Below are 57,671 nucleotides of genomic sequence, written 5' to 3' on the forward strand. Positions count from 1 at the left end.
CTGGAAGACAGTTTTTGCCAGATCGATGCTGATGAGTTTATAGTTCATAACGGTCACCTCGAGTCAGATTTTTTGCACCTAAATCATGGCACATTGCGATGCCGAGACCGAGGTGACCATCTCATCAGCCAATAAAAAGGACTGCAATTGCAGTCCTTTTTATTGTCCTGGCGCCAAACCGACGCCTTAAACTTTCACATCAGGCTTCCACATCCACGCTCGGGCCGCCCTGGGACACCATCACCATGGCGGGACGCAGCAGACGCTCATTGAGCAGGTAACCCTTCTGCATCACCAGCATCACAGTGTTGGCCGGGAACTCGGCGCTAGGCTGCATGCCAATCGCCTGGTGCAGCTCGGGATCGAAAGCCTCACCCTGAGGATCGACCGGCTTGATGCCGAACTTGTCTACCGCGGTCAGCAGGCCTCTCATGGTCAGCTCGACGCCCTCATGGACCGCCTTGGTGGCCTCATCGGCGGCATCGCTGACGGCCAGTGCCCGCTCCATGTTATCCAGCACGGGCAAGAGTTCGTTGGCGAACTTTTCCAGGGCAAATTTACGCGCCTTGTCCACATCCATGGCGGCACGGCGGCGTATGTTATCCACTTCGGCGGCGGCACGGATAACCGAATCCTTCTGCTCATCGACTTTGGCCTGGGCTTCAGCCAGTGCCTGTTCCAGCTCTTCTACCCGGAAATTAGCCTGGGTCAGCTCATCGACCAGACTCGCCTCCTGGGGCGTAGCCTCGGTATCCAACACTGCTTCAACCGGTGCCTGCTCTGCTTCAATCGACTTCTTGCTCATTGTTACTCCAGCTAAAAATGCTTTGTTTCTAAATACTCTGGGCATATTATGGGGATCAATTTCGACGTTTCAAGTCCCAAGGGCATATCTAACCTAAATATGACGACAAAGTTTCGCACTATTGGCCTCATTGGCAAGCCACATCATCAAGGTACCAATCAGACGCTGCAACGTCTACACCTTTGGCTCGAGGAGCAAGGGTTGGTGGTGCTGGTCGAGGAAAGGGTCGCCAGCGAGCTGGGCAAGGATGTCGAAGCCGTCGACTTGCTCGAACTGGGGCAACGTTGCGATCTGGCCATAGTGGTTGGCGGTGACGGCAACATGCTCGGCGCCGCCAGGGTACTGGCGCGTTTCGATCTGGGGGTGATAGGGGTCAACCGCGGCAATCTGGGCTTTCTGACGGATCTGGCACCGGACGCGTTCGAAGAGGAGCTGGCCAGGGTACTCGCCGGCGAATACGAGACAGAGCATAGATTCCTGCTGGAGGCCGAAGTCCATAGGCATGGCAAAATCAAGGCCAGCAATACCGCGGTCAACGAGGCGGTGCTGCACCCGGGCAAGATAGCCCACATGATAGAGTTCGAGGTCTATATCGACGACCAATTCATGTACAGTCAACGTGCCGACGGCATGATAGTCTCCACCCCCACAGGGTCGACCGCCTATTCACTGTCCGCCGGTGGTGCCATTCTCACCCCTGGCCTGCAGGCGTTGATCTTGGTGCCCATGTTCCCCCATACCCTGTCATGCAGGCCGATAGTGGTGGATGCCTGCAGCACCATCAAGCTGGTGGTCTCACCGGAAAATGGCGATAACCTGGAAGTCAGCTGTGACGGCCATGTGCATTTGGCGGTGTTGCCCGGTGATGAGATCCTCATCAGGTGCAGCAAGGAGCGCTTGCGCCTCATCCATCCCAAGGGCCACAACTACTTTCATGTGCTGCGCAACAAGCTCGGCTGGGGCAGCAAGTTGTTCTGACGGCGGCAAGCCGTCATTCGATTTTCGCCGGTGGAATGGGCATCAGCCCCTTGTTGCGATTGGCCACCGCCTCATCGAGCGCCACCCCGATTTTTCGCCACTGGCTGGCCTCATCGACACTGAATTTCTGCTGTTGCCAACGGTTGGCCTCCTTCAGACTGAATCCTGCCTGCTTCCATCCCAGGCCGCTGCTTGGGGTGAACCCGGCGGCTTTCCAACTCTGGGCCTCAGCGGCGTTGAACCCGGCGGCCTGCCATTGGGCGATATCCGGGTTACTCATGCCCTGCCAATTCCCCGGGGTCGAACTGCATGCCGCCAACAGCAGCGCCAGCGCCGGCATCATTAACTTCTTGCTCATCCTCTGCGCCTCCAAAATATGCCCTCGGCCAAGCATAGCCGTGAATTCCCCATGCCAAGCTTCCATGCCAATGCCCCATGCCAACGCTCAATGACCCGGCACAACTCTGCATCCTTATCCGAGTCTTGCATTGGCGTCTTGTATTGGAGCCTTGTATTGAAGTCTTGCATGAGAGCCTTGTATTGAAGTCTATATGAGAAACAGGAGCCGGGGATGAAGAATAGATGACATGGTCACAGGCGCCCCGATGGCGCCTGCGGCAAGATAGCACTAAAAAGAATGGCGCCGGCAGGAATAGCGCAAGACCCGGGGCTAGCGCGACCCGCCCCTGCTGGCTGGCAGGGCGGCCTTGCCGACGTCGACCCTTCTCATGGCAAACAACATCCACACGGTCAACAGGCTGCTGCAACAGGCGAGCGAGATCCACACCCCGGTCACTCCGAATGCCCAGGCGAAGCCGTAGATCACCAGGCAGATCAACAGCAGCTTGCTGCCGGTGAGGATGGCAGCCTCCCTGGGACAGTTAATCGCCTGGAAGAAGCTGGCCCCCACCAAGATCAGCCCCTCCATGGGCAGGCCCCAGAAATACAACCCCATGCCTTCTATGGCCACGGACGCCAGCTGCGGTGTATCGCCGGCGAACAGATATACCAAGGCTTCGGGGCGACTGTAGATGAGCAGCAGACCCAGGCAGGCGACCAGCAAGCTCATGGCGAAGGCGATGTTACGCGCCAGGCGTACCCGCTCGGTGCGACCGGCACCGGCATTGAAGCTCAGGATCGGCTGACTGCCGAAGGCGATACCCTCGAAAATCAAATAGAAGAAGGCCTCCGTGTAGCCCACCACGGCATAGGCGGCCACATGTATGGGGGCGCCGACCCAGAGGAAGGCGATGTTATGCAGGGTGAGCACTATCGATAGATAGAGGTTCATCAGAAAACTGGGGAAACCGACGCGGGCGATATTCAGGCAAAGGTCCAGGCTGAGGCGCATCTGCTGCCAGTCGATGCCAAGCCGGGTCTTGGGACCGAAGAAATGCCGCAGGCATAGGCCGCCGGTGACGGCCTGGGACAACATGGTGGCAATCGCCGCCCCTGCGAGTCCGAAGGGAAATACGACGATCAACAACCAGTCGAGCAAGGTATTGAGCACCCCGCCCAAGATCAGCACATAGGTCACCCGCTGCGGCTCACCGTCGTTGCGCAACAGCGCGGTAAAGGTCATGGACAAGATGGGGAAATGGCATAGGGCGAAATACCAGAAGAGGTAATCATCGGCGCTCTCCAACACGGCTCCCTCGGCACCCAGGGCGAGCAGTATGTCGTGGGAGAAGAGTCCGCCCAGCAGGGCAAACAGGGCGCCCATGGACAAACAGAGACTGAAGGCATTGCCCAGTATCTTTCTGGCCTTGGGAATATTCCCCTCCCCCAGGCTGATGGACACTAGGGCCGCACTGCCCATGCCGATGAGCGCACCGACGGCATAGAGTATGGCGCCGACCGGGTAGGCCAGCATCATGCCCGCCAAGCCGGTTTCCCCCAGGTAATGACCGACGAAGATCCCGTCTATGGTGACATACACACCTGTCACCAGCATGGAGAAGATGGTCGGAATGGTGTAACGCCAGAAGAGTTTGCTTATCGGCTGCTGGAGCAGACTCAGATCCGGATCCTGGGTTGGCATCAAAATACTCGAGTGATCAAAGAAACGGATTGTATCCAATCCCCGGAGCAAGACCAAGCCCGGCTTGCGCTGGGACGCAGGCCGGCTAGGGCCTGAGCCTGCAGGCGAGCAGCCCGGACTCCAGCTGCTGCCAGTCGAGCCGTTTCGAGGCGATGATCTCCAACCGCGAGTCGAGGGTGTCGTCCAGCTCCGCCAGGCTCAGCTCGTCATCCACCAGATTGAAGCCGGCGATGCCGTCCCGGGTGATCATCACCGCCTTGAGCCTGAGCAGGTGGGCGGATTTGAGCGATTCTATCCAGGCCAACAGGGCATCGAAGTCGAACTCATGTGCGGGTTCGAATAACCAGCCGCAACTGAAATAGCCTTCGGCCGCATTCAACTTTCTCGCCATGCCGCGCTCATCCAGCTCCGGCCCGGCAGCCTGTGGCCGTTCGGCAAAGATCCCCCGAGCCACCATGCCTGCCACCCCAGAGCCCGGCGCCACCCCAGCTCTAGCCTGGCCAGGGGTAACCGCAGGCGATACCTCCAACACCCTGGGCCTGTCCAGGGCCTCCAGCAGGGCCTGGTCCAAGGGCGCCTCGCGGCTGTGGCCCATGATTTCGGTCCCCGCCAGTCCCAGCTCGTCCAGATAGGCTTGCAGCTGCAGCAGCTCATCCCGGCAATAGAGATCCGTCTTGCTTGCCAGAATGAGATCCGCCGCCTGCAGCTGCTGCATGAAGTTGTCATTGCCGCGATAACGCTCATCGCTCACCTTGCGGGCATCTATGAGGCAGAGGGTGCTGCGCAGGGATAAGACATTGTGATAGTGGGGAGCGGACAAGAGCTTGATGATTTCCAGCGGATGCCCGAGCCCGGTAGGTTCGATCAGCAACCTGTCGGGCCTGGCCTTGGCGATCAGCTGATTGATGGCCACCTGGGTCGGTACCCCGGCGGCGCAGCAGATGCAGCCCCCTGCAACCTCGCGGATCTCTATGCCTTCGCCCCCGGCATCGAGCAGCCCGGCATCTATGCCCACCTCACCGAACTCATTGACCAGCACGGCCCAGCGTTCCCCACTCGGCTTGTTGGCCAGCAGCCGGGTGATGAGGGAGGTCTTGCCGACACCGAGGAAACCTGTGATCACATTGGTGGCTATGGCTTGAACTATCATGGTGCGCTTACTCGCTGGGGGTCGCTAACAGATCTCAGGGTTTGATTTTGTTGCCGCCTTGGGCGCCATTGCCTCTCTTGCCGGCGGCGCCCTTGGCTTTGGCATATTTGCCCGCCCGTGCCGGGGCCTTGGCATCCATCACCCCCTTGCGGCTCCTCTGGACATAAGCATTGGGGCCGGCGTACTTCTTGGTCGGCGGTGCATCCCGGTAACGGGCTGGCAGGGGGGCCCCCTCCTCGTAGCCCGGGATCACAGAGACCGGCAGAGGCATGCCTATCAGCGCTTCTATCTCGGCCAGCATGGCGTCATCCGAGGGCGAGACGAAGGAAATCGCCCGCCCCTCAAGGCCGGCGCGGCCGGTACGGCCTATCCTGTGGACATAATCTTCGGCGGCGAAGGGCAACTCCAGGTTGATCACCAAGGGCAGCGCCTGAATGTCCAGGCCACGGGCGGCGACATCTGTCGCCACCAGCAGGCGTATCTTGCCGCTCTTGAAATCTTCCAGCGCCCTGTTGCGGGCCCCCTGGGTCTTGTCGCCATGAAACACGGCGCACTTGATACCATCGAGCTTCAATTCCTGCAGCAGGTGCTCGGCGCTTTCCTTGGTACTGACAAACACCAGCAGCTGTTGCCAATTGTGTCGCCCCACCAGCTCGGATAACAACTCGGCCTTGCGGCGCTGATCCACCCGGTACACTTCCTGGGTCACGCCGCTGGCGGTGCTGCTCTGCGCCACATTCACCCACTGGGCCTGAACGAGCATTTTCTCCGCCAGGCGTTTGACCTCATCGCTATAGGTCGCGGAAAACAACAGGGTCTGGTGCTTGGCCGCGATCAGGCGTTTCACTTTTTCTATGTCGCGCACGAAGCCGAGATCCAGCATACGGTCGGCTTCATCTATCACCAAAGCCGTCACGCCGGACAGGTCCAGACCGAATTGCCCTATGATGTCGAACAGCCTTCCCGGGGTCGCCACCAGGATATCGACGCCTTGTTCGACGCCTTTGCGCTGGGGATTCATGTTGGCGCCGCCATACACAGCCAGGGTCTTGAACGGCAGAAATTGACTGTAGCGCTTGATATTGTCGGCCACCTGAATGGCGAGTTCCCGGGTCGGGGTCAACACCAGCACCCGCAAGCTGGCTGTCCTGGCATTCGCCCCGGACGTAGACTCCATATCCGACTCGCGCTCCGCCTCGAGCAACTGCTGCAGCAGAGGCAGGGCGAAGGCCGCGGTCTTGCCCGTGCCTGTCTGGGCGCAGGCCATGACGTCCTTGGCATCCAGGGCCAGGGGGAGCACCTCCTGCTGCACCTGAGTCAGCTCCTGATAACCACACTCGGCTACCGCATTGAGGATAAGGGGAGACAGAGCGAGTGTTTCAAATTTCATAGTGGGCTCATAGGCTAATTGGCAGAGTATCGATAGTTGCCGGGTGTTGGCTTGGGTTACCGAGTCAGGGACAGGATCTGGGCTGCGGAGTCTATCAAAATAGCCCCCTGCTTTATAGGTAATTTTGTTGCTTGCAGTCCAGCGCCTGGGGCTGCAGATAGCTTTGTGCGAATACCGTTGCCGTCACCACCCGGGAAAACAGGTAGCCTTGGGCATAATCACAACCTATAGCGACCAGCCGCTGGCGCTGGGCCTCTGTCTCGACCCCTTCGGCCGTGACCTTGATGTCCAGCTTATGGGCCATGAGTATGATGGCCTCACAGAGCTTCATCTCATCGTCACTGGCGGTCAAGTTGTTGGTGAGACACTTGTCTATCTTGAGGTAATCTATATGACACTGCTGCAGGTAAGCCAGGGAAGAATAGCCAGTACCGAAATTATCCAGCGACAATTGAATGCCTGCATCCCGATACGCCTTCAGCTGAGCTCTTACCCCTATGTCGGCATCCTGCAACAGGCCTTCCGTGACCTCGATGCAGAGTTCGGCCCCCTTCAGATTCAGCTCATGGAGCAGGGCTATGGCATCCCTGCAGCCATGTTTATCGTCGCGAAATTGCACCTGTGATTCGTTGATGCTGATCTGCACCTCGGTCCCCAGGGTGTCCCGCCAGTAGGCGCTCTGTTTCGCGGCCTGCTCGAATACCCAATTGCCTATGTCGAGGATCAAGCCGGTGTCTTCGGCGATGGGAATGAACTCCGATGGCGATACCATGCCGCGCACCGGATGGCACCAGCGCACCAGGGCTTCGGCCTTGGTGACCCTGCCGCTCTTCAGCTCGACTATGGGCTGATAGTGCAGCTCCAGCTCCTGGTTCTGCAATGCCTGGCGCAGGTCCTGGATCAAGCGCATGCGATACTTGGCATAGACCTGCATCGAAGGGGTGAAATAGTTGAAGCGGTTGCGTCCCAGGTTCTTGGCGGCATACATGGCCTGATCCGCATGCTTGAGCAGCTCCTCCGTGCTGGTCGCATCGTCCGGATACAAGGTGATGCCTACGCTGGCGCTGATATAGGCGGTTTCATCGTCCAGTATGTAGGGCGCGGCGATGCAATTGAGCACCTGATTGGCGAGCCGCTCCAATCTGCCCTGGCTGTCGATATCCATCAGCACCAGGGTGAATTCATCTCCCCCGAGGCGGGCCACCATGTCAGATTCGCGCACACAGGATTTGAGCCGCTTGGCGGTTTCCACCAGCAGCCTGTCACCCATGTCATGCCCCAGGTTGTCGTTCACCTCCTTGAACAGGTCCAGATCCAGGAACAGCAGCGCAAATCCCTGCTGGCTCAGCTGTGACGTGCGGATGCCGGCATCCAGGTACTCCAGCAGCATATGCCGGTTCGGCAGCCCGGTTAAGGCATCGTAATTGGCCTGGCGCCAGATGAGGCGCTCATTTTCTTTCTGTGCCGTGATATCCGAGAAGAGTGCCACCCAAAGATAAGGCCTGTCCTCCTTGTCCCTGATGGTATTCACCGTCAGGCGGATCATATAAGCCTCGCCATTCTTGCGCATCTGCCACAGCTCTCCCTGCCAATGGCCCGTCTGCTCTATGGCTGTGCCCATCTGCTGGTAGAATAGCTGGCTGTTGAGATCGCATTGCAGGATCCGGATTGGCTTATTGCGCACCTCCTCGGCCGCATAACCTGTCATCTCGCAGAAGGCCGCGTTGGTGGTGATTATGGTGCCGTTTTCATCCAGCACACTCATGGCTTCGCTGCTGTTGTTATACACAGAGGCCGCCAGGGAGAGGGATTCCTCCGCCAGTTTGCGCTCGGTGATATCCGAGTGTATGCCACACATGCGCAGCGCCCGTCCCCTGGGGTCCCGTGCCACTATCCGGCCGGTATCCAGCACCCAGCGCACCGCGCCTGAGTCGTGTCTCAGGCGGTATTCCACCTTGTATTGGCAGCTTCTGCCCTGCAAATGCGCCGCCAACGCCTCGAGGATCCGCGGTCTGTCGTCCTGGTGAATTGCGTCTGTCCACAGACAAGGGTTGGCATTGAGGCTGTCGACCTGGACCCCGAGGATCTGGGCACTGCACTGATTGCGCTCTACCCTGTTGGACACCACATCCCAGTCCCACAGGCCGAGATCGCTGCTGTTCAACACCAAGGCCAGCTGCTGCTGGCTGGCCCTGAGCTCAGACTCGGCCTGCTTCTGACGGCCGATATCCAGCAGACCGGCAATCACCAGCTGCACCTTGCCATGGGCACGCTTACAGGCCACCGTCAGATGAACATAGACCAGGCTGCCATCTTTGGCATGGAAGCGCTTGTCCAATTCATATTCATCTATCTCACCGGCCAGCATACGGTTGAATTCCACCAGCTCCGCCGCCAGATCTGCCTTATAGGTCATTTCCGTCCAGGTCATGCGCAGCAAGGCCTGCTCGTCATACTGCAGCATCTGGCACAGGCGCGGATTGACCTTGATCCAGCGCTGGGACACTGAGCTGATGGCCAGGCCCAGGTTGCCCGAGGTAAATTGGTTGCGGAACAGGAAGTCATCCTGCAAACGTATCTGCTCGTCCCGCTCCAGATCGAAGCGCCGGGAAATCAACCTGCCTATGAGCACTGTGGCGCCCGGGTAGATGAGCATCACAGGCAGCGCCACCTGGCGCAAGAGGGTCAGGGCCTGCTCCAGGGGCAGCACGAATAGGCAGCTGAGCATCACCAGATGCACCGTCAGGCCGAAGAAAAACAATTCCTTGAAGCTGATGTCCGTCAGTATGGCGCGCCGGTAATGGCGCCATAGGCCGCCGACGAAACCACTGGCGATGAGGATACTCACCCCCAGCCAGAGATGGTCTCCCCCCATGCCTATGCGGTAGGCCGAGGTCATCAGCACGGCGACCAGGGTCGGCAGCCCGCCGAAGAAGAGCCCGGAAATACTCAGCAGTATGGAGGTCGAATCGAAAACAACCCCGGGTTGGTACTCCCATGGGCTGCTCATTATGGTCATGCCTATGCCACCTATGATCAACCCCAGGACCAGGCCCCATGGTGGAAAATAGCTTTGCTGTCGCTTGGGGATCGCATCGTAGAGCAGCACCAATGCCAGTAACAGCGCGGTGTTTTGGGCCAATGAGAAAAAAATGCTGTCAGTCATGATGAAGTTAACAGTCCCTTAGCTAGTCCCTTGAGCATTGCGCCATACCGCGACGACAAGCAGGTTAAGGATCCTCGGCCGACTCTGCTCGGCATTCCCAGACTAACAAAGTGTAGCAGAAGCCCTGTCGCCGTCGCCGTAAACTCACATGGACATGGAAATGGCCCATGAATGAATACGGGCCCAACAGGGCCCGTATTCATCGAGACAGGCAACAGCCTCAGTCGCTCGGGAGACGATACAGCTCCCGGCGGTAGATGCCGGCGATGGTCTGCCAGTCAAACCTCTGGCCGGCGGCGGCCGTGGCCAGCCGGTGCCAGGCAGGGGAGCCAAAACCGGCCAGCGCCTGTTCCAGCTTGTCGAGCAGCTCCTGGCCCTGCTCCCTGAGATCCCTGCCGCTGAACACCAGACCCGTTTCACCGTCCGTCACCGTATCCTTGAGGCCGCCGACACCATGCACCAGGCACACCTGCCCCGCCCGCATCGCCAACATCTGGCTGATGCCACAGGGTTCGAAGGAACTCGGCATCAGGAATAGATCTCCGGCCCGATAGAGGTGTTCCGCCAGCGCCTCGTCATAACCGTTGAGGAACAGGAAGTTGTCGAAACCGGCCGCCTGGCGGCGAAACTCGGCGGCGATGGCCGCATCGCCGCTGCCGAGCATGATGAACAGGGCGCCGGGCCTGAGCGCCCGCAGCCGGGTCAGCAGGCATTGCAGCAGGTTCTGCCCCTCCGCCCATGGCTGCCTGAGGATCAGCACCTTCTGATCCGTCAGGCGACCGACAGAGGTCAGCAGGAAGTCAGGGGCCCGGCCCCTGTCCAAGGCACGCCATAGGCCGGCGATGCGGCATAGGGCCAAGGTGTCGAGTGCCGGCGTCAACTGACGCGGCCCCTGCCACAACATCAGCGCTTGTTCGGCGGCGCTCAATATCAGGCTAAAATCCCGGGAAGTTGCCGCGGCAGCCCCGTCATAGTGGCAGCCGTTGAGTATCCCCAACAAGCGGCCCTGCTGCGACTTGAGGCGCAGATCCGCCTCCAGGCCCTCGCCGCCAAAGAAACCTTTCTCGCTGCAGGAGGCCTGCAATACTTCCCTGGCATAGCTGGGCGAGACCAGATGTACCCTGTCGCTCAAGACGATGCCGGCGCGCATGGGATTGACACATTGGGGGTAGCGGGGATCCAGGATCTGCGCCAGCTGTTCGCTGTCAAGGTCCCGGAGTAACCCGGGAAACCAGGCCGCCAGGGAAGAAGCCTCATGGCGCACTGGCCTTATCCCCTGCAGCGCCAGATTATGTATGGTAAACACACAGGGGACGGCTCTCAGGCTGCGGTATTCGGGCGCAAATGCCCTGAGCATGGCAAAAAGCCCGGCGTGCCAGTCGTGCAGGTGCAGCACCTCGGGCATGGGGATGAGCCCATTCAGCAAGGCGCCGGCGACGGCGGCGCACCAGAGGGCAAACTTGGTGGCATCTTCGGCGAAGGGCCTATCCGGACTGCCATCGCAGTAAATCCCGCCATGCTCGGTGACAAACAACCCATGTTCCAGCAGGTAGATATGCGCGCCTTCGAGCAGCGGATGCGCGGCGCGATAGACCTCGACCCTTTCCCGGCGGCCACCGAAGGCGACGCTCAGCTCGGCCATGAGCTCGGCCCCGGCCATGGCTGGCAGGAAGCCATAACCCGGCATCACCACATCGACCAGCAGCCCCTGCTCCGCCAGCGCCGGCGGCAGGTCGCGGATCACATCCGCCATGCCGCCGACCTTGGCATGCTCCAGGGCGGCGTTCTCCGCCGCCAACATCAACACACGTTTCGGGCTCACTGTGAAGCTTCTCCCATGTTGCTCTATTCCCATGATTCACTCTTGGCTCGGGCTTGACTCAGGCCTGGCTCGGGCCGGCGCCTCATTCATAACCGACCGGCAAGCCCAGCATGTCGCGGGTCACCAACACCACTCCCTTTTCAGAGACCCTGAAGCCCTTGGCCCTGTCATGCTCGTGGTTGTAGCCTATCTCCATGCCCTCGGGGATGATGCAGCCGCGATCCAGGATGGCGTTCCTGATGCGGCAATGGCGCAGCACCACCACATCGGGCAAGATCACCGAATCTTCCACCAGGGAATAGGAGCAGACCCTGACCTCGTTGAAGAGCACGCTGCGACGCACTGTGGCGCCGGAAATGATGCAGCCGCCCGAGACTATCGAGTCCAGCGCCATGCCGCGCCTGTCATCATCGTCGAAGACGAACTTGGCCGGCGGCAATTGCTCCTGGAAGGTCCAGATGGGCCACTTGGCATCGTAGAGATTCAGCGCCGGGGTCGGCGACAAGAGCTCCATGTTGGCCAGCCAGAAGGAGTCCAGGGTCCCAACATCGCGCCAGTAGGCCTTCTCGTTGGCGAAGGCGCTCTTGAAGGGATAGGCGAACACCTTGTGATGGGCGATGATCGACGGAATGATGTCCTTGCCGAAGTCGCGATCCGAGTCGGCATTCTGGGCGTCTTTCTTCAATTGATCGAACAGGAATTCGGTATTGAACACATAGTTGCCCATGGAGGCCAGACACATCTCGGGATCTTCGGGCAGATGCTTGGGCAGGGCGGGTTTCTCCTCGAAACCGAGAATGCGCATGCTCTGATCCACTTCCATCACCCCGAAGGCACCGGCCGCCTCGGCCACAGGCACCTCGAGGCAGGAAACCGTCATGTCGGCCCCGGACTCGGCATGGGCCGCCAGCAGGCCGGCATAGTCCATGCGATAGACATGATCCCCGGACAGCACCATGACGTACTTGGGCAACTCGTGGCGTATTATGTCTATGTTCTGGAATACCGCATCCGCCGTGCCCTGATACCAGTTGTCCGAGAAGCGTTGCGAGGCGGGCAAGATTTCCACCGACTCCCCCAACTCCTTCTTGAAATGACCCCAGCCGCGCATCACATGGCGGATCAGCGAGTGCGACTTGTACTGAGTCACCACCCCTACCCTGCGAATGCCCGAGTTGATGCAGTTGGACAGGGGGAAATCTATGATGCGGAACTTGCCGCCGAAATAGAGTGCCGGCTTGGCGCGCCAATCGGTCAGCTCATGCAGGCGAGAGCCCCGGCCACCCGCCAAGATCAAGGCATAGGTTTCACGGGTTAAATTACTGATGTAACGTGGATTCTTGTTGGACATAGGCACTGACTCCATAAAGATAACTTCCATTTAAGTGGGACTTCCATGCAATTTCTATAAGCCCTTTGGTACTCTGTGCTGCAGGCGACTCAGAGCCGCCATATTTCATCGCGATAGCCGGCGATGGTGTTATCGCTGGAGAAGCGGCCGCTGGCGGCCGTGTTGCGTATGCTCTTCTGGGTCCATTGGTGTTGATCCAGATACAGACGGGCGACATTCTCCTGGGCCAGGCGATAGGCCTCGAAGTCGGCCGCCGTCATCCACTGATCGTCGCTGCTCTCGATAGCCGCAATTATGCTGTCGAAGATCCCCGGCTCCAGCAGGTTGAAATGGCCGCTCTTGAGCAAGGCCATCACCTGGGTCAATGCCGGCGACAGGGCGATGGCCTCCCCGGGGCGATAATGGTTACGCATGTCACTCACCTGTGCGGCACTGAGGCCGAATAGAAAGATATTGTCCTCGCCCACGGCCTCGAGCATCTCTATGTTGGCGCCGTCGTGGGTGCCTATGGTCAGGGCGCCGTTCATCATGAACTTCATGTTGCCCGTGCCCGAGGCTTCCTTGCCGGCGGTGGAGATCTGCTCCGACAGATCCGCCGCCGGGCAGATCTGCTCCATGGCGCTGACGTTGTAGTTGGGCAGGAAGGCGAAGCGCAAATAGGGGCTCACCAGGGGATCCGAATTGACCATGTGGGCCACGTTGGCCGCCAGCTTGATGATAAGCTTGGCCATGGCATAGCCGGGGGCCGCCTTGCCGCCGATCAGCACACAGCGCGGCACCATGCCGGCCGTGTTGCCCGCCTGGATCTGATGGTAGAGGTGGATCACATGCAGTATGTTCAGCAGCTGGCGCTTGTACTCGTGGATGCGTTTGACCTGCACATCGAACAGCATGTCGACATCGAAGCTGACCCCGGATTCCCGCTTGACCAGGGCCACCAGCTCGGCCTTGTTGGCCCGCTTGACCTCGCGCCAGCGGCCGAGGAAGGGTTCGTCATGTATGAGGTCCTTCAAGCGGCTCAACTGGCTCAGATCCGTGATCCAGCCCTCCCCCAGATGTTCGCTCAGGAGGCCGGCCAGCCTGGGGTTGGCATGGGCCAGCCAGCGCCTGGGGGTCACGCCATTGGTTCTGTTGTTGAACTTATGGGGCCACAGGGAAAAGAAGTCCCTAAACAGGCCTTCCTTCAGCAGCTGGGTATGGAGCGCCGCCACGCCGTTCACCGAGAAGCTCGCCACTATCGCCAGATAGGCCATGCGCACATGGGCCACAGGCCCCTCTTCTATGATGGACATGGCGGCGAGCTTGGCGCCGTCACCCGGCCAGTGATGGGCCACCAGCTCCAGGTACCTGGCGTTGATCTCATAGATGATCTCCAGCAGGCGGGGCAGCATGTGGGCGAACAGGGGCACGGGCCAGCGCTCCAGCGCCTCGGGCAAGAGGGTATGATTCGTGTAGGCCAGGCTGTTGCAGGTGATATCCCAGGCGGCGTCCCACTCGAGTCCGTAATGATCCAGCAGCAGGCGCATCAACTCGGCCACGGCTATGCTGGGGTGGGTGTCGTTCAGCTGCAGCACATTCTTAGCGGCGAACTGGCTGAAGTCTTCACCATGGTGCGCCACATAGCGCCTGAGCAAGTCCTGCAGGCTGGCGGAGGAGAGAAAGTATTGCTGCCGCAGCCGCAGTTCCTTGCCATTTTCACTGGCATCGTTGGGATAGAGCACCATGGTGATCTGCTCGGCGAGGTTCTTGCTCGCCACCGCTTCGCTGTAGTCGCCCTGGTTGAATTCATCCAGGTCGAAATCATCGGTCGCCTCGGCCTTCCAGAGTCTCAGGGTATTGATGCGGCCATTGCGGTAGCCTGGCACGGGCATGTCGTAGGCGACGGCGAGCACGTCATGGGTATCGTTCCAGGTCATGTGTCTGCGGCCATGCTTGTCGACATGGGACTCGGTATGGCCGAAGAAAGGCACAGTCACATTGTGGCTCGGCAACCGCACCTCCCAGGGGTTGCCATCGCGCAGCCAGCGGTCCGGCCGCTCTATCTGGTAGCCATCGCTGATCTTCTGGGCGAACATGCCATATTCGTATCTGATGCCATAGCCTGTGACCGCCAGATCCATGCTGGCGCAGCTGTCGAGGAAACAGGCCGCCAGGCGTCCCAAGCCGCCATTCCCCAAGCCGGCGTCGTGTTCGGCCTCCTGCAGCTGTTCGAAGCTGACCGCATAGTCGCTCAGCGCCTCACGGCTCTGGGCGGTGAGATCCAGGTTCAGCAAGGCATTGCCCAATGCCCGTCCCATGAGGAACTCCAGCGACAGATACGCCACCTGTTTGGTGTCGAAGTCATTGTCTTTGCTGCGGGTCGCCAGCCAAGCGTCCAACATCTGCTCCTTGACGCTCAGGGCCAGGGCATGAAACAGCTCACTCTCGGCGCCTTCTATGTAACTCAGACCGTAGCGTACATGGCGCTCGAAGGCCGCCGCCAGGGAATCACAGGGTTCACATGGGGGTAACTTAGCGGCCGCTCGTTGCTGCGTAGTCATATCTGTGGCTGCATCACTCATGGTTGGCTCCTGGCTGGCTCTGGCTTGGCTCTGGGTTGGATAGCTCTGGGGTGGATAACTCTGGATGGGTTAGCTCTGGATGGGATAGCTCTGGATTGGACAGCTCGGTGTGAAACAGGATCAGGCTGCGATCCAGCAATAGATAATCGCCGTCCCAGGCTGCATGGATCTGGGTGTCATCGCCATGCTGGGTATGCAGCAGACAACGCCAGGCGCCCAGGCCTGTGGGCCTGGGGGGATGAAACCTCAGCTCTGTGTCGTCGGCATTGACCATCAGCAACAGAGCCTGTTGCCGACCGTCGCCGCACAGGTCCCCCTGCAGCACCAGGGAAAGGCTGCGGCTATGGACCTCGCTCCACAGGGACTTGGTCATTTCTTCCCCCTGGCGGTTGTACCACTTGAGGCCGGCGCTGTCCGACGCCCTGGGCTCGTGGATGAAGCGGCTATGGCAGAGGAGCGGGAAGGCCCGGCGCAGGGCGATCAGCCTACGGGTAAAGTCCAACAACTCCCCATCCAGATGGCGCCAGTCACACCAGTTGAGTTCATTATCCTGGCAATAGGCGTTGTTGTTGCCCCGCTGGCTGCGGCCCATCTCATCGCCGGCCAGCAGCATGGGCACTCCCTGGGACAGGAACAGACTGGTCAACAGGTTGCGACACTGGCGCTGACGCAACGCCACTATGGCGCCGTCGTCGCTCGGGCCTTCGACGCCATGGTTATGGCTGAAATTCTCCTGATGACCATCGCGATTGTCTTCGCCATTGGCCAGGTTGTGGCGCTTGTCATAGCTGACCAGATCCCTGAGGCTGAAACCGTCATGACTCGTGATGAAGTTGATGCTGGCGGCGGGAGTCCTGCCATTGTGCTCGAACAGGTCCCCCGAGCCATGGAAACGTCTGGCAAACTCCGGCAGTATGCCGTTGTCGCCACGCCAGAAGCGCCGCATAGTGTCCCTGTACCTGTCGTTCCACTCGCTGAAGGCCAGGGGGAAATTCCCCAGCTGGTAGCCGCCCGGCCCTATGTCCCAGGGCTCGGCGATGAGCTTCACCTGGCAGAGCACAGGATCCTGCAGCAGGGCATCGAAGAAGCCGGCACCGGCATCGAAACCATAACTTTCCCGCCCGAGACAGGAAGCCAGATCGAACCTGAAGCCATCGACCCCCATCACTTCGACCCAGTAGCGCAATGAGTCGAGCACCAGTTGCAGCACCCTGGGATGGCTCAGGTTGAGGGTGTTGCCGCAGCCGGTGTCGTTGATGTAATGGCGCTGAATGTTGGGGTGCAAGCGGTAATAACTGACGTTGTCTATGCCACGAAAGCTCAGGGTCGGACCGAGCCGGTTGCCCTCGGCGCTGTGGTTATAGACCACATCCAGGATAACTTCGATACCGGCCGAGTGCAGGGTATCGACCATGTCACGGAATTCGCTCACGTCATCGCCCTGCAAATAACTTGGGTGGGGAGCGAAGAAACCTATGCTGTTATAGCCCCAGTAATTGTTCAGCTGTTTTTCCGCCAGGAAAGGCTCGGTGACAAATGCCTGCACCGGCATCAGCTCGACACAGGTCACCCCAAGACGCTGCAGATAGGAGATGACCTCCGCCGCAGCCAAGGCGGCGAAACGCCCCCTGGCGGCGGGAGGCACCCCTGGATGCAGCTGGGTGAATCCCTTGGGGTGCAGCTCATAGATGATGCTCTTCGCCATGGGATGATGGGGGGAGTTATTGGGTCTCTGGCGTAAGTGACGCACGTCCAGCACCCGGCACTTGGGCATGAAAGCGGCGTTATCCCGGATGTCGAACGACAGGTCCAGTTCTTCATGGCCCAGCTGGTAGCCGTAATGGGCCTCGCTTGGCACATAATCGCCCACCAGCTGGCGGGCATAGGGGTCGAGCAGCAATTTGTTGGGATTAAACCTATGCCCCAGGTGCGGCAGATAGGGGCCATGGACCCGGTAACCATAGAGCTGGCCTGCCCCTATCCCCGGCAGATAGCCATGCCAGACCTGCTGGGTCCTGTGGGTCAGCGGGATCCTCCGGCTCTCCCGGCCGGCCGCATCGAACAGACAGAGCTCGACCCCTGTGGCGTTGGCAGAAAACAGGGCGAAATTCACCCCGCCGTCGTCCGGCGTCGCCCCCAGGGGATAAGGCATACCCGCCAACGGCGCCATGCTAGGCCTCAGTGTCCGTAGCACAGTCCGTAGCGCTGTCCGCAGCGCAGGCCACACCGCCAGGCGTGGCACCGGCAATCACGGGCGTCAGCACTATGCAGGCCAGCGGCGGCACTGTGATCAGCGCGCTGCAGGCCTGCCCCTGCCAGGGCTCGGGCTCGGCGACGACCAGGCCGGCATTGCCCTGGTTGCTGCCGCCATAACAGTGGCTGTCGCTGTTGAGGCATTCGCGGTATTCCCCCGCCAGCGGCAGCCCCAGCCTGAAGCCCTGGTGCAACTGTGGGGTCATGTTGACGACGAAGATCAGGCTTGCATCCTCAGGGCCGCCCCGCCGCATGAAGGCAAACACGCTGCTCTGGCTGTTGTCGCAATCGAGCCAGACGAAGCCCCCCGGGACATGATCCGTTGCCGCCAATACCCGCTGCTGCCGATACAGAGCATTGAGATCCCGCACCCAGGCCTGCACCCCCTGATGGGGTGCATACTCCAGCAGATGCCAGTCGAGGCTGCGGCCATGATTCCATTCGTCGCGCTGGGCAAACTCATTGCCCATGAACAGCAACTTCTTGCCCGGATGACCCCACATGAAGCCATAGTAGGCCCTCAGGGTCGCAAACTTCTGCCAGTCGTCGCCGGGGATCTTATGCAGCAAGGAGCCCTTGCCATGCACCACTTCGTCATGGCTCAGTGACAGGATAAATTGCTCCGTATGGGCGTACATCAGGCTGAAGGTCAGTTGATTGTGGTGATGGCCGCGGTACAAGGGATCTCGCCCGAGATAGCTCAGGCTGTCGTTCATCCAGCCCATGTTCCACTTGAAGCCGAAGCCCAGGCCCTTATGCTCAGTTGCCTGGGTCACCCCGGGCCAGGCGGTAGATTCTTCCGCTATCATGCAGATGCCGGGGAACGCCCGATACAGACGGCGGTTCAGGTTCTGCAGGAAGGCGATCGCCTCCAGATTCTCACGCCCTCCCTCGGCGTTGGGCAGCCATTGATCCGCCTCACGGCTATAGTCCAGGTAGAGCATGGACGAGACGGCGTCGAGCCGCAGACCATCGAAATGAAACTCCCGCAACCAGTAGCAGGCATTGCTGAGCAGCAAGCTCTGCACCTCGCCGCGGCCATAGTTGTAGATCAGGGTATCCCAGTCCGGATGAGTGCCCTGCCGCGGATCTTCATGCTCATACAGGCAAGTGCCATCGAAGCGCGCCAGGCCATGGCTGTCCCTGGGAAAATGGGCCACCACCCAGTCCAGCAGCACGGCGATGCCGGCGCCATGGCAGGCATCGACGAAGGCCTTGAGCCCCTTGGCGTCCCCGAACCTGTGGCTGGGAGCGAACAGGCCAACGGGCTGATAGCCCCAGGAGCCGTCGAAGGGATACTCGCTGATGGGCATCAGCTCTATGTGGGTGAACCCCTGCTGCTGCACATAGGGAATGAGTTCGCGCACCAGATCTTGATAGTCCAGGTACGCCTGGCCGTCGTCCCCCTTACGGCGCCAGGATCCCAAGTGCACCTCGTAGATGGACATGGGCGCCTGATGCCAGTGGGTGTCGGCCCTGCGCTCGAGCCAGGCGGCATCCTGCCACTCATGGCTCGTCTCGGGCGGCACCAGGGAGGCATTATGGGGCGGGCACTCCATGACCTTGGCATAGGGATCGGCCTTGGTCTGGCATTCACCGCTTTGCCGCTGGATCTCAAACTTGTAATGGGCCCCCGCCTCGACACCCGGGAGGAAGATCTCCCATAGGCCGTTGGCCAGATGTTGCCGCATCACATGGCTGGCACTGTCCCAGTGATTGAAGTCGCCCAGCAGGGATACCCTCCTGGCATTGGGCGCCCAGACACAGAAATGCACCCCGGTTACCCCTTGGTGGGTGCGCCAGTTGGCCCCGAGAAACTCGTAGGCCCGCTCGGCCGAGCCCTCGCCGAAGAGGTATGAGTCATCGGCATTGAGCAGGCTGGCGAATTGATAGGGATCTATGATCTCTTGCCGGCATAGGGGGTACTCGACCCTGAGCTTGTAGAGGAAAGGCTTGACCCTGCGACCCAGGCTGCCGGCAAACAGCCCCTCGTCGTTGAGCTTCTCCAGGCTGGCAACCTTGCGGTTATCTTTCAGGCCGACGACATCGACACTCATGGCGCCGCGCAGGAAACAGCGCACACTCAGAGCCTTGCCTTGGTTTATGCTGTGCATCCCCAGCAGGGAAAACACATCTATATAGTCGCCGTTGAGCAGCGCTATGTCGGCGCCATCATGAAAATAAGGAGCGTTATGTGTCATATCTCTCTCTTCCTTAAGTTGGGCCTTGGGTCGGCTGGGTGTATTTCAAACGCCTCTTCCCCCCCTGAGTCTTGCTTGGGGGCCGGGTTTGAGCATTGGCTTAGGTGCTGATCTCGATTCCGCTCCTGGTTCTGGCTCTGGTTCTGGTTCTCGTGCCGGCAATGGCGACTGGCGGCCAAGCGCTGCAGCCAGTCCGCCACCTCGGCACTGTTGAAGATCTGCTCGGTACTCAGGGGCAAACGTCGCTGCCAGTTGGGGTATTGCTGCCAGGTCCCGGGAATATTGACAGGGTGCTTCTCCGCCAGCAGATCGGCCAGCTGCACGCTGAACAGGGCAGAAGCCCCAGAGGCCGCCAGGCCTATCCACTCGGGCAACAGGGCGGAGAAACGTATCCCGTCCAGCGCCATGCCGCTCAATGCCCCGCTGCGCCGCCCTATGGCGGCTATGAGCGCCTGCTTATCCAAGTCCCGCTCCTGCAGCGCCTGTCCCAGCAATTCATCCGTCTCCAGCAAGCCCAGCTGCCGGCGCAGGTGCAGGTCACTGCCACACCACCAGGCGGCCAGGTTGGGCACATCGTGGTTGGCCAGCATCATCAGGCTCTGTGGCTTATAGGCGGCCGGCGGCTTGAACCCCCGGGCATCGCGGCAGAAATAGAAGAGTTCGTTGGAATAGATGCCGGCATCGGCCAGCGCCGAGATGATCTCCACAGGCACCAGCCCAAGATCTTCGCCTATCACCAGGCAGCGGGCCCTCTGGCTCTCGAGACAGAGGATGGCGAGCAGGCTGGTCAGCGGATAATACACATAGGCGCCCTCGCCCAGACGCTTATCCAGTGGCCACCACCAGAGCCGCAGCAGGCCCATGATGTGATCCAGCCGCAATGCGCCGCAGGACTTCATGTTGGCTCGCAGCAGGGCGATGAAATGCCGGAAGTCATTCCGCTTGAGGCCGAGGGGATCCAGGGGCGTCAGGCCCCAGTTCTGGCCCTGGGGCGCGAAGGGATCCGGCGGTGCCCCTATGCTGGCGTTGGCGCAAAACTCGTCGGCATGGGTCTGCACCTCGGCCCCATGGGACAGGGCGCCGACGGCCAGGTCACGCACCAGGCCTATGCCCATGCCCGCCTGTCTGGCCTCCAACTGGCATAGCTCCAGCTGGCCGGCGGCGACAAACTGCAGGTAGAGGTAAAAATCCAGCTCCTGTGGCAGGGACGCAGCCCCCCTGGCCAACTCGAGCCGGGCGAAGGCCAACAGGCCCTCCCCCTCCGTCGCAACGAAGGCATGAAACTTCTGCGCCCTGGCGCTGCAAGGCTTCAGGTGCTCATCACGAAATGCCGCATATAAGCATGCCAGGGCCTGGTATTTGAGGCGGCCGACGCCGCCGTAGTCGAGCCAGTTATCCCTGTTCAGCTCGGCTCTGGCCTGCTGCCACCTGGGCCCGGAAAATTCCTCCTGCAGGCCGGCATACTCGGGAACGGCTTGGAGACAGATATACAGGGGGTTGAGCCTGAGGCGATCGCAGGGGCTATAGGGGCTGGCCTGCTCGGGGGCGGCGATATCCAGCGCATGCAGGGGATTCAACAGGATAAAATCGGCGCCCCTGGCGGCGAGCCGGCGCAGCAAGTCTTGCAGATCGCCGAAGTCGCCTATGCCCCATTGCTCCTCGCTGCGCAGGCTGTAGAGCTGGATGCTGATGCCCCAGGGGCGGCGCACGGGCCGCTCCTGGGGCGCCAGCATGCCCTGATAGGCCATTCTCGGTGCCACCATAAGTGTGCCCAGGTATTCACTTTCTGCCTCTGGTTCCTGACTCCCTGAGGGTGTCAGCAGCCGCAAGCGCACCTCATGGTAGCCAAGCCCGAGCACAGGCGGCACAGCCTCTTCGACCGGCTCGGCCCGGGAAGCATCGGCATTCTGCTCTGCATGAGTATCGACCGGGTGGGCATCGACCGGAGGGGTATCGACCGGGTGGGGACCGCCGAGATCTATGCGGTAATTCTGGTAACGCCTGTCGCCTATGCGGTAATCGCCTATGGGGCGCAGCGCACTTGCAGGCACGCAAAATAGCAGGCTCTCGCCGCTCTCAGTGGTCAGTTGCAGCTGCAGATGACCGCAGAAGTCGTCGGCGAGATAACAACTTAACCAGGCATCATCGACATGACACCAATGAAACCCGGGCAATACCCGGGTCCAGGGATGGGCATCCAACTCATAGATGCGCTTGTCTATCCAGCTGTCCTGGGCCTGCTCCACCCTGAGCGGCGCCGCCATGGAGGCGACCGAGTCATGCCCGGCCACATGGGGCTGCGCCGGCGGCTCGGGTAACGAACCGCCGACCATGGCGCTCAGCACTCCCAACCTGTCTTCCTGGGGGATCCGTATCTGCCGGCCAAAACAGTCGACGAACTCGGCTCCCACTCCGTGCAAATACAGTAACTGCTCCAGCCCCATATTCGTCGACCCCGCGACAGTTTACCCATGTCCTAGATAGGCAGTAACCATGCCAGCGGATCATAACAGGATGAAGACAGATTCATTTCAGCGCCATGACAGAGAACTTCCATTGCAGATCATTGGCTTGCGATAAGAGCATGGCGGGGGCGCAAGGGAAGAATGCCCCTTTGCCGGCCGAGTCCCTCCGGCTTAGGGCACTAAGATGAAGCAAATGTGCACAAAAAACGTGCATGCAGATGCATCTAAGGCAAGGGGGCGAGCGCGTCCCTCTGGTTCTGGGCTGCAACCTCACGGGCCCACTCGAACCCATGAAACAAACTCGAGTGCAACACTTTGTATCTTATGCAGTTATTGACTTGCATCCCATTCATGCCCTTGCAAGAATGCATTCCTTGACCGAGTCAATCCGTGCATTTTCGCAGCAGCTTCAGATTTAAGGACGTCACATGAAAAAACTCCTAGTACTGACACTCAGCAGCCTGGTCTTCGCCTGTGGCTCGGGCGAAGACGGCAATCCAGTCCCGCCGCCGGTCACACCGCCTGAGACGCCCCCCAGCCTGGAGGCCGACATCTGCTACCTGATGAGCACCAGCATGGGGGAGATCCGCCTGGCAATAGATCTCAGCAACACGCAGGTTACGGGCCAGAACTTCAAGCAGTATGCCGACAAGGGCTTCTACGATGGCACCCTGTTCCACAGAGCGATCGACAACTTCGTCATCCAGGGCGGCGGTTTCACCACGGAGCTGACGCCCAAGCCGGCCGATGCCCCCATCAAGAATGAAGCAAGCGTTGGCCTGAGCAACAAACGCGGCACCCTGGCGATGGCCCGCACCAACGATCCCGATTCCGCCACCTCGCAATTTTTCATCAACATACTCGACAACCCACAGCTGGACGCCTCCGCCAGCAGCTATGGCTATGCGGTATTCGGCGAGGTGACCCAAGGCATGGAGGTGGTGGATCAGATAAGCATAGTCGAGACCGCCACGGTCAAGGGCATGGCAGATGTGCCCAAGACGGAAGTGCTGATCGACAGCCTGACGGAAGTCACCTGCAATTGAAATAGCCTTAAATTGGAATAGTTCGCAATTGGAGTCGCCGGCAGAGCACCACGGGCAACATGATGGGGCAACAAAAGAGCATGGTGGCGCGCCGCGCAGCAAACAAAAAAGGTGTCCCCCGGGACACCTTTTGCACTATTTCTCTGCACTGTTTTCTGCAATATCCTCTGCACCATTCTCTGCAATATCCGCTGCAATATTCTCCGCACTGCTCTGGCCTTGTGCGGTTCTCAACAGGTCCAAACCTAGTGCTGGGATTCATCGTCCTGGATCTGGCCCACCAGCAACACGGGCGCCGCATCGAGCTCCTCGGCATCCATCATGGAGGCGATACGCTCGACCGCCGACAGCAGCTGGCTCTGTTCCCAGGTTTCCAAACCCTGGTAGCGCTTGATGAAATGTTCCTGCAACGGCTTGGGTGAACTTTCGAGCAGGCTCTTACCCGCCTCGCTCAGATACAGATGCACCTTGCGCTTATCCGACTCGCTGCGCCTGCGGATCACTAAGTCCCGGCTCTCGAGCCTGTCTATGATGTTAGTCACAGTCGCCGGACTCAGGGTGATTTCCTGGGCCACCTGCTTGGCCAGGGGCGCCTCCAGCTGAGCAATTTTTTGCATCACCATCAGCTGTGGCCCGGTCAGCCCCGACTGCTTATTCAGCTGACGAGAGTGTATGTCGATGGCGCGAATGATCCTGCGCAAGGAGATCAATAACTGTTCGTACTTTTCCATAATGCCCTTTCTCTATTATCGACTGCACAATAGCAGAAAACACGCCAACACTCATGCCTCAAATGCCACTCTAAGCCTAATTTGCCGAGATATCTGCAACAACCCGTGGCTGGCCGCCCCGGCTGCATGCATGGAAGCAGAAAACAAAATGGCAGGGCAAGATGTTCATCTTGCCCTGCCATCCGGATTTTCCTGGCCGGCCGTCGGTTAGGTGCCCGGCCGACGCAGGGTCTATGCTTAGAGGCTGAAATTTGGCTTAGAAGCTGAAACCGCTCGGCCTAGAAGCTGAAGGTGCGCGACACGGTCAACACCAGGCGTGCGTCGGCCCTGTCGGTATTCATACTGGTATCTTCGGCTGCCAGGTTGAAATCGAAGCCACTCCAGCTGGTCATATAGGCCAGACGCACATGGTTATAGGCCTCATGCGTATCCCAGGCCCACTTGTCCGTGTTCCCCGAAGTCGAGCGGTCGACGCTCAGGCGCAGTGTATGGCCTTCGGCCACTTCGAAGCTATGGGCCAACATGGCAATATAATGATCCGCCCCCATCCCGAAGTAGTCCCAGCTATACCAGAAGTTGGCTTCCGAATGCCCCAGAGAAGAGTCATAGCCAAACTTGGCATAGACTTCAGGATAGTAGTAGTCAGCGGATGCGTCATCGCCATGATAGGTATAATAGGCGATACCCGTATCCAGGCTGACACGCTCGCTCAACTGTTGGTAGTAACCGCCATAGAAGTCCAGCTCCAGCCAGGTATCCTCGGCACTGCCGAAGTCTACGTTCGAGGCCCAGGATCCCAGATACCAGCCGTTGTCGGCGGCATAATCCAGGCTGGCCTGCAGCGCCGGGCCATTATCCGTCTGGCTGACACCGTTGAAGCTGTAATCAGAGGCGCCGGTCACAGTGGCGGACAGGCCGGCATGCGCCGCACCGGACAAGGCTGCCAGGCCCGAAAAGGTCAGGGCCAATAACGTTTTTTTCATCATGATCTCACTGTTTTTATCTAGTTAGTTTTAAACATATCGCTTCAAGTTCACAGACGGAGGCTAGTTGGCCATTTCTATCTTATTGAAATCTATTTTGTTATCCCGAGGCGAAGCCTCTATCTCACTCACAATCCTGAATTTTTTCACCAGGATATAACCCAGGCAGGCAAATATCAGACCTATGGCCAGGGCCCCCACCCATTGGATCTGCAGGAAATCCAGCTTGAACAACAGGGTCAATGCCGACATGGCGACAAGGTTGCCGAAGAAGTATTTAAGCTTGCCAAAGCGCGCCACCGTCAGCCCCAGGTTGTCCGTATAGAGGCGGATCAAGGAGTCCAGCGAGTTGATCACGAACAGCACCCCGACCAGCACCATGGCCAAGTTGTAGAAACCCGCAGTTTCCAAGCCATTGGCGTTGTAGTAATAGAGCACGGTAAACCAGATGGCGATGGGGATGGAGGGGAACACCATCATGGCCAGCAATACCTGATAGGTCTTGAGGCCACCGACGAAACGGGAAGTGAACTGGCCTATCATTATGCTCCAGGCGAACCACCAGAAGAGGTAGAACTCATGGTAATCGTTGATCGGCAACACGAAGTGGTGAATGTTGACGAAGTAATCCCCCAGCAGGGCGAAGCTGGTTAAAAACTCCCCCGGATGGTTGCCTTCTCCCAGGAAGGCACCGCTCCACATCAGGGCGATCAAGCCGATGAATAACCAGGTGCTGCCCAGACTGAGGATACGGACATATCTGAGGCTGGTGCTCGAATACACCGCCGCGGCTATGACCAGAAAGACGATCAAATAGAAACTGCCGACCAAGGTTTCACCGTCGCCGAGTTCGGGCAAGTACCAGGGCAAATTGGTCAGCAACAGATAGGCGGTGAAGGCACAGGTGCCTATGATCACCAGATTATTGATGAACTTGACCCAGGGGATGTCGAAGAAGCGTACCCTGGGCTCAATGACACAGAAGTAGAAGCAGGTCAGGAAGTAAAACGCCCAGATCAGGAAGGCCCAGAAGCCAAACTCTATCGCCAAAGGGTTACTGAAACCATATTCGGGGCTGGCGGCAGTATTGGCATAACCGGCAAACTCCGTCAGGGGGAACATGATGAGCCCCACATCCAAACCCGAGGTAAATAGGATGGCGATAAAGGTAAAGGTACGTACAGGTGTCACCCCGACGCACTTGAGATTACCCCAGCGATATAGCACGAACGCGATTGCCGTGAAGGTGAATAGAATCCCCGCGGATAGCCAGCCGGTCATTTCAACCACCCAGCAGCATGAGGCAAATAAGACATAGTTATTGCTCCTTATTTTTATTTAAACGCTATTTATCAATAGCTTGATTAAGGAACACAGAGCAATTCTTAAAGCCGTAAACGGCCTCAAGCCTTAAGTATCGCTTGCCGGGCAGTGCACACTGCCAACCTTGATAGCGATAGTTAAACCCTGATAGCTTGCGCCGTGTTCCAATGCTGGGCCTGGGCCCCTTGCTGAGTTCAGCCGGACCCGACCGAGTCGGTCTGGCTGTTCACTGACAGGGCCCGCCCGAACGGGCCCTCTATGTTGATGGCAGGCATCAAGCCGGCTGCCGCTTGGGCTCCCCCTGGCGTTGCTGCCTTTGCCAATCCGTGTCCATGCCGACCTCGGCAGGGCTCGGCGCCAGCACCCGGTGGCCGAGGATGAGATCGGCGGCGCGCTCGGCGACCATGATGGTGGGCGCGTTCAGATTGCCATTGGGAATGGTGGGGAAAATCGATGAGTCGACGACGCGCAACCCCTCCATGCCCCTGACCCGGGTCTGGGGATCCACCACAGCCATGGCATCCACGCCCATCTTGCAGGAGCATGAAGGGTGATAGGCACTCTCGACCGCTTGACGCACGAAGGCATCTATCTGTTCATCCGTCACCACCGAGGTTCCCGGCTGGATCTCTTCGCCGCGATAGGCGTCCAATGCCGGCTGATTGATGATCTCCCGGGTCAGACGCACGCAAGCCCGAAAGCCTTCTCTGTCTGCTGCATGGGAAAGATAATTGAAGCGAATTTGTGGATGCGCCCTGGGATCGGCACTGACGGCCGTGACTGCGCCGCGGCTCTTGGGCTTGTTATGGCCAATATGCACCTGAAAACCATGACCGGCGAAGGCCTCACGACCATCGTAACGCATGGCGGCAGGCAGGAAATGGTACTGAAGATCCGGCCATTCCACCCCGGCCTTGGAGCGGATGAAACCACAGGACTCGAAATGGTTGGTCGCCCCCAACCCGCTGCGATTGAGGATCCAGCGGGCGCCTATCAGCAACTTATTCCAGGGATCCAGCTTGCCGTTGAGCGAGATGGGTTGCTTGCATTTGAACTGGAAATAAAATTCCAGGTGATCCTGCAGGTTTTGGCCAACACCCGGCAATTCATGGCTGAGCGGGATCCCTGCCCGTTCCAGGCTGGCGCGCTCACCTATGCCGGACAGCTGCAGTATATGGGGCGAACCTATGGAGCCGGCCGAGAGTATCACTTCCTTGCTGCAATGCAGCTCCTCGACCTTGCCCTTGCGCTCGAAACGCACCCCGACGGCACGCTTACCCTCCAACAGCAGCTTATGCACCAGGGCATGGGTCAGCACAGTCAGATTGGGACGGGACATGGCGGGCCTGAGGTAGGCATTGGCCGTCGACCAGCGCACCCCATTCTTTACCGTCATGTGCATGGGGCCGAAACCCTCCTGCTGACGCGCGTTATAGTCCAGGGTGTGGAAATAGCCGGCATCGACACCCGCGTCGACGAAGGCCTGGTACAGGGGGTTCTGCATTTGGTTGCCGTTGTTGACCCCAAGGGGGCCAGTGCCGCCCCGGTAGTCATCGGCGCCGAAGGCCCAGGTTTCGGCCTTTTTGAAGTAAGGCAGGCAATGGGCGTAGTCCCAGCCCTCGGCTCCCGTCTGTTGCCACTCGTCGAAGTCCCTGGCATGACCACGGACATACACCATGCCATTGATGGAGGACGAGCCCCCAAGCACCTTGCCCCTGGGGCAATGCATGCGGCGGTTGTTTAGCTGTGGCTCAGGCTCGGTTTCAAACTGCCAGGCGTATTTCTTGCTGTTCATGGGGATCGACAGGGCGGTCGGCATCTGGATGAAGATGCTCTTGTCGCTGCCCCCGGTCTCGAGCAGCAGCACCCGGTTGGCGCCGTCGGCGCTGAGCCTGTTGGCCAACACGCAGCCCGCCGACCCTGCGCCTACTATGATGTAATCAAATTTATGCTCAGGCATGGGGTCTCCTTAAAATGGACTCTCGAGTGGCGTCAATCCCACATACACTGCCTTGAGCTGGGTGTAATGCTTGAGGGTTTCGCTGCCATTCTCCCGCCCTATACCGGACAACTTGTAGCCACCGACCGGCATCTGCGCCGGTGAGGCGCCGTAGGCATTGATCCAGCAGATCCCCGCCTGCAGCTGATGTATCACCCTATGGGCGCGGCTGATGTCCTGGGTGAAGACCCCGGCCGCCAATCCCATCTGGGTATCGTTGGCGCGGCGCACCACTTCATCTTCATCGCCGAAGGTCAACACGGACATCACAGGGCCGAAGATCTCCTCGCGGCAGATGCGCATCTCATCCCGGCAGCGGCCGAAAATGGTGGGGGCAACGAAGTAGCCATCGGACGCATCGGCAGGACTCAGGGCCTCACCGCCATGCAGCAGCTCGGCACCTTCGGCAATGCCCTTGGCTATGTAACCCAGCACCTTGTCTCTGTGGGACTCGGAGATCAGCGCACCGAAGTTGGTTTCGGGACGCATGGGATCCCCTATCACCAGGTTGTTGCGGGTGCGCTCGAGCAGCTTGTCGATGAAACTGGCATAGACAGCCTCATGCACGAACACCCGGGTGCCATTGGTACAGATTTCACCTTGGGTGTAGAAGTTGGCCAACATGGCGGCCGAGACCGCATTGTCCAGGTCGGCATCGTCGAAGATGATCAGCGGTGATTTTCCGCCCAGCTCCATGGTGACGTCCTTCAGGGAGCTGGCCGCCGCCGCCATCACCTTCTTGCCCGTGCCGACTTCCCCGGTGAAGGACACCTTGGCAATGTCGGCATTCAGGGTCAGCCAGGCACCGACGGCGCCATCACCCAGCACCACGTTGAAGACCCCATCCGGCACCCCAGCCTCGGTGAAGATCTCCGCCAGCTTCAGCGCCCCCAGGGGGGTCTCCTCCGAAGGCTTGAAAATCATGACGTTGCCACAGGCCAATGCCGGCGCCGATTTCCAGCAGGCAATCTGCAACGGATAGTTCCAGGCGCCGATACCGGCACAGATACCCAGGGGTTCACGGCGGGTATAGTAAAAGTCGCTGCCCACCTGTTGCTGATTGCCTTCGATCGACGGCGCTATGCCGGCGAAAAATTCGATGGCGTCGGCGCCCGTGACCACGTCGACAACCGAGGCCTCCTGCCAGGGCTTGCCTGTATCCCCGACTTCGATCGCCGCCAGCTCATCGTTGCGCTCACGCAGCAAGGCCACGGCTTTAAGCAGTATGCGACTGCGGTCGGTGGCGCTCATGGCCGACCAGAGGGCAAAGCCCTGTTTGGCACCGGCGATGGCCGCCTGTTTGATCTTGTCATCTGCGACTTCGACCTCATAGGCCACCCGTCCCGTCGCCGGGTTGATGACCTCGAAGGTTTCACCCGTGGCGTTGGCCAGATACCGACCCGAAATAAAATTCTGATAGCACTTCAATGACATGTTACTGCTCCGTATTGGGCTAATTTGTCCGCAATAAACGCCTTACACAGGGCTTCGGCCCGCTCAAACTCGGGAGCCGGATCGGCGCTCAGGGCGCTGCGCAACCAGAAGCCATCTATCATGGCGGCGGTCTGTTTGGCGGCCGGGTCCACCTGCTCAGGCGGCAGGCATTGCCTGTAGGAGTAGCGTAAATTGCGGTATAAACGCTCGCTGTTGATATTCTGTAATCTGCCCAGGGCGGGATCGTGCATCGCCTGGGACCAGAAGCTCAGCCAGGTCTTGGTGGCCGGGCTGGAACGCTGTAATTCGGTAAAGTTGGCCTCGACTATCATCATCAGCCGTTGCGACGGCGATAAAGGCGCGCCGGCGACCCGTTCGAGCAATGCCAGCTTCAGCTGCGACAGCAGATGCCTGAGGGTCGCCTGGATCAGCCCCTGCTTGCCGCCGAAATAATGGCTGATGATCCCGGATGACATGCCGGCGAGTCGGCTTATGCTGTTGATCGTGGTGTTCTGCAGGCCAAACTCCGCCACCGAAGCCAGGGTCGCATCGACCAACTGCTGCTTGCGCACTCTGGAGATGTCTGTTGTTTGCATAGCTGTGTGCCCTGTCGCTTGCCTGGCCCATTTTGCCGGGAAGCAAGCATTGATTGAACGTTCAATCAGCACAATACTAATGATTCGAACAGTAATCATCAAGTGCAAACTCGGCAATGGTCTGGCCTAGACCTGAGGATTTATAAGTCTGTGGCAAGCTAATCAGTCACAGAAAATTGAGATTATTTACATTAAAAACAATTAAGTAAGTATTCCTTTGATTTGTTTTGGCAGCAACGGTAATGGGAAATAATATTTATTGAAATAATTACTGATGATATGAATTTTAGATGATGCCGACCTCTCAAAACGCCATTTGCGCCATGGAGGCGCCTGATCCTGCCAGGCAACGGCGGCGCCGAATGTCATTATGTGACCCGGGTGGCAAGCCATGAACGCCGGTCCCGCTTTAGGTCCTTTGGTTGACGCAGATCAAGCCCGAGTCGGCAACGCCTTGTTAGCTTAACCCCAACATCTATTGACTCAAGCATTCGAGGTAAGGCTATGACTGCTAAATTTTTTATCCCTTCGGTCAACCTGTTGGGCCAAGGCGCGCTGGATGATGCCATAGAGGACATCAAGACACTGGGATTCGAGCGTGCCCTGATAGTGACGGATAAGCCCCTGGTCGAGCTGGGACTGGTGGCCAGAGTGGCCGATAAGCTGGCGACCCTGGGCATAGCCAGCCGTATTTTTGATGGGGTTCAGCCCAACCCGACGGTCGCCAACGTCGAGGCCGGCTTGGCCCTGCTGAGGGGCACCGGCGATAGCCAGGACTGCGACTTTGTGCTCTCACTCGGTGGCGGTTCGCCTCACGACTGCGCCAAGGGCATAGCCCTGGTAGCCAGCAACGGCGGCAGCATCAAGGACTATGAGGGCCTGGACAGATCTGCCAAGCCTCAGCTGCCCCTGGTGGCGATCAACACCACGGCCGGCACCGCCAGTGAGATGACGCGCTTTTGCATCATCACGGATGAGCGCCGCCACATCAAGATGGCGATAGTAGACAAGCACACCACCCCCATCATCTCGGTCAACGATCCCGAGCTGATGCTGGCCAAACCCGCGGCGCTGACGGCGGCAACCGGCATGGATGCCCTCACCCACGCCATCGAGGCCTATGTGTCGACGGCGGCCAACCCGATCACGGATGCCTGTGCCATCAAGGCGATTGAACTGATCGCCGCGAACCTGGCGACAGCGGTCGAGCATGGCGAGGATATCCATGCCCGTGAGCAGATGGCCTACGCCCAATTCATGGCGGGTATGGCGTTCAACAATGCCAGCCTGGGTTATGTTCATGCCATGGCCCACCAGTTGGGCGGCTTCTATGACTTGCCTCACGGCGTCTGCAACGCCCTGCTGCTGCCCCATGTGCAGCAGTATAACGCCGAGGTGGCGGCGCCGCGCCTCAAGGCCGTGGCCCAGGCCCTGGGGGTAGACGTCAGTCTGATGGATGATGAAGAAGGCGCGGCGGCGGCGATTTCGGCCATCAAACGCCTGTCCGTTGCCGTACATATCCCGGAAAACCTGAGCTTGCTTGGGGTCAAGGCCGAAGACATTCCGACACTGGCGACCAACGCCCTGAAAGATGCCTGCGGCTTCACCAACCCCAAACAGGCGACCCATGAGGAGATTTGCCGGATCTTTGCCAACGCCCTCTAGCGGTCTGCAACCAGGCCCGGTTCCGCACACTCGGCCCGGGCCTGGTTGGGCAAGATTAATTACCGCGAACACAGAGAGTTAGCGGGCCTGAACTAAACTTGAATAATGGTTGACCGAATAGAAAAACGGTGCCTATGATGACAAGAATCTCCCCGAACAGGTAGGTAAATTATGACAGCGATAACCCATGTATATAACTACACTGTAAGATGCCCGCATTACAAAGATAACGAACAAACTGCCAGCTGGCTCAATCACATAGAGATCAATCAATCCTGCGAAATTGCCCTCAACCGCATGACCAAATGGCATGAGCAGGCGGGCAATAAAAGCTTCGAAATGAATAAGTTTGTGGTGCGCAAGGCAGACAATGAAGACGCCTATTTCTCGATGCAGAGCGACAGACTGAAAAACGATGGCCATGCCTTGGTCACCTTCAAGATACTGCTGGACAACTGCTGTGAGGACGCCTCGGCGGAGCTGATAATGCAGCACCTGATCGAAGATTATCAACATAGGATCGCCAAGCTGGGCTAAGGTGCAGCCGAAACGCCGCGTCCGTCCCGGCCTTTCCGCCGGCGACGGGCGCTTTTACCGGGTGCGTTTTACTGGCCATAGCTAATACTGGCCATAGTCAAGATTTACTGGCATATTCCCTGGGTTAATTCCCATCCATTATCAAGCCGGAGTGTCTATGCGCCTCTTCAACACCCTGATTATTTCAGCCTTAACATTGGCCAGCCTGGCCGCCTGTGCCGATCTCAAGCAGGCAGGCAGCTCGATCGGCCATGCCGCCAAGGACACCACCAAGGCCATAGGCCATGCTACCCGGGATACCACCAAGGCCGTAGGCCATGCCTCCCGCGATGCCGTCATCTCGGTCAAGGAAGATCTCAGCAAAAAAGGCTGAGCCGCTATGCGCCGCCTCCGCTCAGGCGGCGTTCGCCCGCATGCCATGGGGCACGGGCTGGCCCTGCAGATCCACATTGACGAATACCATCTTCTCTATGCTCACCACTGGCACCTGGCTCAGCTTGTTTCTCACCTCGCACCTTACCGTGATGGAACTCTGCCCCAGACTCAGCAATTCCAGGCCGAACTCGATCACATCCCCCTGGCGTGCGGGCATCATGAAATTGATTTCCGAGATGAGTTTGGTCACATGGCGCTGACTCTTCATCTGACATCCGGCAAAGATGGCCGCCTCTTCATCTATCCAGCTCAATAATTGCCCGCCAAACAAGGTATTGGCCGGATTTAAATGTTCGGGTTTAATCAAGCGACGACTGTAGTATTTCATGGTTGCTGCCCTCCATAGGATAGAGTCAATTCAACAGCATTTTCTGCGCCACATCTATTTCCACATTAAAAACAATAAGATATATAGAGGCATCAATCTGCTTCAGTCTAAGTTGCACCAAAGCTAGCCTTTGTTGCACCCGAAAGATCCGCTTCAAAGTCACAATTAAGACATAAAAATGCAATCTGTATGACCTTGGAACGTCACATTCATCTCCGACAATCTTGGCGCGTTATGACAGGGACCTCCCCCACACTTCAAAAACAACAATGGTGATGAAAGTGATGAATATCAAAAAATTAGCTGCGCTTGTTTCCTGCAGTTTGATGTCTATGGCGGCCAACGCTGCAGTGCTGCCGACGACTCAGACCGACAGCCAGTGGTTCAAGGACAGTGCAGCCAACGTCGCTGCCAAGACGCAGCTGGAGACCAAGGCACACGCCAAGAATGTGATCCTGTTCGTCGGCGATGGCATGGGGATTTCCACCCTCACGGCGGCACGTATTTATCAGGGCCAGCAGATGGCCGGCAATAAGGGCGGCGAGGAGAACTTCCTCAGCTTCGAGCAATTCCCCCATACGGCACTGGTCAAGACCTACAACACCAATCAACAAACCCCGGACTCGGCCGGTACCATGACAGCCATGGCCACAGGGGTAAAATCCAAGGCCGGGGCCATTTCAGTTTCCGACGCCAGCCTGCGTGGTAACTGCCTGTCATCCAAGGGCAATGAACTCATCAGCCTGGTGGATCTTGCCAATGCCAAGGGCCTGTCCACAGGCATAGTCACTACCGCCAGATTGACCCATGCCACGCCGGCGGCGACCTATGCCCATACCCCGGAGCGCGACTGGGAGTCGGACGCCAACTTACCGGCAGAAGCCGTTGCCAACGGCTGTACCGACATCGCCAGCCAATTGGTGATGCGTGATGAAGCCAACGCCCTGAGCGTGGCCATGGGCGGTGGTCGCAGTTACTTCATCCCCAACGACGTCACGGATGGCGAGAACAAGAAAGGCAAGCGCAAAGACGGCCAGGATCTGACCAAGGCCTGGGTCGACAAGTTCAGCAACGCCGCCTATGTCTGGAACCAGGCAGGTTTCGATGCCATAGACACCGCAGCCACGGATCACTTGCTCGGTCTATTCAATCCGTCACACATGCAATATGAAACCGACAGGAGCGATGATGTCGGCGGCGAGCCATCCCTGACGGAGATGACAGCCAAAGCATTGGAAATATTGAAGAAGAATGACAAAGGTTATCTGCTCATAGTCGAAGCCGGCCGCATAGATCACGGTCACCATGCGGGGAATGCCAAACGGGCACTGATCGACGCAGTGGAATTATCCAATGCCGTCAAGGCCGCCGTCGCCGGCACAGATCCGGACGATACCCTGGTCATGGTCACGGCAGATCACAGCCATGTGTTTACCATCGCCGGCTATCCCAAGCGCGGTAACCCCATACTCGGACTGGTGCATAACGTCGATGGCAGCCTGGCCATCGCCGACGATAACAAGCCATACACCACCCTGGCCTACACCAATGGTCCCGGCGCTGTGGAAGGCGTCCGTGATGATCTCACCTCGGTCGACACCCAGGATAAGGACTTCATGCAGCAGTCTCTCATCCCTCTGGGCAGCGAGACCCATGCCGGCGAAGACATAGCCCTGCATGCCACGGGTCCAGGCTCTCAGCTGGCTCAAGGCGTGATAGAGCAGAACGTTATTTTCCACATTATCAATCAGGCGCAGCAGCTTGGCGGCACTAAGTACTAATAACCAATTAACAGAGTGGGAATGAAAATGAACAAGAAATTACTGGTACTTTCGATAGCAGCGCTGCTGGGATTGGCGGCATGTGGCGACGGTGAGACGGGCGAGACGGGTGCCAATGGCACGGATGGTACCAATGGTGCCGATGGCAGCAAGGGCCAGGACTGGACCTCGGTCAACCAATGGTATGTCGATGGTCAGGCACGGGTGACCAAGGCGGCGGGTCTGTCTGCCAATGATGAAGCCGGCGCCGCCAAGAACGTCATACTCTTCGTCGGCGATGGTATGGGTGTGTCCACCATCACCGCGGCCCGCATTCTCGATGGTCAGCTCAAGGGGCAGACGGGCGAGGAAAACTCACTGTCGTTCGAGACCCTGCCCTATGTCGGTCTGTCCAAGACCTATAACGTAGATGGTCAGACACCCGACTCGGCCGGCACCATGAGCGCCATGATGACAGGGGTGAAAACCGATGTCGGCGTCATTTCCCAGGCCGAAGGCGTCGAGCGGAGTAATTGTGCTTCTGCCGATGGCCAAAACCTGGTGACCTCACTGGAACTGGCCGCCATGGCCGGCATGTCTACCGGCGTGGTCACCACGGCCCGTATTACCCATGCAACGCCGGCGGCAACCTATGCCCATGTCCCCGAACGCAACTGGGAGGCAGATTCAAACCTACCCGCCGAAGCCGTGACCAATGGCTGTAAAGACATAGCAGCTCAATTGCTGGACTTCAGCTATGGCGATGGCCTCAACGTGGTCATGGGTGGCGGTCGCCGGGCCTTCATCCCCAAGACCATGACAGATCCCGAAGGCAAGGCGGGTAAACGCAACGACGGTCGCGATCTGACCGCCGAATGGCAGACCAAGTACCCCAATGCCGCCTATGTGCAGGACAGGGACAGTTTCCTGGCGGTAAATCCCCAGGTCACAGATCACTTGCTGGGTTTGTTTAACTCTTCACACATGGAATACGATCTGGACCGCACCGAAGCCGGTGTGACGGGTGAGCCTTCGCTGGCGGAGATGACGGCCAAGTCCATAGATCTGCTGAAGAAGAACGACAAAGGTTTCGTGTTAATCGTCGAAGCCGGCCGCGTAGACCATGCCCACCATGCGGGCAATGCGGCACGCGCCCTGCACGACACCATAGCCTTGTCTGAGGCAGTACGTGTCGCCATGGAGAAAACCTCGGCAAACGACACCCTGGTGATGGTCACTGCGGATCACAGCCATGTGTTCACCATTGCCGGCTATCCGACCCGGGGTAACCCTATCCTGGGCCTGGTGAAGAGCAACGATGCCAATGGCTTGCCTGCGACGACCAACTCCACGGATAACAATGGCCTGCCATACACCACCTTAGGTTACGCCAACGGCATGGGTTATGCCTCATTGGCAACGGGTGGTGACGAGCGTTATGGCTTCCCTGTGAATAGCGGTCGCAAGGATCTCAACTATGTCGACACTCAGAGCCCCGGATACCATCAGGAAGCGCTGATCCCGCTGGGTGACGAGACCCATGCAGGTGAAGACGTGGCTATCTTTGCCCGGGGTCCGAGTGCCAATCTGATCCAAGGCACAGTCGAGCAGAACCACATATTCCACGTCATCAATCATGCCGCTAACCTGGTGGCTAAAGCCGAAGCGGCGCAATAAGCGCTGCACCGGGCAAGCGCAGCACGGCTGCGCTTGCCTTTTGTTATTTTGATTTGGAGAGCCAAATGAAGTCTTGGTTACTGGCATTACCTCTTATAGGCCTGGGTTGCACAGCTGCAGCCCACCCCCTTTCCTCCCCGGCATCGGTCGGCACCTCAACCGACACCCAAACAACGGCTTCGCAGCTGTGCGCTCCACTGGATGCCGAACATCTCAGCGCCCATTATCTCATCAAGAATGAGGCGGGCCAAAGCTGGCAGATCCGCTTGCTGCGCAAGGATCGTAACCTGATAGTGCAGCGCCTGGCTCAGGCGGATGTCCAAAAGCAGGCCGGCCAACAGCAAGTCCAGAGCTTCGAGTCCTGGACCCAGGACGGTGAATATGTGCGTTACTTTCCCAGGGAGAAACGCTCCATCACCTACAGGAAGGGCGATCTCCGCGCCCTGAATATCCAGTATGACGGCGACAGCCTCTACCATCTGGTGCCGAGCAAACTCACGACCGAACTTGAACCCGGGGCCCAGTCCCAACAGGGCTGTTTCGCCACTCAAACATATCGCGGCGAACGCCATGGTGTCAGCATGGATCTCGCTTGGATCCCGGCACTGGCCTTGCCCTATGGCTTCAGCCATCACCAGGGGCAAGATGCATTGAGCTACCAGTTGGTCGACGCCAGCCCCCTGAGTGCGGCCGAATTCGACGCCATGATTGCAGATTATCAGGACCTGGATTTCGCCGATGTGGGTGACAGCGAGTCAGATCCTTTCATCGCCAAGATGATCCACCAGGGCTTCATTCAGCATGGTGGCTCAGGCTTCTACGACAGCGAGGGGCGTCCACTGGCCGATGGCGGTCATGGCCATTAACCGCCATTGACATTGACCCATGCCTATCGTTCGCTCTGGTTAACTCAGCCTACGGACAAGCCAATCAAACAGCCTGCAATCGCAGGCTGTTATCTTTAACTCTGTCTGAGCAGGGACTTGAGCTCCAGCACCAGCTTATCTATATCGGCACGGCCAACATCCTTGTGGGTCACCAGACGCAGGGTGGCAGCCGGACTGATGAGGACTCCCCTGGCCTTGAGCTCCGCTGCCAACGCCCCTGTGTCGACCCCGGCGGCGACCTTGGCATACACCATATTTGTCTGTACCAGGCTCATGTCTATGTCAAACTCGGCTATCTCGCCCAGGGCCCGCGCCAGGTAGGCGGCATTGGCATGGTCTTCACCCAGACGCTCGACCTGCTCCGTCAGTGCCAGCTTGGCCGCCGCGGCCAGGATCCCCGCCTGGCGCATGCCGCCACCCAGCATCTTGCGCCAACGAATGGCCTTGGCGATCAGTCGGCTGTCGCCGAGCAGCAAAGAACCCACAGGGGCACACAGGCCCTTGGAGAGACAGATGGAGACAGAGTCGAAGTGTGAGGTGATGTCGCCGATGGCGATATTCTGTGCCACCGCGGCGTTGGCGACCCTGGCACCATCCAGGTGGATCTTGAGTCCATGGTTGAAGGCCAGGGCCTGGGCCTGGGCGATATAGCTCTGGGGCAATACCTTACCCCCTATGGTGTTCTCCAGGCTCAGTAGCCGGGTGCGGGCAAAATGCACATCGTCGGGTTTGATCGCCGCCTGGATATCACTCAGCAATATGCTGCCATCGCCCTGGTTGGTCAGCGGCTGGGGCTGTATGCTGCCCAGCACAGCCGCACCGCCGCCTTCAAACTTGTAATTGTGGGCCTGCTGACCGCAGAGGTACTCATCACCCCGGTCGCAATGGGACATCAGCGCCAGCAGGTTGGCCTGGGTGCCGGAGCAGGTAAAGAGCGCCGCATCGAAACCGAACATCTGCGCCGCCATCTGCTGCAGCTCGTTGACCGTAGGATCGTCGCCATAGACATCGTCACCGACCTCGGCTCTGGACATGGCCAGGCGCATGGCCTGTGTGGGTTGAGTCACTGTATCACTGCGAAAATCTATCATCTTGGCCTCATCAGAATAACTGTTGCCGGCAAATACCGAGCGGGTGCGGTTCGACTTTACCCATAGCGCGTCGCGCTGTACAGGCTTGTCATTTGAATTTAACGGCAATTTTGCTTAATAGACGCCATCAAGCCGGCGTCGTCATGGGCATCAGTATGGGCATCGGCCGGGAACAAGAGGTCCACCCAAGGATTATCAATAAGTATTTATGATGCAAACATTTAACATTGACGGCCAAATTATCGGCAAAAACCACACTATCAAGCACATCCACATGAAACCAAAGATTAATAAATCTAATGATTGAATGCATTTTTACTCATTGTATTTATCCGGCGGGATCAGGCAGAATTTGCCTCTTTACGATCAACAACAGACACTATGCAAGAAGCTCAATTTATCGGTTTACTCTGGACTATCGGGATCCTGGCCGAGGCCATGACGGGCGCACTGGCCGCCGGTCGCAAACAGATGGATCTTTTCGGCGTCGTCATCATAGGCTGCGCCACCGCCATAGGCGGCGGTACCCTGAGGGACATACTGCTGGGGAATTACCCTTTGATCTGGGTCGAGAATTGGCATTACCTGCTGGCCATCGCTCTGGCTTCGCTGCTGACTGTGGTCATAGCCCCTGTGATGCGCTATCTCTCTAAGCTCTTTCTGGCGATCGATGCCCTGGGACTGGCGGTATTTTCCATTGTCGGCGCCCAGAAGAGCCTGATGTTGGGCTTCAGTCCGGTAGTGGCCGTGGTGATGGGACTGGTCACTGGGGTATTTGGCGGGGTGATCCGGGATATTCTCTGCAACCAGGTGCCGCTGATCTTCCAGAAGGAACTCTATGCGGTGATCTCCCTGCTGACGGCCGGACTCTATATCCTCCTGCTCCAGTATCAGGTTGAGGAATGGCTCAATCTGCTGGTCTGTCTGGCGACCGGTTTCAGCCTGCGGATGCTGGCACTCAAGTATCACTGGTCCATGCCGACCTTCGATTACCAATCCGGCACAGATAATCCCATGCACTAGGCCTAGGCTTTGGGCTTTGGGCTCTGGGCACTGAGCACTAGCGACTAAGGTTAAGGGGGAAGCCGAATTCCCCCTTAACAGCATCAATCCCCCTGTTCACTTATCCGCTTCAGGGCCGCCAACGCCGCATCATAGTCCGGATGATGGCTGATTTCCCCCACCAGTTCACGGTACTGCAAGCGCCCCGCGGCATCTATGATCAGGATAGCCCGCGCCAGCAAGCCTTTGTTCTCGATCAACAGGCCATATTTGTCACCGAAGTCACGCCAGACAGCATCGGATAACACTTTGATCTTATCGACACTCTCGGCCTTGCAGAAACGCTTCTGGGCGAAGGGTAAGTCTGTGCTTATGGTCAGCATCACCACCTCGTCCGGATAGTGACCCACCTCTTTGTTGAAACGTTTGGTCTGCAAGGCACAAACCCCGGTATCCAGGCTGGGAACGGCGCTGATCAGCACCGTCTTGCCCTTGAAGTCGCTCAGGGTGACTGGGTTGAACTTGTCGTCGACCAGCCTGAATCCAGGCGCCATCTGCTGCAACCCGGGTTGTGTACCCAACAGGGTCACAGGCTTGTTGCCCATGGTAACCTGGGGCTTATCCTTGGCCATGGCAGGCCCCAACAGGCTCAGTCCCAAAAGACTCAGTCCCAACAAAGTACCCGGCACAGCGCTCATCGTCATTCTCATGGTCATTCTCCTCATAGTCGTGCTCATAGCTGCGCTCATAGTCGTGCTCATAATCGTGTTCATAGTAGCGCTAATAGCCGCGTCACAGTATTGTCTGCATTTGCAATACGTCCACAGGGCACTCAGGCTACAGCGGCCGATAACAAATTACGGGCATAAAAAAGGTCGGCAACAGCCGACCCAGAGTTCCAAGCGAGCCATTATCTGGCCGCGGCAACTTCTTTAACATGCAAGTCCATTTGTGGAAATGGAATCGAAATGTTGGCGGCATCCAGGGCATTCTTGATCTGCTCCAGCAGCTCGAAACGGCCGGCCCAGTAATCGGCGGTCTTGACCCAAGGGCGAACCACGAAGTTGATCGATGAATCCCCCAACTCAGCCAGAGCGACAGTATAGCCGGGATCTTTCAGCACATACTGATTATTGTCCAATACGCTCTTCAGCACTTCCTTGGTCCTGGCTATGTCCGAATCATAGGCCACCCCTATGATGAGATCGACGCGCCGTTCACCCAGGGCAGAAAAGTTGGTTATTGTGCCGTTCATCATGGCAGAGTTTGGCGCCACTATGACTTTGTTGTCCGGGGTACGCAACTTGGTCGAAAAGATGGTGATCTCGTCTATGGTGCCGGCAATCCCGGCGGCCTCGACATAATCGCCGACCCGGCAAGGACGGAACATCACCATGAGGACACCCGAGGCGAAGTTAGACAAAGATCCCTGTAATGCCAGGCCAACCGCTAAGCCGGCGGCACCCAGCACGGCAATCAGGGAGGCGGTCTGCACGCCAATTTGCCCCAGGGTGGCGATGACGGTAAACACCAGGACCACGGCCCAGACGAGATTCGCCACGAATGAAACGACAGTTTTGTCGACTTTACGGTTATGCAAGACTTTCGTCGTCACTTTCTTGGTGACATGGGCCAGGTAGCGACCAACCAAAAATATGACTATGGCAAAAAAGACTTTCAAGCCATAGGTCATCAAGAGTTCAGGCGCTTGCTCCAACAATCCATCCAGGTTTTCCATTGGTTCACTCCATTAATTAATGACACTGATAACGTTATTTTATTCCAGCGATAAACTCGAGCCGACACCTTAATCCATCTCCAGCAGGCAAGCGGGTAAATATGCTGAGCCAGCAATCTCAGCGACGGCGCTGGCCCGAATGGCCCGGCGCTCATAAGCCTGGTCCTGCCGCAGAAGCTAACCGACACTATCACTGGCTTATCTCGCTGATTGTAAGATTGTATATTCAAATATAGCCAAGATAAAGCCACTAAATTCGCCCCCGACCATGGGGCCCAATAACGACGAAGCGGCTATTGCCGCTTCGTTGTTATTCCTATGTCACCCCGGGGCTATTTCATCGCCGCCTTGGGGGGATAATTTTGCATTATGCTGGCTACCGCAGCATTGATGATCTGGACTTTTTCCTGGGGGGTCTTCTTATCACGCACTGTGTCTGCCAGTGAGCCACGCCAAACCAGCTTATTGGTCTTGTGATCTACTATATCCAAGATCAGAGTCCCGACTTCGTATTCACGCACGCTGGTCTGGGTCTGCATGCCGGCGCCCCATCCCCAGGCAGGGCCGTAATAAGGGTTGTAACCGAAGTTACTGCTGAAGGTATCGACATCGATCTTCTTGTCTACCTTGGTCAGGTAATTCACCAGCACATCGGCATTGGCCATATCCACCTGTTTGAAGCCCTTCATGGCAAGCTCGGCATTCATCGCATCCCTGACCCGCTCATCCATCAAACCATCCAGTTGATAACTGGCGCCATCCATCTGCTTGGCGACCCAGGCATAGGTCTTATACTGAGTGAAATTTACCCCAGGGTCGTAATCCCAGGTCGTCTTGGTCGAACTACAGGCACTCAATGCCAGTACGACTACAGCCAACAGTAGTTTTTTCATATCGTCTCCAGGTTAGGAACCTATTGCACCCAGTGCATCTTGCCTCAGCTTACCTACTAGTCCCATGATCTACAAATGAATTTAATTTTATGTCAGCCTAGGTTAAGTTTGCACCGCCCACTCTCGCCTACACAAGTGGCATGGTCCACTACCTGTATTGATCATAGCCCATGCCAGGCGCTATTGCCTCTGACCGGGCCGGCGACGGTTCGCTTCAGACCCATTCCATCGCCAACATAAAGCCGTCAGAGTTCAAGATTTTAACTGCCAGAGACAGCGCTATTTTGGTAGACTGAACCGAGTTCAGGAAAAGGTTTAAGACAGATGAAAGCAGATCCCAACGTATCCTTGGTCTACAGTACAGATATAGGCCGCATTACCCAAGAAGCTGCGCCGCAGCAAGCGCCCGAGACCGACGGTATAGTGCGTATTCATAAAGACAGCAAGGGCCGCAAGGGCAAAGGCGTCTCCTTGATCAAGGGCCTGCCGCTCGACGATGCAGGGCTGAAGGCGCTGGCTCAGAAACTCAAGAAACAATGTGGTTGTGGCGGAACGGTCAAAGATTTCGTCATTGAAGTCCAGACAGATAACAGAGAGCAACTCAAGACCTTGTTGGAAAAGCTCAATTATAAGGTCAAACTCGCCGGCGGATAAGATTGCCAGCTTAACTCTGCTATGGAGCCAGTTAATGGATAGCCTGCAAAACCACTTGTTGATCGCCATGCCGTCGCTGCAAGAAACCTTCTTCGAGCGCGCGGTCATCTATGTCTGTGAGCATGATGCCAGGGGTGCCATGGGGCTGATCATCAACCGGCCATTAGGCATAGAGATAGATGAATTGTTGCGGCAGATGGAGCTGCCCGAGCAGCCCAAGGTCGCGACAGAGCTGCATGCCCAGGTGCTGATAGGCGGCCCCGTGACCCCGGACCGGGGTTTCGTGCTCCACGACGCTCAACCCCATTGGAGCAATAGTCAAACCTTGGCCAACGAACTCATGCTCACCAGCTCCAGAGACATATTGTCGGCATTGGGCACGGATAAGGCCCCGAAGCAGTTCATGGTCGCCCTGGGCTATGCCGGCTGGAGCAAAGATCAGCTGGAACAAGAAGTTGCCGACAACGTCTGGTTGACTATTCCCGCGACCAAGGCCCTGTTGTTCGAAGTGCCCTATGACGAACGTTGGCAGCAGGCTTGCCGCGCCTTGGGTTTCGATACCTGGCAGATATCCCACCAAACCGGCCATGCATAGTCGCCGGTCATAATAGACACATATAATGAATTCCAGAACCGTATTAGGCTTCGATTTCGGCACCAAGAGCATAGGTGTCGCCATAGGCCAGGAAATTACCGCCAGCGCCGCCCCACTCCTATCCCTCAAGGCCGTCGACGGGATCCCCAACTGGGATGAGGTAGGTCGACTCATCAAGGAGTGGCAGCCGGACCTGGTGGTGGTCGGCTTGCCGCTCAACATGGACGGCACAGAGCAGGACATGACCCACAGGGCGCGTAAATTCGCCAATCGCATCAATGCCCGCTTCGGCGTCAAGATAGCCACCCAGGATGAGCGGCTCACCACCACAGATGCCAAGGCCAGGCTGTTCGAGCTGGGGGGCTATAAGTCGCTCTCCAAGGGCCAGGTGGATGCCGTCTCGGCTGTGCTCATCATAGAGAGTTATTTCGAGAATCAATACGGCTAGTGCCCAATGCCGGCCGCCAGGGATAGAGACAGGGATATAGAGGCAGGGATAAAAACACAGAGGGAGCCATGGGCTCCCTCTGTGTTTTAGCCGACCCGCATCGGCGCCGCTGCTCCGGGCACTTGATTCGGGCATGAGCTTGCTGTCATTTAGAGATAGGGGTGCACCAGATTGGCCATCATCTTGATATGCAACTCATCATCGTTCAATGCCGATATGTAACGGAATTCCTGGCCACCCGCCTGTTCGAAGATCTCGCGATTCTCGCCCACTATTTCTTCCAGCGTCTCCAAACAATCGGCACTGAAGGCCGGACAGAGTATGGCCACATCCGTGACTCCGCCCTCAGCCAAGGCCTTCATGGTCGCATCCGTGTAGGGCTGCAGCCATTTGGCCTTGCCGAAACGGGACTGGAAGGTCATCACATAGTCACTATCCGTCAGCCCCAACTTTTCGACCACCAATGCCGTGGTCCTGGCACAGAAACAATAATAAGGGTCGCCCAGATGCAGGTTGCGCTCCGGCATGCCATGGTAGGACAGCACCAGTTTCTGCGGCTTGCCATGGCGCTCAAAGTCCTGCCGAATAGAGGCTGCCAGCGCCTCTATATAGTCGGGGTTATCATGATAGCTATTGATGAAATGCAGTGCCGGCAGGTAACGCCACGAAGACAGCTCGGAGGCGATCGCATCGAAGGCCGAAGCTGTGGTAGGTGCGGCATACTGGGGATACAAGGGCAACACCACCAGCTTATCCACCCCGTCCCTATGCATAGTCCGCAGTTCGTTGGCAATCGAAGGTTCACCGTAACGCATGCCTAAACCGACGACAGCCTGACAGCCTTCCTGTTGCAGCAGCGTCGCCAGCTTAGCCTGTTGCCGGCGACTGATGGCCAGCAAGGGTGAGCCATCGGCACGCCACACCTTGCGATACAGGGCAGCCGATTTAGCCGGCCGAATCCGCAATATGATGCCATGCAGTATCAGCAGCCATAAGAATCTGGGGATCTCCACCACCCTGGGATCGGCCAAAAATTCGGCCAAATAACGCCGAACCGCCCCAGTGGTCGGCGCCTCCGGGGTCCCCAAATTCAACAACAGCACCCCGGTTTTACCACGCTCGGCGTGACCCGTTTTTTTCGATAAGCCTAAATATTTAGCCAAAACAGCCTCTTGATAATGGATAATGCAAAAATACTAGAAGAGCGCCTCTATGGCCTGCTTCAGCTCCGCACTGTCGGGTTTGACTCTGGAATTAAACCTCTGCACCTGCTCGCCATCGGCACTGACCAGATACTTGAAGAAATTCCATTTTGGCGAGCCGGCCTTGTCGCCAAGATAGTCGAACACGGGATTCACATCCGAGCCACGCACCGCCGATGTCGCCAGCATGGTGAAGGTGACCCCATAGTTGATGTAGCAAATCTTGGCCGTCTTGGCCTCCTCGTTTTCCTCCTGGAAGAAGTCATCCGATGGAAAACCTATCACCACCAAGCCTTTATCCCTGTATTGCTCATGCAGGGCTTCCAATGCCTTGAACTGGGGCGTGAAACCACAATGGCTGGCGGTGTTGACTATCAACACAGGCTTGCCCTGGGTCAGCTCGCACAGATCAACCGTCTCCTTGGAATGCAGCTTGCGCATCTGATGCTCCAGGTAGGCAGGACAGGTCGCCGCCAGGGCCGTTGTGCCGGAACTGCCCAGCAACAGCAGGGCCAGACTGAGTTTATGAAGCATATGCTCTCCTCCCATGAGGATTATTGGTCGCCGAATGTTTAGGGATCATATTGAAGTTAGAAATAAAAGCCAATGTTGATGTTCAAACGTGAATGCCAGGCGTTGTCGGCTGCGTCTATGCCGACACCCGGGCCATCGACAAACCACATGTTCTTGCCCGCAATCCAATCCAGGTAAGAATAGAATTTACCGGCGGTGATGGCACAGCCGGTGACATTCTGAGTCGATGTGCTGCGACCGGCCCCAGACACTAACACCTGACTGAAGTCATTGTAACAATTCAAGTTCGAAATAGGGCCCCAGCTCACATCTATACTGCGGGAAAGGTTGGCAGTGACCACATCCGCTCTGGAAGCCACTTCGAAGGGAAAGCCGAAGGCCGACAATCCCAGACGGTTGGCCGCCGCTACCCGGTAGTCATAGTGCAGGTATTGCAACTGCGCCTGCCACTGTTGCCAGTCGGTCTGCCAATGTGCGGCCAGGGCATAGGCGGTGGCATCCTCTCCCTGGGAATTGCCGGCTGCACCGACATAATCCAGTTTGGCATATTGCAGGGAGACGCCGAACCTATGGCTCGGCTCTCGCGACTGTTCTCCCTTTGCCATTCCCCCGGGATTGAGCCGATATTCGATTCTGGCATTGAGTTGCCCCGTCTCCTCATAGGGCGAGCCCTCAGTGGTGGCCACATCAAAGGAATATCTGTCATAACGCGTGCCATCGGCGTATTCATCGTTGGCAAAATAGGCCAGATCCAGCCTCAGGTTTTCATCTTTATACTGCCAATGCACGCCGGCATCATAGTCATCTTCGAACCCCAGATAGTAGGTGGCGCCGAACCAGAAAGAGTGGGAGGCATAGGGCAAGAGCCCAAAAGGCACTTGAGTCACCCCGGCTTGCACCTTTTGCTCCTCGGTCAACTGATAACCGAAATAGGCGTGATGGATCACGTCCATATCCTGATACCAGCGATATTGAGCCGAGGCAAACAAGCCGTCTTCCTGATAATTCACCTCGGCGCGGAACAATTCGAAAGCCAGCTTGGGGTCATCATCATAGTCCTTCCAGGCATAATTGACCCGCACTGCGCCACCTAGGTCCAAGCCAGGCGTCACAGCCACGGCCTGGGCGTTGAATGCCAACGGCATACATAGCAGTGGCATGCATGAGAGTGGCAGGGGTAAATAGCGCTTCATAGGCTTCCTCGATAAATATCCATTGCAGTAATCAGTTAAGCCTAGTCGAAACCAAACCCGCTATCGATTTAGGCGCCGCCAATGGTTCATGGACCAAGGCATAACCTAAATGTTGAGCATAAAAAATGGCAGCCCAGGGCTGCCATCGACCGGGTTCAGGGTTTTAATCCATATTCAGGGTCACACCATCCATCAGGCCTGAGTCGGCCGATTCCGAACTCTGCAACTTGATCATCAGGCGCAGATCGTTGGGTGAGTCGGCGTGATGCAGCGCATCTTCGTAAGTGATCTCGCCTTCGAGATACAACTTGAACAAGGCCTGATCGAAGGTCTGCATCCCCTGCTCGTTGGACTTGGACATGGTTTCCTTCAGGCTATGCAGTTCGTTCTTGGCGATGAGCCCGGCGACCCTGGGGGTATTGATCAATATTTCGATAGCGGCGCGGCGGCCGCTGCCGTCTGCCTTGGGCACAAGTTGCTGCGCCACTATGCCGCGCAGATTGAGCGATAAGTCGAACAACAGCTGCTGATGCTTGCTCTCGGGCACCAGGTGCATGATCCTGTCCAGCGCCTGGTTGGCGTTGTTGGCATGCAGGGTCGCCATGCACAGATGGCCCGTCTCGGCAAACGACAGGGCAAACTCCATGGTTTCCTGGGTACGGATCTCGCCTATGAGGATCACATCCGGCGCCTGGCGCAGTGAACTCTTGAGGGCGGCATCGAAGGACTCGGTATCTATGCCCACTTCCCTCTGGGTGATGATGCTCTTCCTATGGTCGTGAACGAATTCCACCGGATCTTCTATGGTCAATATGTGACCGCGGGCATTGGCATTGCGATAGCCAACCAAGGCCGCCAGGGAGGTCGACTTACCCGTGCCTGTGCCGCCGACCATGATGATCAGCCCGCGCTTGCTCATCACCAACTCCTTGAGTATCGGCGGCAGCTTGAGATCATCGACCTCGGGGATCTTGGTCTCGATGCGGCGCATCACGCAGCCGGGAGATTCTCGCTGCCAGAAGGCGCTGACCCGAAAGCGTCCCAGCTCCTTGGCGGCGAAGGCAAAGTTGCATTCCCTGGAGTCATGAAACTCCTGTTTCTGCGCCTCTGTCATCAGGGATTCGACAAAATCCAGCGCCTGAGCCGGGGTGAAGGAGGTCTCGCCCAGTGGGCGCAGCTCGCCGTCTATCTTGGCACTGGGCGGAAAACCTGCGGTGATGAACAAGTCGGAGGCCTTGCGCTCGACCATCACCTTCAAAAAGGGACGAACATCCATCATGGCTCCTTAAAAAGTCGCTTGTTTATTGGAACTCTTGGACATGGCATCCTCACGGGTGATGAGGCCGCGGTTCACCAGGGTCTGCAGGCATTGCTCCAGGGTTTGCATCCCGTGGGCCATGCCTGTCTGGATGGCGGAATACATCTGTGCCACCTTGTCTTCGCGGATCAGGTTGCGAATCGCCGGGGTGCCCATCATGATCTCATGGGCCGCCACCCGGCCACCGCCGACCTTCTTGATCAGCGTCTGGGAGATCACCGCCTGCAAGGATTCGGACAGCATGGTTCTGACCATGTCTTTCTCGCCTGCGGGGAAAACATCCACCACCCTGTCTATGGTCTTGGCCGCCGAGGTGGTATGCAGGGTACCGAACACCAGATGACCGGTTTCGGCCGCCGTCATCGCCAGGCGTATGGTTTCCAGATCGCGCATCTCGCCCACCAGGATCACATCGGGATCCTCACGCAATGCGCTGCGCAGCGCCGCATTGAAACTATGGGTATGACGATGCACCTCACGCTGGTTGATCAGACATTGCTTGTTGGGATGGACGAATTCTATCGGGTCTTCGATGGTCAATATGTGGTCGTGACGGTTCTCGTTGACATAATCTATCATGGCCGCCAGGGTGGTACTCTTACCCGAGCCTGTTGGACCTGTCACCAACACCAATCCCCGCGGAAAGCTGGCAATTTTCTTGAAGATCTCCGGGGCGCCCAACTGTTCCAGGGAGAGTATGTCGCTGGGAATGGTACGGAATACCGCCGCCGCACCGCGGGATTGATTGAAGGCGTTGACACGAAAACGCGCCAAATTGGGTACCTCGAAGGAAAAATCGATTTCCAGGTGTTCTTCGAAGTCCTTGCGCTGCTTGTCGTTCATTATGTCATACACAAGCCGGTGCACGCCCTGGTGGTCCAGCGCGGGTAAGTTAATCTTTCTCACTTCACCGTCCACACGTATCATAGGGGGTATCCCGGCTGACAGGTGTAGATCCGAGGCTTTGTGTTTTACACTAAAGGCTAATAACTCAGTGATTTCCATAGTTAGGGACATCCATTCAAGCAGATAATAACATCATGACAACAATAACAGACAGACTAGCCCAGGCCCAGCACAGGATTGCGCTCGCGGCGCAAAAATGCGCCAGGGATCCCGCAGATATCACCCTGTTGGCCGTCAGTAAAACCAAGCCGCCAGCCCAGATCATAGCAGCCTATGAGGCGGGGCAACGGCGTTTTGGTGAAAACTATGTCCAGGAAGGCGAAAGTAAGATAATTGCACTGAAAGCCAACTATCCGGATATAGAGTGGCATTTCATCGGGCCGCTGCAATCGAACAAGAGCCGCATCGTCGCCGAGCATTTCGATTGGATGCATACCCTGAGTCGGGAGAAGATAGCCCAGCGCCTGAGCGAACAAAGACCCGCCGGCATGGCGCCACTCAATGTCTGCATCCAGATCAATGTCAGTCAGGAAGAGAGCAAGTCCGGGGTCGCGCCGGAACATATGTTGCCACTGGCCGCCGCCATTGCCGGGCTTTCCGGTCTATGCCTCAGGGGGCTGATGGCCATCCCGACCGCAACCTATGACCATGAATTGCAACACAGGGAGTTTGCCCAGCTGCAGCAATTGTTTCGGCAGTTGCAGACCCATTACCCTGAGGTAGATACCCTGTCCATGGGCATGAGTAACGATCTGGAGACCGCCATAGCGCAAGGCTCGACCCTGGTGCGCATCGGCAGCGCCATCTTCGGTGAGCGCGACTAGTCGCTGTTCCCCTTGTTTTTCAGCGATAAAGCCCAAATAATGTTAGGGTTTAGCGCTCAGGACTCATAGAGATCAGGTCACAGACATTCTGGCCGCCAGTAGACACGGTCAACCAACAGCAGAGAATATCATGACTCATCATAAGGTATGTTTTATCGGCGCCGGCAATATGCCGCGCAGCATCATCAGCGGACTGGTAAAGAGTGGCTATCCGGCAACACTCATTCAGGCAAGCAACCCAAGTACCCCCAAGCTCGAGGCGCTCGCGGCCGATTTCGGCATCCGGGTGACCCAGGATAACAGAGCCGCCGCCCAAGAAGCCGATGTGGTGGTGCTCAGCGTAAAACCCCAGTTGATGCAGGCCGTATGCGAAGAGCTGAGCGACATAGATTTCAGCAACAAGCTGGTCGTCACCATAGCCGCAGGCGTCACTGCCGCGCGCTACGGCGACTATTTCAAGCAACCCATTAAACTCATACGCACCATGCCCAACACCCCGACCCAGATAGGCGTCGGCATGACGGGCCTGTATGCCGCCGACGATGTAGCTGCCGCAGACAGAAGCCTCTGTGAACGCCTGATGGCCAGTGGCGGCGAAGTTGTCTGGGTCGATAAGGAGGCAGACTTGAACCAGGTGATCGCCCTGGCCGGCAGTTCTCCGGCATATTTCTTCCTCTTCATGGAAGCCATGATGGATGCCGGCATGGAGATGGGCATGGATGAGGCCAAGGCACGGCAGCTGGTACAGCAAGCGGCCTTGGGAGCCGCGCAGATGCTCAAGCAAAATCCTCAGCTGAGCCCGGCCGAGCTGAGACACAATGTCACCTCCAAGGGCGGCACCACGGCCGAGGCCATAGCCACCTTCGAGCGCGGTGATTTACGGGGTTTGGTCAAACAGGCGATGAGCAACTGTATCAAACGGGCCGAAGACATGGCCAAGACGTTTTAATTCAGGCAATTTATCTCATGCCCATCCAAGAGCATGACAACAAAAGGTAGTAGCTAGCGATGAATGCATTAACCTTCTTAATCAGTACCCTGTTCGATCTCTACCTCATGGTGGTGATACTGCGCATCTGGCTGCAACTGGCAAGGGCCGATTTCTACAATCCGTTCAGCCAGTTTATCGTCAAGGCGACACACCCGATACTGGCCCCCATGCGCCGGATATTGCCTTCCTTCGGCAGTCTGGACACAGCCTCCCTGGTGCTGGCCCTGCTGGTGGTGATAGTGAAGGTGCTGCTGCTCAGCCTGATCGCAGGCGCCGCCATAAACATAATCACCCTGCTGGTGTTTGCCGCCGTCACTGTGGCCAAGCAGGCCGGTGTCCTGCTGTTCTGGATGTTGCTCATCCGCGCCATTCTCAGCTGGTTCAACCAAGGTTATAACCCGATAGTCATGGTGATGGGCCAGCTCACTGAGCCCCTGTTGGCCCCGGTGCGTCGCATCATCCCGCCCATAGGTGGCCTGGACCTGTCCGTGCTCCTGGTCATAATTGCAATGAATTTCATCAACATCTTGCTGGCGCAATACCTGCCTTTCTGGGCCGTCATCTGATGCCAGCGGTCGTGGAGCAGCAGGATGCCCTGCTGCTGAATCTGTATATCCAGCCCAAGGCCAGCCGGGATCAGATAGTGGGTCTGCATGGCGAGGAACTCAAGGTCGCCATCACGGCACCACCGGTCGATGGCAAGGCCAATGCGCATCTGAGCAAGTACCTGGCCAAGGCCTTCAAGGTGCCCAAGAGTGATATTCAGATCCTCAAAGGTGAGCTTGGGCGCCACAAACAAGTCAAGATAATCAATCCCAAACACATACCGCCAGAAATTGCGGCGCTTTTGTGAATGGCGATAAATTCCCTTGGTGCATCCCAAGACACAACACTATACTCAGCAGAAGAACCGAGAATAAGGTAGCTCCCTATGTTACGTAACATACTTACCATGCTAGTCCTGACCGCCAGCCTATGTGGCGTGGCAAATGCCGAACAAAAAGAGCAAGTTGGCAACTATGACATCCACTATATGGCATTGAGCAGCACCTTCCTCACCCCGAGCATTGCCAAGACCTACGGCATAGAGCGCAGTCGTTACACGGGCATAATCAATATTGCTGTGCTCAATACCAGCGAGGAAGGCAACCCCGCGGTGCCGGTGGAAATCTCCGGGATAGCCAATAACTTACTCGATGCCAGGATGGAACTGAAATTCAGGGAAATCCGTGAAGGCGATGCCATCTACTATATTGCCGAAGTGCCTTATCGTGACGATCAGGAGATTAACTTCCAGATAGCGATAAAATATGGCAATCAGTTGAATACCAATTTGAAATTCAAGCAGAAATTCTACGTCGAATAACACCTTTCCCTATAGCCCCCTGCAACGCCCCAGGGCATGGATACCCATGCCCTGCCTCGCCGCCGTATCGAGCCTGTCCCGCCGCCGCAAACTCTGACTCGTCTGTCCTTTAACGCCGGATTTAGGTATCATTGCCCCCAGGATTTCCCCCGTAATTTTGACAGGTAGCAGATGAAGCAAGTGGTACTCGCCAGCGGCAATAAAGGCAAATTAGCAGAATTCGATGAGATGCTGTCCCGCCACGGCATACAGATACTGGCACAGAGCCAATTTTCCGTGCCGGAAGTGGCAGAGACAGGCACCACCTTCGTCGAGAATGCCATCATCAAGGCCAGACATGCGGCAGAAATTACCGGTATGGCGGCCATAGCCGACGACTCAGGGCTGGAGGTCGATTGCCTGCAGGGGGCTCCCGGAATTTATTCGGCCCGCTATGCCGGGGATGACGCCGACGAGCGTGACAACTACCTTAAACTGCTAAGCGCCCTCGGGGATGAGAGCCGCCGCAGCGCCCGCTTCCAGTGTGTCCTGGTGTATATGCGCCACGCCAAAGATCCGACCCCCATCATCTGCCAGGCCAGCTGGGAGGGACAGATAAGCCATACCCCCATGGGCGAGCAGGGTCACGGCTATGATCCCGTGTTCATTCCACTGGGGCAGGATTGCACCGCGGCGCAGCTGAGCAGTGAACAGAAGAACGCCGCCAGTCATAGGGGCAAGGCGCTGGCCTTGCTGGTTGAGGCCATGAAGTCCCGGGGCATCTTCGCCGAGGAAAGCCAAAGCTGATGTTGACCTTGCCACCGCTGAGCCTATACATACATATTCCCTGGTGTGTGCAGAAGTGCCCCTATTGTGACTTCAACTCCCACGGACAGAACGGCGAGCTGCCACAGCAGGCCTATGTCGATGCCTTGCTGGCGGATCTGCGCCTGGATCTCGGCTATGTGCAGGGGCGCGAGATACATACCATCTTCATCGGCGGCGGCACCCCATCTCTGTTCGATGCCGGTCAGATTGAACGTCTGTTGCAAGGGGTCAGGGCCATGGTCCCCTTCAGCGCCGACATAGAAATCACCATGGAAGCCAATCCCGGCACCCTGGAACACGACGACTTCGCCGCCTACCGTCAGGCCGGCGTCACCCGCCTGTCGATTGGGGTGCAGAGCTTCTCCAGAGACAAGCTCAACCTGCTGGGGCGCATTCACGATCAGCATGAGGCCCAAACTGCCGGTTTGAAGGCGGCCGAAGCCGGCTACCAGAGCTTTAACCTGGATCTCATGCATGGCCTGCCCAACCAGAGCTTCGACGAAGCCATGGCAGATATAGACACGGCAGCGGCACTCTCGCCACCGCACCTGTCCTGGTATCAGCTGACCATAGAGCCCAATACCCTGTTTCACTCCAAACCGCCGCAGCTGCCGGATGACGAAGCACTGTGGCATATCTATGAGCAGGGGCAGCAGAAGCTGGCGGCTCTGGGCTATGAGCAGTATGAGATCTCCGCCTACGCCAAGCCGGGTTTTCAATGCCGCCACAATCTCAATTACTGGCAGTTCGGCGATTACCTCGGCATAGGCTGTGGTGCCCATGGCAAGATCACCCTGCCGGGGCAGGATCGTATCCTGCGTACCGTGAAGATAAAGCATCCCAAGGGCTATCTGGCGGCCGATGATTACTGCTTCGAAACCACAGAGGTGGCCGAAGCCGACAGGGCATTGGAATACCTGATGAATAGATTACGCCTGATGGCGCCTATTCCTAAGCTGGAGTTCGAGCAACGCACAGGCCAGTCCAGGGATACCCTGAGCGAAGGCATGGAGAAGGGGCGCCTGCGGGGCCTGCTGACAGAAACCCAGGACTTGTGGCAACTGACCCCCAAGGGGCATATGTTCGTCAACGATCTGCTGTCCCAATTCTGTTAACCAGGGTTTTGTTAACTAAGGTTTTGCTAACTAGGGTGCCGTTAACCAAGGTGCTGTTAACCAGGTTTTGCTAACCAAGCTGCTGTTAGCTAAGGCCGTTACCCAAGTTTCAGCAGCAAGGAGTTCTGTTCGAGAGACTCAGGTTTATGATACCGAGTCATTGCCGCCGGGGGATGTTTACCGCATCACGGGCGGCAATAGACACATTTTCTAACACTTATATCACCACTTTCCCGTCCGGCTTCTTTAGGATAGCAAGCACTATTCACAGGAAGCTTACCCAATGCAGATAACAACCAAAACCAGCATAATTGCATTAACCCTCTCGGCCCTGCTCAGCGGCCCCCTGTATGCCGCATCGACCACTGAGTCAGGTATTGAGGCCAAGACGGGGATCACGGCACAACAGCAGAGCGAGTCACAAAAAGCCAACGCCTTGTTCGAGCGCATCTTCATGGACAATGTCATGGCCAGCCCCATATCCCAGACTTATATGGGTATAAAACAAGATTATGATAAATGGGATGATATTGGCGAGGACGCGGATGCCAAGGCCCATGCCATGACCGAGCGCCACCTGGCCGAGGTGAATCGCATCGATGCCAAGCTGCTCGACGCTCAAACCGGCCTCAGCCTCAAATTGCTGCAACAGTCGCTGCAAAACGAGCTGGCAGACTATAAGTGGCGCTACCACAACTACCCGGTAAACCAGATGTACGGTGGCCACTCTATGATAGCCTCCTTCCTCATCAATCAGCATCAGATCACGGATGTAAGCGATGCCAAGGCCTATATAAGCCGTCTCAAGGGGGTCACCAAACGTCTGGCGCAGCTGCAGACGGCGTTGGAGATCCGCGCCAAGCAAGGCATCATAGCGCCTAAGTTTGTGTTTCCTTACGTCATTTCCGACAGCGAGAACATCATAACAGGCGCCCCCTTCGATAAGGGTGATGACAGTGCCCTATGGGGCGACTTCAAGCGCAAGCTGGCGGCATTGAAGCTGAGTGATGCCGAGGCCGAACCTTTGCTCGAAGCCGCCAGCGAGGCGCTGACGACCCAGGTTGAGCCTGCTTATCGCAAGTTAATCGCCTATGTGAAGACCCTGGAGACCAAGGCGGATAGTCGCGACGGTGTCTGGAAGCTTCCCGAGGGGGCAGCCTTCTACAGGAATGCGCTGCAACGCACTACGACCACGGACATGACGGCGGAGGAGATCCATAAACTCGGGCTCTCAGAAGTCAGCCGTATTCATGAGCAGATGCGCGGCATCATGAAGCAAGTGGGCTTCGAAGGGGATCTGCAGGCCTTCTTCAGCTTCATGCGTGACGATCCCCAATTCTACTATCCCGACACCCAGGAAGGTAAAGCCGCCTACCTGGCCGAGGCCAAGCATCTGATAGGCACCATGAAGTCCAACCTGGACCGGGTGTTCAAGGTCGAACCCAAGGCAGATCTGGTGGTCAAGGCTGTCGAGGCCTTCCGCGAACAGTCCGCAGGCAAGGCCTTCTACGAGCAACCTGCCCCGGACGGCTCCCGCCCAGGTTCTTACTACGCCAACCTCTACGACATGAAGGCCATGCCTAAGTATCAGATGGCGGCGCTGGCTTACCATGAAGGCATCCCCGGCCACCATATGCAGATTGCCATAGCCCAGGAACTGCAGGACATGCCCAAGTTCCGCAAGTTCGGCGGCTATACGGCTTATGTCGAAGGTTGGGGCCTGTACAGCGAGTACTTCCCCAAGGAGATGGGCTTCTACAGCGATCCATACTCAGACTTTGGCAGGCTGGCGATGGAGTTATGGCGCGCCTGTCGCCTGGTGGTGGATACCGGTATTCACGCCAAGCAATGGACCCGGGAACAAGGCATAGCCTACTATGTCGACAATACCCCCAATGCCGAGTCGGACGCCAGGAAGATGGTCGAGCGTCACATAGTCATGCCTGGCCAGGCGACGGCTTACAAGGTAGGCATGCTCAAGATACTGGAATTACGCCACAAGGCCCAGCAACAGCTGGGGGCCAAGTTTGATTTGCGGGACTTCCATACCTTGGTGCTGAAGAATGGTCCGCTGCCGCTGGATGTACTGAGCGAGCAGGTCGATGCCTGGATAGCCGGGCATAAGGCCTAGCCCGGCAAATAAGAGCCAATAAAAAAGCCACATTGAGTGGCTTTTTTATTGGAAGTAATTGGCGCTCCCAACGCATCATCTTACTGTGTATCGCTATTTTAGGTGCGATTTTAGGGTACAGAAAGATAGAATTTTTCCCCGACCGCCGGTTGAGCTTGGTGACTATTAGCTTCTGAGCCTTGAAAAATCACCCCGGCATAACCGCCGGGGTAAACCAAAAATAGGATGATGGTTTCAAAGCCAACATTGTATTAGTTCGTAAACTCTGTCGGCATCGATCCTCAGTTGCAACTTGCCGATCTGTACAACACAAACGAAAGGGGTCATTTCCATTTGCGCCGCAGGACTCAGATCCCTGAGGACCAACTGCACTCATTGTATTGAAAACAAAACAGACTGCAACAGGCATTCTGAAAAAGCCTGTAGCAAGAGAGTTCAATCAGGTTGTTTGAATAACGGTCATAATTTTTAACAAATTGATATTAAACTACTTTTTAAACATCTTTGCCGACAACACCCTCATTATCCACAATAAAGAACAATGTTTCCCTTATCACTTACGTTCGCTGAAGAGTTCGACATAGGGTGCATCCCAATAAGGCGGCGTGCCTATGTGGTTTTTAATGAAGTCGATGAAGGCACTGACCTTGGGTGCCAAGTGTTTGCGCCTCGGATAAACGGCTTGCAGCGGTAGGTTATGGGTCAATTGCCAGTCGCGCAGCAAAGGCACCAGGGTGCCCTTGGCTATCTCGTCTTCCATCAGATAACTGGCCAGATAGACCACCCCCAGGCCGCTGATCGCCGCCGACTTCAGGGCCGGCGCATTGTCGACCCTGAAGTTGCCCGAGACACCTATTTCACAATAGTCATCGCCTTTCTTGAACTGCCACATACTGTGCTCATGCCACTCGCCCTGATAGACGAGACAGTTATGGTCTACCAGCTGCTCAGGGCGGCTTGGTTCCCCATGTCTGGCAACATAGCCGGGAGAGGCCACCAGCAGGAACTGACACTTCATCAGGGGCCGAGCCACCATCCCCAAGGGCAACTGCTCCGACATGGTCAACAAGAGATCCAGGCCTTCGCTGACGACATCGACCTTATGATCCAGCAGGCTGACCTGCAGCTCCAATTCAGGATGTTTGGCCATGAATGCCGGTAAGGCGGGGATCAGGTGCATGGTACCGAAGGATTGCGAAATGCCGACCTTGAGCACCCCACGGGTGGCATCGTTGAGATTGTGCACGCTGGCGATGGCCTGATCCGTATCGCGCAAAAT

General features: G+C 57.4%; 49 protein-coding genes (1 of these 49 running past the window's edge). 20 read left to right on the forward strand and 29 right to left on the reverse strand.

Features of this window, described 5'->3' with window-relative positions; translation table 11 throughout:
- Positions 1 to 199: 199 nt before the first annotated feature.
- Positions 200 to 805, reverse strand: coding sequence for a nucleotide exchange factor GrpE (gene grpE, locus HC757_RS05670; protein ID WP_169563354.1), 606 nt, complete (start codon positions 803 to 805; stop codon positions 200 to 202).
- Between the two features lie 99 nt (positions 806 to 904).
- Here grpE and nadK point away from each other — a divergent pair, with 99 nt between their 5' ends.
- Positions 905 to 1,783 carry an NAD(+) kinase gene (nadK, locus tag HC757_RS05675; RefSeq protein WP_169563355.1) on the forward strand — a complete coding sequence of 293 codons (879 nt, stop codon included), beginning with the start codon at positions 905 to 907 and terminating at the stop codon, positions 1,781 to 1,783.
- 13 nt (positions 1,784 to 1,796) lie between these two features.
- Here the strand turns inward: nadK and HC757_RS05680 are convergent, their stop codons facing one another.
- From HC757_RS05680 to malQ, 11 genes are all read right to left on the reverse strand, one after another.
- A complete protein-coding gene (locus HC757_RS05680; protein WP_169563356.1) occupies positions 1,797 to 2,141 on the reverse strand; it encodes a hypothetical protein in 345 nt (114 codons plus the stop codon).
- Positions 2,142 to 2,453: 312 nt separating this feature from the next.
- Positions 2,454 to 3,824: an MATE family efflux transporter gene (locus HC757_RS05685; RefSeq protein WP_169563357.1), complete on the reverse strand. Its 1,371-nt coding sequence runs from the start codon at positions 3,822 to 3,824 to the stop codon at positions 2,454 to 2,456.
- An 85-nt stretch (positions 3,825 to 3,909) separates the two neighbouring features.
- Positions 3,910 to 4,974, reverse strand: coding sequence for a CobW family GTP-binding protein (locus HC757_RS05690; RefSeq protein WP_169563358.1), 1,065 nt, complete (start codon positions 4,972 to 4,974; stop codon positions 3,910 to 3,912).
- Positions 4,975 to 5,008: 34 nt separating this feature from the next.
- On the reverse strand, positions 5,009 to 6,364 hold the full coding sequence (locus HC757_RS05695; RefSeq protein WP_169563359.1) for a DEAD/DEAH box helicase: 1,356 nt from the start codon (positions 6,362 to 6,364) through the stop codon (positions 5,009 to 5,011).
- Between the two features lie 112 nt (positions 6,365 to 6,476).
- On the reverse strand, positions 6,477 to 9,530 hold the full coding sequence (locus tag HC757_RS05700; RefSeq protein ID WP_169563360.1) for an EAL domain-containing protein: 3,054 nt from the start codon (positions 9,528 to 9,530) through the stop codon (positions 6,477 to 6,479).
- 220 nt (positions 9,531 to 9,750) lie between these two features.
- On the reverse strand, positions 9,751 to 11,331 hold the full coding sequence (locus HC757_RS05705) for a glycogen synthase (protein ID WP_169563629.1): 1,581 nt from the start codon (positions 11,329 to 11,331) through the stop codon (positions 9,751 to 9,753).
- Between the two features lie 103 nt (positions 11,332 to 11,434).
- A complete protein-coding gene (glgC, locus tag HC757_RS05710; protein ID WP_169563361.1) occupies positions 11,435 to 12,703 on the reverse strand; it encodes a glucose-1-phosphate adenylyltransferase in 1,269 nt (422 codons plus the stop codon).
- Positions 12,704 to 12,792: 89 nt separating this feature from the next.
- Entirely contained in the window at positions 12,793 to 15,264 is a 2,472-nt protein-coding gene (locus HC757_RS05715; RefSeq protein WP_169563362.1) for a glycogen/starch/alpha-glucan phosphorylase, read from the reverse strand.
- A complete protein-coding gene (gene glgX / locus HC757_RS05720) occupies positions 15,257 to 17,434 on the reverse strand; it encodes a glycogen debranching protein GlgX (RefSeq protein ID WP_169563363.1) in 2,178 nt (725 codons plus the stop codon). The genes HC757_RS05715 and glgX overlap by 8 nt, the downstream gene beginning before the upstream one ends.
- A gap of 1 nt (position 17,435) precedes the next feature.
- Entirely contained in the window at positions 17,436 to 19,718 is a 2,283-nt protein-coding gene (gene glgB / locus HC757_RS05725) for a 1,4-alpha-glucan branching protein GlgB (protein ID WP_169563364.1), read from the reverse strand.
- Positions 19,715 to 22,162, reverse strand: a complete 2,448-nt coding sequence (gene malQ, locus HC757_RS05730; protein ID WP_169563365.1) for a 4-alpha-glucanotransferase — start codon at positions 22,160 to 22,162, stop codon at positions 19,715 to 19,717. Before malQ ends, glgB begins: the two co-directional genes overlap by 4 nt.
- A 449-nt stretch (positions 22,163 to 22,611) precedes the next feature.
- Between malQ and HC757_RS05735 the strand changes: the two genes are divergently transcribed.
- Entirely contained in the window at positions 22,612 to 23,229 is a 618-nt protein-coding gene (locus HC757_RS05735) for a peptidylprolyl isomerase (protein ID WP_169563366.1), read from the forward strand.
- Between the two features lie 245 nt (positions 23,230 to 23,474).
- On the opposite strand, the gene HC757_RS05740 is transcribed toward HC757_RS05735, so the two are convergent.
- The 6 genes from HC757_RS05740 to betI form a co-directional block, all read right to left on the reverse strand.
- Positions 23,475 to 23,960 carry a MarR family winged helix-turn-helix transcriptional regulator gene (locus HC757_RS05740; protein WP_169563367.1) on the reverse strand — a complete coding sequence of 162 codons (486 nt, stop codon included), beginning with the start codon at positions 23,958 to 23,960 and terminating at the stop codon, positions 23,475 to 23,477.
- A 278-nt stretch (positions 23,961 to 24,238) separates the two neighbouring features.
- Positions 24,239 to 24,943: a TorF family putative porin gene (locus HC757_RS05745; RefSeq protein WP_169563630.1), complete on the reverse strand. Its 705-nt coding sequence runs from the start codon at positions 24,941 to 24,943 to the stop codon at positions 24,239 to 24,241.
- Positions 24,944 to 25,006: 63 nt separating this feature from the next.
- Positions 25,007 to 26,224 (reverse strand): BCCT family transporter, encoded by a 1,218-nt coding sequence (locus HC757_RS05750; RefSeq protein ID WP_169563368.1) that lies wholly within the window; start codon positions 26,222 to 26,224, stop codon positions 25,007 to 25,009.
- Positions 26,225 to 26,540: 316 nt separating this feature from the next.
- Entirely contained in the window at positions 26,541 to 28,226 is a 1,686-nt protein-coding gene (gene betA / locus HC757_RS05755; RefSeq protein WP_169563369.1) for a choline dehydrogenase, read from the reverse strand.
- 9 nt (positions 28,227 to 28,235) lie between these two features.
- On the reverse strand, positions 28,236 to 29,699 hold the full coding sequence (gene betB / locus HC757_RS05760; protein WP_169563370.1) for a betaine-aldehyde dehydrogenase: 1,464 nt from the start codon (positions 29,697 to 29,699) through the stop codon (positions 28,236 to 28,238).
- A complete protein-coding gene (gene betI, locus HC757_RS05765; RefSeq protein ID WP_169563371.1) occupies positions 29,690 to 30,295 on the reverse strand; it encodes a transcriptional regulator BetI in 606 nt (201 codons plus the stop codon). Before betI ends, betB begins: the two co-directional genes overlap by 10 nt.
- Before the next feature lie 504 nt (positions 30,296 to 30,799).
- On the opposite strand from betI, the gene yiaY reads away from it, so the two are divergent.
- The 3 genes from yiaY (at position 30,800) to HC757_RS05780 (ending at position 32,870) form a co-directional block, all read left to right on the forward strand.
- Positions 30,800 to 31,960: an L-threonine dehydrogenase gene (yiaY, locus tag HC757_RS05770; RefSeq protein WP_169563372.1), complete on the forward strand. Its 1,161-nt coding sequence runs from the start codon at positions 30,800 to 30,802 to the stop codon at positions 31,958 to 31,960.
- Positions 31,961 to 32,131: 171 nt separating this feature from the next.
- A complete protein-coding gene (locus HC757_RS05775) occupies positions 32,132 to 32,497 on the forward strand; it encodes a cytoplasmic protein (RefSeq protein WP_169563373.1) in 366 nt (121 codons plus the stop codon).
- A gap of 157 nt (positions 32,498 to 32,654) precedes the next feature.
- The gene (locus tag HC757_RS05780) at positions 32,655 to 32,870 is read left to right on the forward strand and encodes a hypothetical protein (RefSeq protein ID WP_169563374.1); all 216 of its coding nucleotides are present in this window, start codon (positions 32,655 to 32,657) and stop codon (positions 32,868 to 32,870) included.
- A 21-nt stretch (positions 32,871 to 32,891) separates the two neighbouring features.
- Here HC757_RS05780 and HC757_RS05785 read toward each other — a convergent pair whose 3' ends face one another.
- Positions 32,892 to 33,260, reverse strand: a complete 369-nt coding sequence (locus tag HC757_RS05785; protein ID WP_169563375.1) for an acyl-CoA thioesterase — start codon at positions 33,258 to 33,260, stop codon at positions 32,892 to 32,894.
- A gap of 284 nt (positions 33,261 to 33,544) precedes the next feature.
- On the opposite strand from HC757_RS05785, the gene HC757_RS05790 reads away from it, so the two are divergent.
- The 3 genes from HC757_RS05790 (at position 33,545) to HC757_RS05800 (ending at position 37,563) form a co-directional block, all read left to right on the forward strand.
- A complete protein-coding gene (locus tag HC757_RS05790) occupies positions 33,545 to 35,041 on the forward strand; it encodes an alkaline phosphatase family protein (RefSeq protein WP_169563631.1) in 1,497 nt (498 codons plus the stop codon).
- Positions 35,042 to 35,068: 27 nt separating this feature from the next.
- Positions 35,069 to 36,697, forward strand: coding sequence for an alkaline phosphatase family protein (locus tag HC757_RS05795; protein WP_169563376.1), 1,629 nt, complete (start codon positions 35,069 to 35,071; stop codon positions 36,695 to 36,697).
- Positions 36,698 to 36,762: 65 nt separating this feature from the next.
- Positions 36,763 to 37,563, forward strand: coding sequence for a hypothetical protein (locus tag HC757_RS05800; RefSeq protein WP_169563377.1), 801 nt, complete (start codon positions 36,763 to 36,765; stop codon positions 37,561 to 37,563).
- Positions 37,564 to 37,658: 95 nt separating this feature from the next.
- On the opposite strand, the gene ltaE is transcribed toward HC757_RS05800, so the two are convergent.
- Complete coding sequence (ltaE, locus tag HC757_RS05805) at positions 37,659 to 38,675, reverse strand: low-specificity L-threonine aldolase (RefSeq protein ID WP_169563632.1); 1,017 nt, start codon at positions 38,673 to 38,675, stop codon at positions 37,659 to 37,661.
- Between the two features lie 381 nt (positions 38,676 to 39,056).
- Between ltaE and HC757_RS05810 the strand changes: the two genes are divergently transcribed.
- Entirely contained in the window at positions 39,057 to 39,698 is a 642-nt protein-coding gene (locus HC757_RS05810; protein WP_169563378.1) for a trimeric intracellular cation channel family protein, read from the forward strand.
- A gap of 83 nt (positions 39,699 to 39,781) precedes the next feature.
- Here the strand turns inward: HC757_RS05810 and tpx are convergent, their stop codons facing one another.
- From tpx to HC757_RS05825, 3 genes are all read right to left on the reverse strand, one after another.
- Complete coding sequence (tpx, locus tag HC757_RS05815; RefSeq protein WP_425313951.1) at positions 39,782 to 40,381, reverse strand: thiol peroxidase; 600 nt, start codon at positions 40,379 to 40,381, stop codon at positions 39,782 to 39,784.
- Between the two features lie 206 nt (positions 40,382 to 40,587).
- A complete protein-coding gene (locus tag HC757_RS05820; RefSeq protein ID WP_169563379.1) occupies positions 40,588 to 41,415 on the reverse strand; it encodes a mechanosensitive ion channel family protein in 828 nt (275 codons plus the stop codon).
- A 332-nt stretch (positions 41,416 to 41,747) separates the two neighbouring features.
- A complete protein-coding gene (locus HC757_RS05825; RefSeq protein ID WP_169563380.1) occupies positions 41,748 to 42,308 on the reverse strand; it encodes a DUF4136 domain-containing protein in 561 nt (186 codons plus the stop codon).
- A 324-nt stretch (positions 42,309 to 42,632) separates the two neighbouring features.
- On the opposite strand from HC757_RS05825, the gene yciH reads away from it, so the two are divergent.
- The 3 genes from yciH to ruvX are packed head-to-tail and all read left to right on the forward strand — an operon-like array spanning position 42,633 to position 44,005.
- On the forward strand, positions 42,633 to 42,962 hold the full coding sequence (gene yciH, locus HC757_RS05830; protein WP_169563381.1) for a stress response translation initiation inhibitor YciH: 330 nt from the start codon (positions 42,633 to 42,635) through the stop codon (positions 42,960 to 42,962).
- A gap of 34 nt (positions 42,963 to 42,996) precedes the next feature.
- Positions 42,997 to 43,557, forward strand: coding sequence for a YqgE/AlgH family protein (locus tag HC757_RS05835; RefSeq protein WP_169563382.1), 561 nt, complete (start codon positions 42,997 to 42,999; stop codon positions 43,555 to 43,557).
- A gap of 25 nt (positions 43,558 to 43,582) precedes the next feature.
- Positions 43,583 to 44,005 (forward strand): Holliday junction resolvase RuvX, encoded by a 423-nt coding sequence (ruvX, locus tag HC757_RS05840; RefSeq protein ID WP_169563383.1) that lies wholly within the window; start codon positions 43,583 to 43,585, stop codon positions 44,003 to 44,005.
- A 149-nt stretch (positions 44,006 to 44,154) separates the two neighbouring features.
- On the opposite strand, the gene hemH is transcribed toward ruvX, so the two are convergent.
- From hemH to HC757_RS05865, 5 genes are all read right to left on the reverse strand, one after another.
- Entirely contained in the window at positions 44,155 to 45,168 is a 1,014-nt protein-coding gene (gene hemH, locus HC757_RS05845; RefSeq protein WP_169563384.1) for a ferrochelatase, read from the reverse strand.
- Positions 45,169 to 45,201: 33 nt separating this feature from the next.
- On the reverse strand, positions 45,202 to 45,741 hold the full coding sequence (locus HC757_RS05850; RefSeq protein ID WP_169563385.1) for a glutathione peroxidase: 540 nt from the start codon (positions 45,739 to 45,741) through the stop codon (positions 45,202 to 45,204).
- Positions 45,742 to 45,797: 56 nt separating this feature from the next.
- Positions 45,798 to 46,934, reverse strand: coding sequence for a hypothetical protein (locus HC757_RS05855; protein ID WP_244623223.1), 1,137 nt, complete (start codon positions 46,932 to 46,934; stop codon positions 45,798 to 45,800).
- Positions 46,935 to 47,097: 163 nt separating this feature from the next.
- The gene (locus HC757_RS05860) at positions 47,098 to 48,210 is read right to left on the reverse strand and encodes a PilT/PilU family type 4a pilus ATPase (protein WP_169563386.1); all 1,113 of its coding nucleotides are present in this window, start codon (positions 48,208 to 48,210) and stop codon (positions 47,098 to 47,100) included.
- 9 nt (positions 48,211 to 48,219) lie between these two features.
- A complete protein-coding gene (locus tag HC757_RS05865) occupies positions 48,220 to 49,257 on the reverse strand; it encodes a type IV pilus twitching motility protein PilT (RefSeq protein ID WP_169563387.1) in 1,038 nt (345 codons plus the stop codon).
- A gap of 35 nt (positions 49,258 to 49,292) precedes the next feature.
- Here HC757_RS05865 and HC757_RS05870 point away from each other — a divergent pair, with 35 nt between their 5' ends.
- From HC757_RS05870 to HC757_RS05905, 8 genes are all read left to right on the forward strand, one after another.
- Positions 49,293 to 49,982 carry a YggS family pyridoxal phosphate-dependent enzyme gene (locus tag HC757_RS05870; RefSeq protein WP_169563388.1) on the forward strand — a complete coding sequence of 230 codons (690 nt, stop codon included), beginning with the start codon at positions 49,293 to 49,295 and terminating at the stop codon, positions 49,980 to 49,982.
- Between the two features lie 130 nt (positions 49,983 to 50,112).
- The gene (proC, locus tag HC757_RS05875) at positions 50,113 to 50,931 is read left to right on the forward strand and encodes a pyrroline-5-carboxylate reductase (RefSeq protein ID WP_169563389.1); all 819 of its coding nucleotides are present in this window, start codon (positions 50,113 to 50,115) and stop codon (positions 50,929 to 50,931) included.
- A gap of 59 nt (positions 50,932 to 50,990) precedes the next feature.
- A complete protein-coding gene (locus HC757_RS05880; protein WP_169563390.1) occupies positions 50,991 to 51,539 on the forward strand; it encodes a YggT family protein in 549 nt (182 codons plus the stop codon).
- Entirely contained in the window at positions 51,539 to 51,826 is a 288-nt protein-coding gene (gene yggU, locus HC757_RS05885) for a DUF167 family protein YggU (protein WP_169563391.1), read from the forward strand. The genes HC757_RS05880 and yggU overlap by 1 nt, the downstream gene beginning before the upstream one ends.
- Before the next feature lie 78 nt (positions 51,827 to 51,904).
- On the forward strand, positions 51,905 to 52,339 hold the full coding sequence (locus tag HC757_RS05890; RefSeq protein WP_169563392.1) for a DUF4426 domain-containing protein: 435 nt from the start codon (positions 51,905 to 51,907) through the stop codon (positions 52,337 to 52,339).
- A gap of 171 nt (positions 52,340 to 52,510) precedes the next feature.
- Positions 52,511 to 53,125 carry an RdgB/HAM1 family non-canonical purine NTP pyrophosphatase gene (gene rdgB / locus HC757_RS05895; protein WP_169563393.1) on the forward strand — a complete coding sequence of 205 codons (615 nt, stop codon included), beginning with the start codon at positions 52,511 to 52,513 and terminating at the stop codon, positions 53,123 to 53,125.
- On the forward strand, positions 53,125 to 54,261 hold the full coding sequence (gene hemW / locus HC757_RS05900) for a radical SAM family heme chaperone HemW (protein ID WP_169563394.1): 1,137 nt from the start codon (positions 53,125 to 53,127) through the stop codon (positions 54,259 to 54,261). Before rdgB ends, hemW begins: the two co-directional genes overlap by 1 nt.
- Before the next feature lie 283 nt (positions 54,262 to 54,544).
- Positions 54,545 to 56,392: a DUF885 domain-containing protein gene (locus HC757_RS05905; protein WP_169563395.1), complete on the forward strand. Its 1,848-nt coding sequence runs from the start codon at positions 54,545 to 54,547 to the stop codon at positions 56,390 to 56,392.
- A 553-nt stretch (positions 56,393 to 56,945) separates the two neighbouring features.
- Here HC757_RS05905 and HC757_RS05910 read toward each other — a convergent pair.
- Positions 56,946 to 57,671, reverse strand: the 3' portion of a protein-coding gene (locus HC757_RS05910; protein WP_169563396.1) for a LysR family transcriptional regulator. Its footprint extends 216 nt past the window's final position; the window shows 726 of its 942 coding nt (coding positions 217-942); its start codon lies beyond the right edge, outside the window; it ends in the stop codon at positions 56,946 to 56,948.

The sequence above is a fragment of the Shewanella salipaludis genome (genome assembly GCF_012911865.1).
GTDB lineage: Bacteria > Pseudomonadota > Gammaproteobacteria > Enterobacterales > Shewanellaceae > Shewanella > Shewanella salipaludis.

Coding starts and splice junctions, on each gene's coding strand:
- grpE (WP_169563354.1), bottom strand. CDS start 805: ATGAGCAAGAAGTCGATTGAAGCAGAGCAGGCACCGGTTGAAGCAGTG.
- nadK (WP_169563355.1), top strand. CDS start 905: ATGACGACAAAGTTTCGCACTATTGGCCTCATTGGCAAGCCACATCAT.
- HC757_RS05680 (WP_169563356.1), bottom strand. CDS start 2,141: ATGAGCAAGAAGTTAATGATGCCGGCGCTGGCGCTGCTGTTGGCGGCA.
- HC757_RS05685 (WP_169563357.1), bottom strand. CDS start 3,824: ATGCCAACCCAGGATCCGGATCTGAGTCTGCTCCAGCAGCCGATAAGC.
- HC757_RS05690 (WP_169563358.1), bottom strand. CDS start 4,974: ATGATAGTTCAAGCCATAGCCACCAATGTGATCACAGGTTTCCTCGGT.
- HC757_RS05695 (WP_169563359.1), bottom strand. CDS start 6,364: ATGAAATTTGAAACACTCGCTCTGTCTCCCCTTATCCTCAATGCGGTA.
- HC757_RS05700 (WP_169563360.1), bottom strand. CDS start 9,530: ATGACTGACAGCATTTTTTTCTCATTGGCCCAAAACACCGCGCTGTTA.
- HC757_RS05705 (WP_169563629.1), bottom strand. CDS start 11,331: ATGTTGGCGGCGGAGAACGCCGCCCTGGAGCATGCCAAGGTCGGCGGC.
- glgC (WP_169563361.1), bottom strand. CDS start 12,703: ATGTCCAACAAGAATCCACGTTACATCAGTAATTTAACCCGTGAAACC.
- HC757_RS05715 (WP_169563362.1), bottom strand. CDS start 15,264: ATGAGTGATGCAGCCACAGATATGACTACGCAGCAACGAGCGGCCGCT.
- glgX (WP_169563363.1), bottom strand. CDS start 17,434: ATGGCGCCGTTGGCGGGTATGCCTTATCCCCTGGGGGCGACGCCGGAC.
- glgB (WP_169563364.1), bottom strand. CDS start 19,718: ATGACACATAACGCTCCTTATTTTCATGATGGCGCCGACATAGCGCTG.
- malQ (WP_169563365.1), bottom strand. CDS start 22,162: ATGGGGCTGGAGCAGTTACTGTATTTGCACGGAGTGGGAGCCGAGTTC.
- HC757_RS05735 (WP_169563366.1), top strand. CDS start 22,612: ATGAAAAAACTCCTAGTACTGACACTCAGCAGCCTGGTCTTCGCCTGT.
- HC757_RS05740 (WP_169563367.1), bottom strand. CDS start 23,960: ATGGAAAAGTACGAACAGTTATTGATCTCCTTGCGCAGGATCATTCGC.
- HC757_RS05745 (WP_169563630.1), bottom strand. CDS start 24,943: ATGAAAAAAACGTTATTGGCCCTGACCTTTTCGGGCCTGGCAGCCTTG.
- HC757_RS05750 (WP_169563368.1), bottom strand. CDS start 26,224: ATGACCGGCTGGCTATCCGCGGGGATTCTATTCACCTTCACGGCAATC.
- betA (WP_169563369.1), bottom strand. CDS start 28,226: ATGCCTGAGCATAAATTTGATTACATCATAGTAGGCGCAGGGTCGGCG.
- betB (WP_169563370.1), bottom strand. CDS start 29,699: ATGTCATTGAAGTGCTATCAGAATTTTATTTCGGGTCGGTATCTGGCC.
- betI (WP_169563371.1), bottom strand. CDS start 30,295: ATGCAAACAACAGACATCTCCAGAGTGCGCAAGCAGCAGTTGGTCGAT.
- yiaY (WP_169563372.1), top strand. CDS start 30,800: ATGACTGCTAAATTTTTTATCCCTTCGGTCAACCTGTTGGGCCAAGGC.
- HC757_RS05775 (WP_169563373.1), top strand. CDS start 32,132: ATGACAGCGATAACCCATGTATATAACTACACTGTAAGATGCCCGCAT.
- HC757_RS05780 (WP_169563374.1), top strand. CDS start 32,655: ATGCGCCTCTTCAACACCCTGATTATTTCAGCCTTAACATTGGCCAGC.
- HC757_RS05785 (WP_169563375.1), bottom strand. CDS start 33,260: ATGAAATACTACAGTCGTCGCTTGATTAAACCCGAACATTTAAATCCG.
- HC757_RS05790 (WP_169563631.1), top strand. CDS start 33,545: ATGAATATCAAAAAATTAGCTGCGCTTGTTTCCTGCAGTTTGATGTCT.
- HC757_RS05795 (WP_169563376.1), top strand. CDS start 35,069: ATGAACAAGAAATTACTGGTACTTTCGATAGCAGCGCTGCTGGGATTG.
- HC757_RS05800 (WP_169563377.1), top strand. CDS start 36,763: ATGAAGTCTTGGTTACTGGCATTACCTCTTATAGGCCTGGGTTGCACA.
- ltaE (WP_169563632.1), bottom strand. CDS start 38,675: ATGATAGATTTTCGCAGTGATACAGTGACTCAACCCACACAGGCCATG.
- HC757_RS05810 (WP_169563378.1), top strand. CDS start 39,057: ATGCAAGAAGCTCAATTTATCGGTTTACTCTGGACTATCGGGATCCTG.
- tpx (WP_425313951.1), bottom strand. CDS start 40,381: ATGACGATGAGCGCTGTGCCGGGTACTTTGTTGGGACTGAGTCTTTTG.
- HC757_RS05820 (WP_169563379.1), bottom strand. CDS start 41,415: ATGGAAAACCTGGATGGATTGTTGGAGCAAGCGCCTGAACTCTTGATG.
- HC757_RS05825 (WP_169563380.1), bottom strand. CDS start 42,308: ATGAAAAAACTACTGTTGGCTGTAGTCGTACTGGCATTGAGTGCCTGT.
- yciH (WP_169563381.1), top strand. CDS start 42,633: ATGAAAGCAGATCCCAACGTATCCTTGGTCTACAGTACAGATATAGGC.
- HC757_RS05835 (WP_169563382.1), top strand. CDS start 42,997: ATGGATAGCCTGCAAAACCACTTGTTGATCGCCATGCCGTCGCTGCAA.
- ruvX (WP_169563383.1), top strand. CDS start 43,583: ATGAATTCCAGAACCGTATTAGGCTTCGATTTCGGCACCAAGAGCATA.
- HC757_RS05850 (WP_169563385.1), bottom strand. CDS start 45,741: ATGCTTCATAAACTCAGTCTGGCCCTGCTGTTGCTGGGCAGTTCCGGC.
- HC757_RS05855 (WP_244623223.1), bottom strand. CDS start 46,934: ATGAAGCGCTATTTACCCCTGCCACTCTCATGCATGCCACTGCTATGT.
- HC757_RS05860 (WP_169563386.1), bottom strand. CDS start 48,210: ATGGATGTTCGTCCCTTTTTGAAGGTGATGGTCGAGCGCAAGGCCTCC.
- HC757_RS05865 (WP_169563387.1), bottom strand. CDS start 49,257: ATGGAAATCACTGAGTTATTAGCCTTTAGTGTAAAACACAAAGCCTCG.
- HC757_RS05870 (WP_169563388.1), top strand. CDS start 49,293: ATGACAACAATAACAGACAGACTAGCCCAGGCCCAGCACAGGATTGCG.
- proC (WP_169563389.1), top strand. CDS start 50,113: ATGACTCATCATAAGGTATGTTTTATCGGCGCCGGCAATATGCCGCGC.
- HC757_RS05880 (WP_169563390.1), top strand. CDS start 50,991: ATGAATGCATTAACCTTCTTAATCAGTACCCTGTTCGATCTCTACCTC.
- yggU (WP_169563391.1), top strand. CDS start 51,539: ATGCCAGCGGTCGTGGAGCAGCAGGATGCCCTGCTGCTGAATCTGTAT.
- HC757_RS05890 (WP_169563392.1), top strand. CDS start 51,905: ATGTTACGTAACATACTTACCATGCTAGTCCTGACCGCCAGCCTATGT.
- rdgB (WP_169563393.1), top strand. CDS start 52,511: ATGAAGCAAGTGGTACTCGCCAGCGGCAATAAAGGCAAATTAGCAGAA.
- hemW (WP_169563394.1), top strand. CDS start 53,125: ATGTTGACCTTGCCACCGCTGAGCCTATACATACATATTCCCTGGTGT.
- HC757_RS05905 (WP_169563395.1), top strand. CDS start 54,545: ATGCAGATAACAACCAAAACCAGCATAATTGCATTAACCCTCTCGGCC.